The sequence below is a fragment of the Mesorhizobium dulcispinae genome, assembly GCF_033977345.1.
GTDB lineage: Bacteria > Pseudomonadota > Alphaproteobacteria > Rhizobiales > Rhizobiaceae > Mesorhizobium > Mesorhizobium dulcispinae.
The window spans coordinates 225,355-282,713 of record NZ_JAVIIY010000007.1; the positions used below are offsets into that span (position 1 = coordinate 225,355).

49 protein-coding genes and 1 tRNA gene (2 of these 50 only partly in view) are annotated in these 57,359 nt (G+C 64.6%); 29 read left to right on the forward strand and 21 right to left on the reverse strand.

All coding sequences use genetic code 11. The features are described from left to right. The 5 genes from RFN30_RS17575 to RFN30_RS17595 form a co-directional block, all read right to left on the reverse strand. Positions 1–520, reverse strand: partial view of an ABC transporter permease gene (locus tag RFN30_RS17575; protein ID WP_320263342.1) — the 5' portion only. It extends 353 nt beyond the left edge of the window; 520 of the gene's 873 nt are visible here — the first part of the coding sequence; its start codon is at positions 518–520; its stop codon lies off the left edge, out of view. 22 nt (positions 521–542) lie between these two features. Next, positions 543–1,619, reverse strand: a complete 1,077-nt coding sequence (locus RFN30_RS17580; RefSeq protein ID WP_320263343.1) for an extracellular solute-binding protein — start codon at positions 1,617–1,619, stop codon at positions 543–545. A gap of 38 nt (positions 1,620–1,657) precedes the next feature. Beyond that, complete coding sequence (locus RFN30_RS17585; RefSeq protein WP_320263344.1) at positions 1,658–2,323, reverse strand: helix-turn-helix domain-containing protein; 666 nt, start codon at positions 2,321–2,323, stop codon at positions 1,658–1,660. Between the two features lie 162 nt (positions 2,324–2,485). Then, positions 2,486–4,165 carry a chloride channel protein gene (locus RFN30_RS17590; protein ID WP_430699061.1) on the reverse strand — a complete coding sequence of 560 codons (1,680 nt, stop codon included), beginning with the start codon at positions 4,163–4,165 and terminating at the stop codon, positions 2,486–2,488. Positions 4,166–4,515: 350 nt separating this feature from the next. Then, a complete protein-coding gene (locus tag RFN30_RS17595) occupies positions 4,516–4,815 on the reverse strand; it encodes a putative quinol monooxygenase (protein ID WP_320263346.1) in 300 nt (99 codons plus the stop codon). Positions 4,816–4,938: 123 nt separating this feature from the next. On the opposite strand from RFN30_RS17595, the gene flhA reads away from it, so the two are divergent. From flhA to RFN30_RS17630, 7 genes are all read left to right on the forward strand, one after another. After that, the gene (gene flhA, locus RFN30_RS17600) at positions 4,939–7,026 is read left to right on the forward strand and encodes a flagellar biosynthesis protein FlhA (protein ID WP_320263347.1); all 2,088 of its coding nucleotides are present in this window, start codon (positions 4,939–4,941) and stop codon (positions 7,024–7,026) included. After that, the gene (fliR, locus tag RFN30_RS17605; RefSeq protein ID WP_320263348.1) at positions 7,023–7,775 is read left to right on the forward strand and encodes a flagellar biosynthetic protein FliR; all 753 of its coding nucleotides are present in this window, start codon (positions 7,023–7,025) and stop codon (positions 7,773–7,775) included. The genes flhA and fliR overlap by 4 nt, the downstream gene beginning before the upstream one ends. 4 nt (positions 7,776–7,779) lie before the next feature. Next, the gene (locus RFN30_RS17610; RefSeq protein ID WP_320263349.1) at positions 7,780–8,163 is read left to right on the forward strand and encodes a hypothetical protein; all 384 of its coding nucleotides are present in this window, start codon (positions 7,780–7,782) and stop codon (positions 8,161–8,163) included. 288 nt (positions 8,164–8,451) lie between these two features. Further along, positions 8,452–9,021 (forward strand): rod-binding protein, encoded by a 570-nt coding sequence (locus tag RFN30_RS17615; RefSeq protein ID WP_430699058.1) that lies wholly within the window; start codon positions 8,452–8,454, stop codon positions 9,019–9,021. A gap of 8 nt (positions 9,022–9,029) precedes the next feature. Beyond that, positions 9,030–9,452 carry a hypothetical protein gene (locus RFN30_RS17620; protein WP_320263350.1) on the forward strand — a complete coding sequence of 141 codons (423 nt, stop codon included), beginning with the start codon at positions 9,030–9,032 and terminating at the stop codon, positions 9,450–9,452. A gap of 58 nt (positions 9,453–9,510) precedes the next feature. Then, complete coding sequence (locus RFN30_RS17625) at positions 9,511–10,032, forward strand: hypothetical protein (RefSeq protein ID WP_320263351.1); 522 nt, start codon at positions 9,511–9,513, stop codon at positions 10,030–10,032. 210 nt (positions 10,033–10,242) lie between these two features. Then, positions 10,243–10,527, forward strand: a complete 285-nt coding sequence (locus tag RFN30_RS17630) for an SCP2 sterol-binding domain-containing protein (protein WP_320263352.1) — start codon at positions 10,243–10,245, stop codon at positions 10,525–10,527. Positions 10,528–10,608: 81 nt separating this feature from the next. Here the strand turns inward: RFN30_RS17630 and RFN30_RS17635 are convergent, their stop codons facing one another. Further along, entirely contained in the window at positions 10,609–11,127 is a 519-nt protein-coding gene (locus RFN30_RS17635) for a GNAT family N-acetyltransferase (RefSeq protein ID WP_320263451.1), read from the reverse strand. A gap of 347 nt (positions 11,128–11,474) precedes the next feature. Next, a complete protein-coding gene (gene odc2 / locus RFN30_RS17640; RefSeq protein WP_320263353.1) occupies positions 11,475–12,608 on the reverse strand; it encodes an ornithine/lysine decarboxylase in 1,134 nt (377 codons plus the stop codon). 540 nt (positions 12,609–13,148) lie between these two features. Between odc2 and RFN30_RS17645 the strand changes: the two genes are divergently transcribed. The 4 genes from RFN30_RS17645 (at position 13,149) to RFN30_RS17660 (ending at position 17,329) form a co-directional block, all read left to right on the forward strand. After that, the gene (locus RFN30_RS17645; protein WP_320263354.1) at positions 13,149–14,348 is read left to right on the forward strand and encodes an amidase; all 1,200 of its coding nucleotides are present in this window, start codon (positions 13,149–13,151) and stop codon (positions 14,346–14,348) included. A 2-nt stretch (positions 14,349–14,350) separates the two neighbouring features. Continuing rightward, positions 14,351–15,250, forward strand: a complete 900-nt coding sequence (locus RFN30_RS17650) for a LysR family transcriptional regulator (protein ID WP_320263355.1) — start codon at positions 14,351–14,353, stop codon at positions 15,248–15,250. Positions 15,251–15,445: 195 nt separating this feature from the next. After that, positions 15,446–16,114, forward strand: coding sequence for a DUF1007 family protein (locus RFN30_RS17655; protein WP_320263356.1), 669 nt, complete (start codon positions 15,446–15,448; stop codon positions 16,112–16,114). 6 nt (positions 16,115–16,120) lie between these two features. Continuing rightward, positions 16,121–17,329, forward strand: a complete 1,209-nt coding sequence (locus RFN30_RS17660) for a nickel/cobalt transporter (protein ID WP_320263357.1) — start codon at positions 16,121–16,123, stop codon at positions 17,327–17,329. Between the two features lie 14 nt (positions 17,330–17,343). Here RFN30_RS17660 and denD read toward each other — a convergent pair whose 3' ends face one another. From denD to RFN30_RS17680, 4 genes are all read right to left on the reverse strand, one after another. Continuing rightward, positions 17,344–18,318, reverse strand: coding sequence for a D-erythronate dehydrogenase (denD, locus tag RFN30_RS17665; RefSeq protein ID WP_320263358.1), 975 nt, complete (start codon positions 18,316–18,318; stop codon positions 17,344–17,346). Between the two features lie 2 nt (positions 18,319–18,320). Continuing rightward, a complete protein-coding gene (locus RFN30_RS17670; RefSeq protein WP_320263359.1) occupies positions 18,321–18,527 on the reverse strand; it encodes a hypothetical protein in 207 nt (68 codons plus the stop codon). Positions 18,528–18,576: 49 nt separating this feature from the next. Then, positions 18,577–19,557, reverse strand: a complete 981-nt coding sequence (locus RFN30_RS17675; protein WP_320263360.1) for a cation diffusion facilitator family transporter — start codon at positions 19,555–19,557, stop codon at positions 18,577–18,579. Positions 19,558–19,624: 67 nt separating this feature from the next. Then, positions 19,625–20,311 carry a GNAT family N-acetyltransferase gene (locus RFN30_RS17680; RefSeq protein ID WP_320263361.1) on the reverse strand — a complete coding sequence of 229 codons (687 nt, stop codon included), beginning with the start codon at positions 20,309–20,311 and terminating at the stop codon, positions 19,625–19,627. Positions 20,312–20,393: 82 nt separating this feature from the next. On the opposite strand from RFN30_RS17680, the gene RFN30_RS17685 reads away from it, so the two are divergent. After that, entirely contained in the window at positions 20,394–21,578 is a 1,185-nt protein-coding gene (locus tag RFN30_RS17685) for a pyridoxal phosphate-dependent aminotransferase (RefSeq protein ID WP_320263362.1), read from the forward strand. A 144-nt stretch (positions 21,579–21,722) separates the two neighbouring features. Here RFN30_RS17685 and RFN30_RS17690 read toward each other — a convergent pair whose 3' ends face one another. Together RFN30_RS17690 and RFN30_RS17695 are read right to left on the reverse strand one after the other, a co-directional pair. Next, on the reverse strand, positions 21,723–22,475 hold the full coding sequence (locus tag RFN30_RS17690) for an SDR family oxidoreductase (RefSeq protein ID WP_320263452.1): 753 nt from the start codon (positions 22,473–22,475) through the stop codon (positions 21,723–21,725). Positions 22,476–22,752: 277 nt separating this feature from the next. Beyond that, complete coding sequence (locus tag RFN30_RS17695; RefSeq protein ID WP_320263363.1) at positions 22,753–23,460, reverse strand: tellurite resistance TerB family protein; 708 nt, start codon at positions 23,458–23,460, stop codon at positions 22,753–22,755. 194 nt (positions 23,461–23,654) lie between these two features. On the opposite strand from RFN30_RS17695, the gene RFN30_RS17700 reads away from it, so the two are divergent. Next, positions 23,655–24,014, forward strand: a complete 360-nt coding sequence (locus RFN30_RS17700; protein WP_320263364.1) for a YybH family protein — start codon at positions 23,655–23,657, stop codon at positions 24,012–24,014. 17 nt (positions 24,015–24,031) lie between these two features. Here the strand turns inward: RFN30_RS17700 and trhO are convergent, their stop codons facing one another. Continuing rightward, entirely contained in the window at positions 24,032–24,961 is a 930-nt protein-coding gene (trhO, locus tag RFN30_RS17705; protein WP_320263453.1) for an oxygen-dependent tRNA uridine(34) hydroxylase TrhO, read from the reverse strand. Positions 24,962–25,179: 218 nt separating this feature from the next. On the opposite strand from trhO, the gene RFN30_RS17710 reads away from it, so the two are divergent. After that, positions 25,180–25,818: a 2-dehydro-3-deoxy-phosphogluconate aldolase gene (locus RFN30_RS17710; RefSeq protein WP_320263365.1), complete on the forward strand. Its 639-nt coding sequence runs from the start codon at positions 25,180–25,182 to the stop codon at positions 25,816–25,818. Positions 25,819–26,059: 241 nt separating this feature from the next. Here RFN30_RS17710 and RFN30_RS17715 read toward each other — a convergent pair. The 3 genes from RFN30_RS17715 to RFN30_RS17725 form a co-directional block, all read right to left on the reverse strand. After that, positions 26,060–26,133 (reverse strand) — tRNA-Gln (locus tag RFN30_RS17715). Positions 26,134–26,214: 81 nt separating this feature from the next. Next, the gene (locus RFN30_RS17720) at positions 26,215–28,119 is read right to left on the reverse strand and encodes a peptidoglycan L,D-endopeptidase MepK (protein ID WP_320263366.1); all 1,905 of its coding nucleotides are present in this window, start codon (positions 28,117–28,119) and stop codon (positions 26,215–26,217) included. A 379-nt stretch (positions 28,120–28,498) separates the two neighbouring features. After that, positions 28,499–30,040 carry a sigma-54-dependent transcriptional regulator gene (locus RFN30_RS17725; RefSeq protein WP_320263367.1) on the reverse strand — a complete coding sequence of 514 codons (1,542 nt, stop codon included), beginning with the start codon at positions 30,038–30,040 and terminating at the stop codon, positions 28,499–28,501. A gap of 145 nt (positions 30,041–30,185) precedes the next feature. Between RFN30_RS17725 and RFN30_RS17730 the strand changes: the two genes are divergently transcribed. The 11 genes from RFN30_RS17730 to RFN30_RS17780 all read left to right on the forward strand — a co-directional run bounded on the left by RFN30_RS17730 (position 30,186) and on the right by RFN30_RS17780 (position 43,324). Further along, positions 30,186–32,024, forward strand: a complete 1,839-nt coding sequence (locus RFN30_RS17730) for a M3 family oligoendopeptidase (RefSeq protein WP_320263368.1) — start codon at positions 30,186–30,188, stop codon at positions 32,022–32,024. A gap of 359 nt (positions 32,025–32,383) precedes the next feature. Then, a complete protein-coding gene (locus RFN30_RS17735) occupies positions 32,384–33,103 on the forward strand; it encodes a helix-hairpin-helix domain-containing protein (protein WP_320263369.1) in 720 nt (239 codons plus the stop codon). A 158-nt stretch (positions 33,104–33,261) separates the two neighbouring features. Further along, positions 33,262–34,407 carry an aminodeoxychorismate synthase component I gene (locus RFN30_RS17740; RefSeq protein WP_320263370.1) on the forward strand — a complete coding sequence of 382 codons (1,146 nt, stop codon included), beginning with the start codon at positions 33,262–33,264 and terminating at the stop codon, positions 34,405–34,407. Next, positions 34,356–35,018, forward strand: coding sequence for an aminotransferase class IV family protein (locus RFN30_RS17745; RefSeq protein ID WP_320263371.1), 663 nt, complete (start codon positions 34,356–34,358; stop codon positions 35,016–35,018). The genes RFN30_RS17740 and RFN30_RS17745 overlap by 52 nt, the downstream gene beginning before the upstream one ends. A gap of 40 nt (positions 35,019–35,058) precedes the next feature. After that, on the forward strand, positions 35,059–35,994 hold the full coding sequence (locus tag RFN30_RS17750; protein WP_320263372.1) for a heme-dependent oxidative N-demethylase family protein: 936 nt from the start codon (positions 35,059–35,061) through the stop codon (positions 35,992–35,994). 130 nt (positions 35,995–36,124) lie between these two features. After that, positions 36,125–37,570 carry a homospermidine synthase gene (locus RFN30_RS17755; protein WP_320263373.1) on the forward strand — a complete coding sequence of 482 codons (1,446 nt, stop codon included), beginning with the start codon at positions 36,125–36,127 and terminating at the stop codon, positions 37,568–37,570. Between the two features lie 189 nt (positions 37,571–37,759). After that, positions 37,760–38,131, forward strand: coding sequence for an outer membrane lipoprotein Omp10 (omp10, locus tag RFN30_RS17760; protein WP_320263374.1), 372 nt, complete (start codon positions 37,760–37,762; stop codon positions 38,129–38,131). 189 nt (positions 38,132–38,320) lie between these two features. Then, a complete protein-coding gene (locus RFN30_RS17765; protein ID WP_320263375.1) occupies positions 38,321–40,393 on the forward strand; it encodes a 5'-nucleotidase C-terminal domain-containing protein in 2,073 nt (690 codons plus the stop codon). A gap of 150 nt (positions 40,394–40,543) precedes the next feature. Next, positions 40,544–41,608 carry a ferrochelatase gene (gene hemH, locus RFN30_RS17770; protein WP_320263376.1) on the forward strand — a complete coding sequence of 355 codons (1,065 nt, stop codon included), beginning with the start codon at positions 40,544–40,546 and terminating at the stop codon, positions 41,606–41,608. Between the two features lie 136 nt (positions 41,609–41,744). Next, a complete protein-coding gene (locus RFN30_RS17775; RefSeq protein WP_320263377.1) occupies positions 41,745–42,695 on the forward strand; it encodes an SPFH domain-containing protein in 951 nt (316 codons plus the stop codon). Between the two features lie 131 nt (positions 42,696–42,826). Then, positions 42,827–43,324 carry an NfeD family protein gene (locus tag RFN30_RS17780; RefSeq protein ID WP_320263378.1) on the forward strand — a complete coding sequence of 166 codons (498 nt, stop codon included), beginning with the start codon at positions 42,827–42,829 and terminating at the stop codon, positions 43,322–43,324. Between the two features lie 6 nt (positions 43,325–43,330). On the opposite strand, the gene RFN30_RS17785 is transcribed toward RFN30_RS17780, so the two are convergent. Continuing rightward, the gene (locus RFN30_RS17785; RefSeq protein ID WP_320263379.1) at positions 43,331–44,332 is read right to left on the reverse strand and encodes a KpsF/GutQ family sugar-phosphate isomerase; all 1,002 of its coding nucleotides are present in this window, start codon (positions 44,330–44,332) and stop codon (positions 43,331–43,333) included. A gap of 160 nt (positions 44,333–44,492) precedes the next feature. On the opposite strand from RFN30_RS17785, the gene RFN30_RS17790 reads away from it, so the two are divergent. Next, a complete protein-coding gene (locus RFN30_RS17790; RefSeq protein WP_320263380.1) occupies positions 44,493–46,277 on the forward strand; it encodes an outer membrane beta-barrel protein in 1,785 nt (594 codons plus the stop codon). An 87-nt stretch (positions 46,278–46,364) separates the two neighbouring features. Here the strand turns inward: RFN30_RS17790 and galU are convergent, their stop codons facing one another. After that, on the reverse strand, positions 46,365–47,270 hold the full coding sequence (gene galU / locus RFN30_RS17795; RefSeq protein ID WP_320263381.1) for a UTP--glucose-1-phosphate uridylyltransferase GalU: 906 nt from the start codon (positions 47,268–47,270) through the stop codon (positions 46,365–46,367). 224 nt (positions 47,271–47,494) lie between these two features. Between galU and RFN30_RS17800 the strand changes: the two genes are divergently transcribed. Both RFN30_RS17800 and RFN30_RS17805 read left to right on the forward strand, forming a co-directional pair. Further along, on the forward strand, positions 47,495–48,715 hold the full coding sequence (locus RFN30_RS17800) for a lytic murein transglycosylase (RefSeq protein ID WP_320263382.1): 1,221 nt from the start codon (positions 47,495–47,497) through the stop codon (positions 48,713–48,715). A gap of 115 nt (positions 48,716–48,830) precedes the next feature. Next, complete coding sequence (locus RFN30_RS17805) at positions 48,831–50,042, forward strand: SGNH/GDSL hydrolase family protein (protein ID WP_320263383.1); 1,212 nt, start codon at positions 48,831–48,833, stop codon at positions 50,040–50,042. Positions 50,043–50,127: 85 nt separating this feature from the next. Here the strand turns inward: RFN30_RS17805 and RFN30_RS17810 are convergent, their stop codons facing one another. Together RFN30_RS17810 and gltB are read right to left on the reverse strand one after the other, a co-directional pair. Next, a complete protein-coding gene (locus tag RFN30_RS17810; RefSeq protein ID WP_320263384.1) occupies positions 50,128–51,582 on the reverse strand; it encodes a glutamate synthase subunit beta in 1,455 nt (484 codons plus the stop codon). A gap of 155 nt (positions 51,583–51,737) precedes the next feature. Beyond that, a complete protein-coding gene (gene gltB / locus RFN30_RS17815; RefSeq protein ID WP_320263385.1) occupies positions 51,738–56,456 on the reverse strand; it encodes a glutamate synthase large subunit in 4,719 nt (1,572 codons plus the stop codon). Positions 56,457–56,947: 491 nt separating this feature from the next. Here gltB and RFN30_RS17820 point away from each other — a divergent pair, with 491 nt between their 5' ends. Then, on the forward strand, positions 56,948–57,359 hold the beginning of the coding sequence (locus RFN30_RS17820; RefSeq protein ID WP_320263386.1) for a threonine aldolase family protein. The gene runs 641 nt beyond the window's last position; 412 of the gene's 1,053 nt are visible here — the first part of the coding sequence; it begins with the start codon at positions 56,948–56,950; its stop codon lies beyond the right edge, outside the window.

Below are 57,359 nucleotides of genomic sequence, written 5' to 3' on the forward strand. Positions count from 1 at the left end.
GGGGCAGGATCATGAACGGCAGAAGCACCTGCGCCATGCCGATCACCACGCCAATCTGGGTGCGGATCAGGCGGATACCGGTGAAGCCGGCCGAGCGCAGCAGCGAATTGATGACGCCGGAATCCTGCAGCAGGATCACCCAGGACAAGGTGCGCACCACGCCGCTCACCCAGAACGGGATCAGCACGCAAAGCACCAGCACCAGCCGGATGCGCGGCCCGACGGCGGTCATCAGATAGGCGTAGGGATAAGCGCACACGACGCAGACCAGCGTCACCCAGGCCGAGATGGTGAAGGTGCGTTGCAGCACCGCGAGATTGACCGGGGCATCGAAGAACCAGACATAGTTCTGCACGCCCCATTCCGGCTCCGACAGGCTGCGCAGCATGATGGTGAGCAGCGGATAGCCGATCACCGCCGCCAACAGGACGAGCGCCGGCAGCGTGAGCGCGAACGGCCGCCATGCCCGTCCCGGCCGCCCTTCGGCGGCGGGTTGGGTCGTCAGATCGAGCGCGCTCACCGGCTTTGCCTCCGTCGGCCGGTCAGTTGCCGGCCATCAGCGCCGACCACTTCTCCTGCGCCAGCGGGAAGTTCTCGACCCAGAACTTGATGTTCTGCTTGTAGCCCTGCTTCTGGCGCTCGGGCGTGTTGGTCAGGAAGGCGGCGACGGATGCGTCGACCTTGGGCTGCGCGTCGTTGTTGATGGGCGTGTAGGAGGTCTGCTGCGCCAGGATCTCCTGCGACTGCTTGCCGAGATAGGCGTTGAGCAGCGCGTAGGCGGCATCCGTATCCTTGACGCCGACCGGAATGGTCATCTGGTCCATCACCACCAGCCAGTCCTGCCAGGCGGGCGCGTATTTGGCGCCGTTCTTGACCGCGGTCATGGCGCGGCCCGTCCACATCATCAGCATGTCGGCTTCGCCGGACTCGGCGAGCTGCTGCGATTCAGCGCCTGTCTTCCAGTAGATCGTGTCGGGGCCAAGCTTGCGGATCACGTCGATGGCCTTATCGATATCGGCGGCCGTCATCGCCTTCGGATCGCCGCCCGCCACTTTGAAGGCCTGTTCGAGCAGGCCACCGGTCGGATCGCCGGAGCCATCGAGAGCGCGCACGCCCGGGAACTTTTCGGTGTCGAAGAAGTCGGCCCAGCTCTTCGGCGGGTTATCCTTGTACTTCTCCTTGTTGTACATCAGCACGACGCCGTAGTTCATTGCCGGCACCGAGCATTCGCCGACCTGGCCCTCGGGAATTTTCGAGACGTCGAGCTTCGAGAGGTCGAGCTTCTGGAACAACTTTCCGCAATGGACGTAAGGCGGCAGATCGCCGGTATCGACCACGTCCCAGGTGACGTTGCCGGATTCGACCTGGGCCTGCAGCTTGGCGATCTCGGTCGGGCCGTCATTGAGCAGCTTGACGCCTGACTTGTCGACGAATTCCTTCAGCGCGGCCGCCTGGCCGTCCTGGTAGATGCCGCCATAGGAGACGAAGGTCAGGGTCTTGCCCTTGAGCGAGCCTTCCTTCACCTCGCCAGCGACAGGCTTGTCCTGCGCGAAGGCGGCGGTCGTCAGAACGCCGAGCGCCAGCACGGCGCCAAGACCTGCAAGTTTCGACTTCAGCATAACTGTAACTCTCCCATTGAGGCCCGCGTTTAATCGGACTACCTGGCCGCGAGCGGTTTCCAGGGCTTGTATTGATCGAGCTCGGCGCGCGCCGAAGTCGGCGGCGCGATGATCCACATCACCTCGGCCCGGCCGCTGCCGATGTTCTCGCTGCGATGTGGTGTCGATGTCGCGTATTCGATGCTGTCGCCCTCTTCGAGGACATGGCGTGCATCGCCGAGTGAGACCTCGACGACCCCGCGAAGGACGACGAGCATCTCGTGCGCGTCGCCATGTGTGTAGAGCGCGGAGCCGGTCGAGCCGCCGATATCGAACTCGCCGACATAGACCTCCATGTCGCTCAACGGCGGACGCGAGAGCAGCATCTTGCGGCAACCGTCGCTGGGCGGAAGGCTTGGCCGCTCGCTGCGCCGGAGCACACCGTGGTTCTGCGCCGCGCTTTCCTCGAACAGCATCGCCACGCTCACGCCCAGCGCCGAGGCCATCTGGTTGAGCGAGGCGGTGCTTGCGCCGGTCAGACCGCGTTCGAGCTGGCTGATGAAACTGGCGCTTGTGCCGGTCGCCTCTGCAAGGTCGCGCAGCGACAGGCGGCGAGCGAGACGAAGGCTCTTGAGCCGCATGCCCAGCACCTGCTGCGCATGAGCCGCAGCCGAGCCGGCACCGTTTGCTGCCGGAGCCTGGCCACCATCCGAAGCCTTGGGCATCCCGTGTTCCTCCACTTAACACCTTGTACAGTACCACTGTACAATTGACAAGCCGCGCGTGGCGCCAGGACTGCACCAGTGTTTGGGCCAGGCTTGCAAGCTGAAGGGGCATGTCTGCGGGAGAAGGGGCGGCGGATCGACAAGGTACGCGGGGAGGTCTCGCTACCCCTCGCCGGAGAGATCCCGCCGCGCTTTGTCGAGCTCCTCGGCGTAGCGCCGCATCAGGTGGCTTTCGGTAAGAAGGCCGAGAACGATGCGATCGTCGAAATCCTCTACGACCGCCAGTTCTTCCGCGCCGGCACGCTGGAAGGTCTCGGCGGCGGACTGGACGTTCATCGACGGCACAAGCACCGCGTCCTTGAACTGCGCGAGCGCCTGCACCGGCGTCTCTCCGTCCGACAGATCGCTGTGCAGCTCGGCGACAAGCAGCACGCCGACATAATGCTGGCCCTGCTCGACAGCGATGACGCGCTGCGCCGAGCCGAGCGGGATTTCCTTGCGGAACTCGGCCAGCGTCGTCGCGGCATCGATGGTGCGGACGTCCTTGCGCATCATCGAGCCGACGGTGAGGCTGCGCATCCAGCCGACGTCATGGGCGCTGCGGATCGTCTCGCCGCGCAGATGGAAGCGCCAGGTCGAGAACGAGTAGCCGAAGGTCTCGCGCACCAGGATCGCCGACATGATCGACGCCGCAAGCACCACGCCGGTGAGCGTCAGGTCACGCGTGGATTCCAGCGCCAGGAAAGTCATGGTCAGCGGGCCGCCGACGACGCCGACAGCGAGCGAGGTCATGCCGACCACGGCCGAAACCGCCGGATCGAGCGCGATTGCCGGCACGGTCAGCGCCATGACGCCGGCAAAGACCTTGCCGAGCAGCGCGCCCAGGAACAGCGAGGCAAAGAACAGGCCGCCGCGAAAGCCGGAGCCGAGCGAGATAGCGGAGGCCGCAAGCTTCATCACGAAGACGCTCGCCACCACGGCGAGGCCGTAGTTCATCGCGAACTCACGGTGCAGCGCGCCATGCCCGCTGGACAGCACCTGCGGCGTGACCAGTCCCAGCAGGCCGACGAGGATGCCGCCGATGAAGGGTCGGACAGAGGCGTCGATCGCCAGCCGCACAAAGAGGCCCTCGACAATGCTGACCAGATGCATGATTGCGATGGAGGCTGCGCCGCCGAGGAGCCCGAGCAGAAGAAACGGTACATATTCGCTGGCGGTCAATGTCGGCAGGCCGGAAAGTTCCAGCGGAAACGGCACGCCGCCGAAGACCTCTGCCGTCAGCGAGGCCGCGATCGCCGCCGCCATGACCGGCGCGACATTGGCCACCGAGTAGATGCCGATGACCAGCTCGAAGCCGTAAAAGGCGCCGGTCAGCGGCGCGTCGAAGGCGGCGGCAATGGCGCCGGCTGCGCCGCAGCCGACCAGGATGCGCACGTCGTTGCGGCGCAGCCGGAACGCGCGGGCAAGTCGGGAAGCAATACCGGAGCCGATCTGCGTGTAGCCGGCTTCCAATCCTACCGAAGCGCCGAAGCCGCTGGAGATCATGGTCTGGCCGACGATGATGAACGTATCGGTGAGCGACATGCGCCCGCCGTAGAGCGCGTTGGCCTCGATCGGGTCGACCGGCGTTCTGAACTTGCGCCTTCTCAGCCAGATCACCGAAAGGCCGAGCAGCAGGCCGCCGATCGCCGGAAACATCGCCTGCACCGGATTGGCGAGCGAAAACATCGCCGAAAGCCGCCCGCCCGGCTGCACGTCGAACAGCAGGAAGTGCATGCCTTGCACAAGCGCGCTCATGCCGGTGACCAGGGCGCCGGCAATCACACCGGTGACACCCGCCATCAGCACGATGACGATGCCGCGCGCCTCGAGCACGGGGATGGAATTGATCAGCACCGCCCGAAGCCGGCGGGCGTAGACTTGCGGTTCTTTTCTGGCAGGCAACGGAGCGGCTCGCCGGTATGCGGAGGATGGAAAGCTGCCGGGCCTGATACGCCCGGCGGCAATGCGTGACAACCGCAATGCCGACCGCTTGTGGCGCCATTTTGGCGCTGCGCCGATTAGTAAGGTTGGGCCACTTATCAGTCGCGCTGCGAGCGCGTTCAAGGCGAACTGACGGCCGGACTGTCGGCGGACGAGGAGCGCGCCGTCCGGCGATGGCTGGTCGGCGTCGCGACGGCGGACGCGGCCGGTCAGGTCGCGGTGCCCTCGCCGACTTCATAGAGTGTGAGGTTCCGATCCCCGATGCCGAGCTTTGCCCAGCTCGCGCGCCATTCGGCTATATGCGCCGACTTGAAATGCGCATCAAGCGCCGGACGGTCGCGCCAGGCTTCCGAAACATGGATGAGCCCGGCATCCAAAACGTCCTGCGCATAGGAATATTCGAGGCAGCCGGCCTCGGCGCGGCTGGCCGAGATCATCCGCTCCATGGCCGGCTTGGCCTGCTCGAGTTTATCGGGTGGCAGCCGAACCGTGCCAATGATCACAAGCATGTGTTTTTCCGTTCGTCGGGCCGGGATAAGGTCCCGTAGCCCCCCTCCCACCCTCGCGCAAGCTTGGCCGATTACGGTCGGGGGCCTGCCTTTGCGCTGGGCAAGTCTGGATTCGAGGACGACATGGCAATCAGCGAAACAATCCCGTCGGGCCTCGCGGCCAAGAACGGCCGCGACGTCTTTTTCGCGCTCGGCATCGTCGTCATCCTGGCGGTGCTGTTCCTGCCGATCCCGGCCTTCCTCATCGATATCGGCCTCGCCTTCTCGATCGCGCTCTCGGTGCTGATCCTGATGGTGGCGCTGTGGATCCAGCGGCCGCTGGATTTCTCGTCCTTCCCGACCGTGCTGCTCATCGCCACGATGCTCAGGCTCTCGCTCAACATTGCCACCACGCGCATGATCCTGTCGCACGGCAACGAGGGCACGCACGCCGCCGGCTATGTCATCTCGGGCTTCTCGAAGCTGGTGATGTCGAGCGACTTCGTCATCGGCCTGATCGTCTTCATGATCCTGATCGTGGTGAATTTCATCGTCATCACCAAGGGCGCCACCCGCATCGCCGAGGTCGGCGCGCGCTTCACCCTCGACGCCATCCCCGGCAAGCAGATGTCGATCGACGCCGACCTGTCCGCCGGCATGATCGACGAGAAGACCGCGCAACTCCGCCGCCGCGAGCTGGAGGAAGAATCCTCCTTCTTCGGCTCCATGGACGGGGCCTCGAAGTTCGTGCGCGGCGACGCGATTGCCGGCCTGATCATCACGGCCATCAACATCGTCGGCGGCATCGCCATCGGCTATCTGCGCCACGGCATGGGCCTCGGCCAGGCGGCCGACGTCTTCATCAAGCTGTCGGTCGGCGACGGCCTCGTGACCCAGATCCCGGCGCTCATCGTCTCGCTCGCCGCCGGCATGCTCGTCTCCAAGGGCGGCACCCGCGGCTCAGCCAACCAGGCGGTGTTCGGCCAGCTCGGCGCCCATCCGCGCGCGCTCTATGTCGCGGGCTCGCTGCTGGTGATCCTCGGCCTGATGCCCGGCCTGCCGCTGTTCCCGTTCTTCGCGCTTGCCGGCGCCATGGCCGGCCTCGGCTACATCATCCCGCTGCGCCACAACCGGGCGCTGGCCGCGGCCGAAGCGCAGAAGAACCAGGAGAAGGCGAACCAGGCCGAGGAGGAGAAGAATTCGGTCAAGGCCTCGCTCGCAACCGCCGAGATCGAGCTTCTGATCGGCAAGCAGCTCTCGACCCGGCTGCTGGTCGCGCACCAGGAGCTGGTGTTCCGGATGTCGAAGATGCGCAAGAAATTCGCCCAGCAATACGGCTTCGTGGTGCCGGAGGTGCGCGTCGCCGACGACTTCGCCATTCCGCCGAAGAGCTATCAGATCAAGGTCCACGGCACCGTCGTCGCCGAATACCAGATGCGCGTCGGCGAGATCATGGTGCTGCTCGGCACGCGCGGCGTGCCCGACATCCCCGGCGAGGAGATCCGCGAGCCGGCCTTCGGCATGCGCGCCTATTCGGTGCTCGAAACCTTCGCCGAGGACCTGAAGCGCGAGAACTACACCTTCGCCGACAACATGTCGGTGCTGCTGACCCACCTATCCGAGGTCATCCGCAACAACCTGCCGCAGCTTCTGTCCTACAAGGACATGAAGGCGCTGCTCGAGCGGCTGGACCCCGAATACCGCAAGCTCGCCGACGAGATCTGCACCTCGCACATCTCCTATCCGGGCCTGCAAGCGGTGCTGAAGCTTCTGCTTGCCGAACGCGTTTCGATCCGCAACCTGCATTTGATCATCGAGGCCATCGCCGAGATCGCGCCGCATGTGCGGCGCACCGAGCAGATCGTCGAGCATGTCCGCATCCGCATGGCGCAGCAGATCTGCGGCGATCTCTCCGAGGGCGGCATGCTCAAGGTGCTGCGCCTCGGCAATCGCTGGGATCTTGCTTTCCACCAGAGCCTCAAGCGTGATGCCAAGGGCGAGGTGCGCGAGTTCGACATCGATCCGCGCCAGCTCGAGGAATTCGGCCAGGACGCCACGAAAGCGATCCGCAAGCATCTCGAGGCCGGCGAGCGCTTCGTGCTCGTCACCGCGCCGGACGCGCGGCCCTATGTGCGCATGATCATCGAGCGGCTCTTCACCACGCTGCCGGTACTCAGCCATGTCGAGATCGCCAAGGGCGTCGAGATCAAGGTGCTCGGAACGATCTCGTGAACGCGCTCTCGCAAGGCGTCGTCATCGCCGCCTTCCTTGCCTTCTGCCGCATCGGCGCCTGCTTCATGCTGATGCCCGGTCTGTCGAGCGCCCGCGTACCGATCCAGGTCAGGCTGTTCGTGTCGGTCGCGGCCACCGGCGGCCTGCTCGCCTTCCTGTGGGACCGCATCTATCCTTTCGTCGATCCGCGCCCGCAGGTGCTGGCGCCGATGATCGTCTCCGAGCTTCTGGTCGGCGGGCTGATCGGCGCCATGACCAGGCTCTACATGGAAGCGCTGCGCTTCATGGGCTCGGCCATCGCCATGCTGATCGGCTATGGCGGCACCGGCGGGCCGGCGATCGAGGAGCCCGAACCGCAGGCAGCGCTTGCCGCCATCATCTCGTTCTCGGCGCTGCTGCTGCTCTTCGTCTTCGATTTCGACCACGAGGTCGTCAGGGCGCTCGTCGCCTCCTACACGGTCGCCCCGGTCAACGTGTTCTTCAACCCGCAGGCGGCGCTCGTCGACGTCACCGACACAGTATCGGACGCCTTCTTCCTGGTGATACGCCTGGGCAGTCCCTTCGTCGCCTATGCCATTCTGGTCAATCTGACGATCGGCTTCGTCAACAAGCTGACGCCGCAGATCCCGGTCTATTTCATCTCGCTGCCCTTCGTCATCGCGGGCGGCCTGATCATCTTCTACTTCGCCATCGGCACCTTGCTGTCGCTGTTCGTCGACGGCTTTGTCGACCTCACGCTCGCGAGGTGAGCGAATGACATCGCGCAAGGATCGCCTGAAGAAACTGGTCAAGGTACAGGAGCAATTGAAGGCGCTGCACGAAACCCGCCACGCCGGGTTTCTAGCCGCGGCCGCGGCAGCGGAATCGGAAGCAAAGAAACTCGTCGAGCATTTCGATGCCGGCAGCTCGCTGGCCGGCCTGTTCCCGGAACTCTACCATCGCCGCATCGCCAACGCGCTCGGCCGCCAGAAACAGAACCTAGAAAGCGCCCAACAGGAAGCGGCGCTGATTGCCACCGCAACCGCGCGCACCAACATGGTCGAGCGCGCCTATAAGGACGTCCGCCGCCGCGACGAGCGCGAACGCTCAGACCGCGAGCGGCTGGATCTCATCGCCCAGAAGCGGGGACACGAGTAGCGGCGGATCTGCCGCGCGGCGAACCTGAAGGCTTCAGCTGCCGGTCGCGGTCGTGCCGACCGGCTTGGCGATCCCGATCCGCTCCCAGTGCCTGCCGCTCCCGTGCGGGCTATGGCCAGGGGATCTGGGGCCATTGACGCCATAGTCGGCCGCCACGGGCGACTTGCCACTCCCAGGCGGCGGCCTCGGGATCGCACTGCGACCTGCATTTCGCCTTCCCGCAAGCCTGCCACAAGCTTGTTGCGTCATTGTGCAACTGACAAAACTCGGCGAAAAGGCAGTGCTTTCTTGGCGATTTCACCCCCCAGCGACATCGTGATGGACGTCGCCCGTGCAGCGGAGCCGGCCGATGTGGAGGCCGCGCGGACAGCACTCGCCAGGCGCGCCGGCGGTACCGCGGGGCCCTTTTCGATCGACCAGACCGCCTCCGTCGACGCCGGCTCGGTGCTGTCGCGCGCCGCGGCGGACAAGGCCGAAGCGGCAAATCCGGCGAAAAAATTCCAGCGCTTCGAGGCGATGGTGCTGACGACCTTCATCCAGAACATGATGCCAAAGGACACCGAAGGCGTTTATGGCCAAGGGCTGGCCGGCGACATGTGGAAGTCGCAGCTGGCTGAAAAGGTGGCCGATGTCATGGCCGCGCATGGCGGCATCGGCATCGCGAAATCAATGCTTGCCGACCACTATCTGGACGGCAAGCGCAAGGTGCCGGTCGGGCCTGTTGGGGGCGGACCGGAGAAAGCCGAAATCGACCAGCAGACCAGGCTTTCGACCTCGATGATCGAGGAGCTTGAGCGCAAGGCCGCCCGGTCGATGACGGGCGACGACACAACCATAAAAACAGACATCAAGATCTAGGGACCTACATGGCCGACCAAACGGACCTTTCCAATCTGCCTGCACGAACCACCGCCCCGGAAGCGCCGGCCGCGCCTGCTCGGCCCGGCAACCTCGCCGCCATCATCGGCCGCATCGAGGAAGCGGTGGACGAGGAGACGGCGGGTATCCGCAGCGGAACCGGCTACGACCTCAAGGCCTCGAATGCGCGCAAGAGCCGCTATCTCTACGAACTGACCCGCGCTCTGAAGGGCGCCAACGAGATCGAGTTCCTCGAGCAGCATCGCGAGGGGTTGGCGCGGCTGCGCCAGAAGCTGGCGAAGAACGAAGCCGCTATCCTTGCCCATCTCAATGCCGTCAACGAGGTCGCGACGCTGCTGAAGAACGCCATCCAGCGCGCCGATGCCGACGGCACCTATTCGGCCGGCGAGTTCGGATACGCCCGAGCATGATCCCGAAAAGTGGAAGCCGGTTTTCGGACAAGATCATGCTCGAACAATCAGATAAAGCATGATCAAGTTCATCGCCGCAGCGCTTTGGATCTGCGCCGTAACGCTCGGCGCGGTGTTCTATTCCTTCCAGGCGGCGGGCGAACGCGGCGTCGGCGAGCCGCCGAAGCCGATGCTGGGCGGTCTCGACTACGTCAAGACCGACATCATCTCGGTGCCGCTCATCCGCGATGCCAAGATCGACGGCTATTTCCTGACCAAGCTCGTCTACACGGTGGAGCCCGACCAGATAAAGAAGCTGTCGATCCCGGCGCCGGCGATCATCACCGACCAGGTCTATTCCTACCTCTATTCCAATCCGCAGATCGATTTCACCAAGAAGGAGACGATCGATCTCGATGCTTTCCGCAAGGCCATCCGCGAGACGGTCAACGCCCGCGTCGGCGTCGAGCTGGTGCATGACGTGCTGATCGACCAGGTGAACTTCCTGTCCAAGGACGAAATCCGCGACAACGCCATCCGTCGCCGCAAGAATGCCGGCGAGACGGCCCAGGAAATGACCAAGGCCTTCAAGCAGCATTGATCGCGTCGCGGTGTCCCCTATGCCGCGCCCTCCGCCAGCTGACGCGACATGCCGCATGGTTACCATGCCGCATGGCGACCACGTTGACGTAAACGTCAACACGAAGCTATATGCGCCGGTGGCTGTCGCGACGCTCCCAGCGCGACGCGGCGCCTCGCCCAGCGGCCAAGGCCGGTGCGCGTCAAACGCAACCAAACGAGGAGAACCGCCATGGGCGTTCAGGAGATAGCCGACAAGATCAAGTCGCGCGTGGCAAGCGCGGGCTTCGAGCACTCGGTCAAGTTCGACACCGGCAGCGACGGCGTCATCGTCATCGACGGCGCGACCGTCTCGACTGCCGATGCCCCGACCGACTGCACGATCAAGCTCTCGCTCGACGATCTCGACTCGCTGATTTCCGGTGACCTCAACCCGACCATGGCCTTCATGGCCGGCAAGCTGAAGGTCGAGGGCGACATGACGGTCGCCATGGCACTCAGCCAGTTGCTCGGCTGATTGGTGCCCAAGCATAATCAATGAGTGATGCGGCGCCGCGTTTTGAACGCGCGACGCCGCATCGGTATGTCTTCGGCAGATTTAGGCGACGAAATCCAGCGCCTTGATCTTGCGGCCTGCGGCCCTGATCGTGCCCTTGGCGCCGTCGAGCGCACCGTCCTTCAGCTCCAGCGCCAGCAGGCGATGCCGCTCGTACGGACCGGGCATGGCGAGCGAGTCCGTGCGGTCGGCCGAAAAGCCGAACCGCCCGTAATAGGGCGCATCGCCGACGAGCAGGATCGCGCCATGACCGAGCCGCGCGGCCTCGGTGATCGCATGCCGCATCAGCGCCGAGCCGATGCCGCCGCTCTTCAGTCCCGGTTCGACCGCGAGCGGCCCAAGCAGAAGCGCAGCCGGACCGCCTTCGCTCAGCGTCACGTCCCATAGCCGAACCGTGCCGACGACCGCGCCCGACGGACCGCGCGCGACAAAAGCCAGGCCTTCCGATGGCCGGCGCCCGCGCCGCAGCTTTTCGGACGATTTCTTCCTGCGCTTCGGCCCCATGGCGCGGTCGAGCAGCGCTTCGCGCGCCTCAATGTCACCGGCGCCTTCGGCAAGAATGGCGAAGGCCGGCGCCTGTGCGGCCCCCTCGTCCGGCGCGCCGCGCGAGCCAGCCTGTGCCCGGTGGGCAAGGGAGGGCGCCGGCGCATTTTCAGGCGAAGTGGAAACCGGTTCGCCGTAAGAAAATGCGCCATGAAGCACTACCGTCGAAAGACTCGTCTCCACTGCGGAGAAAAGCTCAGCCGACAGTCCGGACGAGGGGGCAATTTCGGTGGCCGCAACGGCCGATTTGATCAGGTATTCCATTTCCGCGATCCTTCACGAGCGGAGATCTGTTCCACAAGCGAGCCGAGGCGGGCGATCAGTGTCGCCCGCGCCGGATGACCTGAGCGGCTCTTGCGAGCCGGTCAGATCACGTAGGATCGGAGAGGCTCGAAGCCGTTGAAGGCGACGGCCGAGTAGGTGGTCGTGTAGGCGCCGGTGCCTTCAATCAGCACCTCGTCGCCGATGGTCAGCGAGAGGGGCAGCGGATACGGCGTCTTCTCGTAGAGCACGTCGGCCGAATCGCACGTCGGGCCGGCGAGCACGCAAGGCGCGGTCTGCGAGCCGTCACGCGGCGTGACGATCGGATAGCGGATCGCCTCGTCCATGGTCTCGGCGAGGCCGCCGAACTTGCCGATGTCGAGGAACACCCAGCGCACATTGTCGTTGTCGGCCTTCTTCGAGATCAGCACGACTTCCGACTTGATGACGCCGGCATTGCCGACCATGCCGCGGCCCGGCTCGATGATCGTCTCGGGCAGCGCGTTGCCGAAATGCTTGCGCAGCGCCGAGAAGATCGCCCGTCCATAGGCCTGCGCCGCCGGCACGTCCTTGAGGTAACGGGTCGGGAAACCGCCGCCCATGTTGACCATCTTCAAGACGATGCCTTCCTCGGCGAGCGTGGCGAACACCTTCTTGGCGTCGCCCAGCGCGCGGTCCCAGGCCGAGAGATCGGTCTGCTGCGAGCCGACATGGAACGACACGCCATAGGCGTCGAGGCCAAGGCCCTTGGCATGGCGCAGCACGTCGACGGCCATCGCCGGCACGCAGCCGAACTTGCGCGACAGCGGCCATTCGGCACCCTCGCCGTCGGTAAGCACGCGGCAGAACACGCGCGAGCCGGGGGCGGCGCGGGCGATCTTTTCGACCTCCTCGACGCAGTCCACAGCGTAGAGGCGGATGCCGAGCTGATAGGCGCGCGCAATGTCGCGCTCCTTCTTGATGGTGTTGCCGAAGGAAATGCGGTCGGCCGGCGCGCCGGCATCCATCGCCATCTCGACTTCGGCAACCGATGCGGTGTCGAAGGACGAGCCCATCGCAGCAAGCAGGCGCAGGATCTCCGGCGCCGGGTTTGCTTTCACCGCATAGTAGATCTTGGAATCGGGCAACGCCTTCTCGAAGGCGCGGAAATTGTCGCGCACGACATCGAGGTCGACGACGAGGCACGGGCCGTTCGGACGTCGGGTGGCGAGAAAGTCAAGGATGCGCTGGGTGGCCATCGAGGTCTCTCCATTGGCGCCTTTCGGCGCGCACAAAGGCTGCGGGACGCGGGCGCTCAGCCTCGCGAACTCGCGGTGGACAAAGGCGGGACGAAAAATCCATGGAACCAGCCGGTGGAGACCCCGGAACCATGAATCGCCGTCTCGCGGCGGTGAACCTGGCCTTGCCCGGCCTCGGTTCGCTTTGTCTGCCTTGGCTTGGATGGGAGGACCCCGTCCGCACTACAGGCAATGAAGGTGTGCCTCTTCAGTAACCCCGGTCTTTGGACGACCGGCAGACACCAGAAAGGCCCGCACCGTCGTTGCTTCAAGGTGTCCTCGGTCTTGTGGTTGGCCACTGACCGACTGGAGGGGTTGGCTCCAGTTACCTTACCGATTGCCCTCACCATTCGAGGATCGGCGGACACCCACAGGCACGTGCGACTTTGGGCAAGCGCGATATAAGAGCGAAGGGTTTCACAATCAATAAAAATCGTAGGCGCCGGTTGTAAAAATTCCTGCATCGAACAATGTTTGTGGACTGTATCCGGAAATCGAACGATGCCAGGAACCCACGGCCCTCTCAACGCCTTCCTCGATCTGCGCCAAATGCCTGTGGCACATGCGGAAATAGGCCCGCTTGCCGGCCTGCGCCTGGCCGTCAAGGACATTTACGATGTCGCCGGCTACCGCACCGGCTGCGGCAACCCGCGCAAGTTCGAGCAGGCTCACGCCGCCTCGCAGACGGCCGAGGCCGTGCAGATGATTCTCGATGCCGGCGCGCGGTTCGTCGGCAAGACGCAGACCGACGAGCTCGCCTTCTCGCTGTTCGGCCAGAATTCGCATTTCGCGTTTCCAGTGAACGCGGCCGCCCCGGACCGCGTGACCGGCGGCTCTTCCTCCGGTTCGGCCGCGGCGGTCGCCGGCGGCCTTGCCGACATCGCCATCGGCTCCGACACCGGCGGCTCGATCCGCGCGCCGGCGAGCTTCTGCGGTCTGATCGGGCTGCGCACCAGCCATGGGCGGATCTCGCTCGACGGCGCGATGAAGCTCGCGCCGAGCTTCGACACCTTCGGCTGGTTCGCCGACGATATCGAAACCTATGAGGCGGTCGGCAAGCTTCTGCTCGGGCGCGATCCGCACCAGCATCCGCTCAACCGCCCGCTGTCGATCGGCTGGCTCGATACCTTTGTCTCCGGACCGACGGAAGCCGCCGAATATGCGCGGATGAAGACTTTGGCTACCGGCGTCGTCGGCGCGTCGACCGAAACCGAATACACCTTCGCCTCTCTCCCCGACGACCTCTATTGGTGCTTTCGCCGGCTGCAGGCTTACGAGGCCTGGCAGGTGCATGGCGGCTGGATCTCGGCAGGCAACCATGGCCTCGGCCCAGGCGTTGACGAGCGTTTCGGCTTCGGCCGCACGATCGATGCCGGCACGGTTGCCGCCGAGCGGGAACGCCGGCAGGCCTTCCGGTCCGAGCTCAGCGCGCTGCTCGGCGACAACGGCTTTCTCGTTCTGCCGACGGTTCCTGGCGCGGCGCCGCTGAAGACCAGCACGCCGCAACAGTTCCAGGCCTATCGCGAAAGGGCGCTGCATCTTTTGTGCCTGGCCGGACTGTCGGGTTTCCCGCAGATCACCCTGCCGCTCGGCTCCGTCGACGCCGCGCCCTTCGGCCTGTCGCTGCTCGGCCCTTCCGGCAGCGACGTCGCCCTGATACGGCTCGGCCGCCGGATTCTCGACGCGGCACGAAAGGTCTGACCATGGATACATTGACCCGCATGCGCGCCTTCATCGACGTGGTCGAGGCCGAAGGCTTTTCGGCCGCCGCGCGCAAGATCGGCCGCTCGAAGGCGCTCTTGTCGAAATATGTGCGTGAGCTGGAGGACGAGCTCGGCGCGCTGTTGTTGAACCGCACGACGCGCCAATTCTCGCTGACCGAAGCCGGCCACACCTATTATCAGCGCGCCTCCGAAATCGTGCGCGAGGTCGACAGCCTGGCCGATGCCGTGCGCGAATCCTCCGGCGACGTGCGCGGCCGCATCAAGCTCTCGGCGGCGCGCACCTTCGCCGACGCGCCGATCGGACAGTCGCTGATCGACTTTGCCAAGCAGCATCCCGACATCGTGCTCGACATCCATCTCGACGACCGCTTCGTCGACCTGGTCGAGGAAGGTTTCGATGTCGCCGTGCGCATTTCGCGGCTGGAGAACTCGTCGCTGATCGCGCGGCGCCTGGGACCGTTTTCAATCAAGCTTTGCGCGTCGCCGGAGCTGCTTGCAAGGCACGGCACGCCGACGCGTCCGCAGGACCTCTCCAACATGCCCTGCATCGTCGACACCAACGGGCGTTCTTTAGCCAACTGGCGCTTCAAGGGCGACGGCGAGGATTCGGTGAGCGTCACCGTGTCGGGTCCGATCGAGGTGAACAGCCCGATGGCGGCGAGAGCCGCCGCCGTCTCGGGTCTGGGCTTCACGATCCTGCCGGATTTCATCGCCGCGCCCGATCTCGCGAGCGGCCAGCTGGTAAGCGTGCTCGACGAGCGCATTCTCTCGGGCAGCGGCATCTTCGCGGTCTATCCGCACCGCCGCTATTTGCCCGCCAAGGTCCGTGTCTTCGTCGATTTCCTGGTGCACTGGTTCAGGACGCGCGACGCGGCCTGATGCATGTCGCCCGGAAGTAGCAGCCCTGGGGCAACGGCAGGCATCAAAACGGACCAAATGCATGTCGCCCAAAAGTGCGCAGCGGTTTTGGGAGAACGACATGCATCAAAACGGACCCAAGGCGCGTGTCCCAATTTCGCCCCCTTTCTGGTAACTGTCGGAGCACTCCCGAAGTCGATGGAATCGCAGCGCAGAATGCACTTGAAACGGCAAGCAACCATGCTGGCTTCGGCCCTTGCAGCAACATTTGCTGGGATCGAGCCAGCCGAGGTACATCCCCATGTCTTTGCCGAAGCCCGCCTCGACGTGATCCTCTCGCCGGATCACCAAAGTGTGAAAGCGCTGCGCCATCTGTGGCGCTTCGACGATCTGTTTTCGAGTACGGTGATGATGGAGTTCGACAAGAACTCCGATCTGAAACTTGACGACAACGAGCTCAAGGAAGTGGCCGACACCGTCCATTCCTCGCTGGCCGAGTTCAACTACTTCCAGCTGGTCACACAGGACGGCAAGGATGTGCCCATGGTCCCGCCGCCGCATCTGATGGCGAATTTCGACAACGACCAGCTGATCATTCTCTTCGAGTCCGAACCGAAGACGCCGATCAAGCTCGCCGGCAAGATCGACATCGGCGTTTACGATCCGACCTTCTACACCGCGATCGACTTCACCGACGACGCCAACCTCACCGTCGAGGGCCTGCCCTCGAACTGCACCAGGACAGTGATCCGTCCCGATCCGGACGAGGCGATCAAGGAAAACCAGAAGACCCTGACGGAAGCGTTCTTCAACGATCCGACGGGCACCGACATGAGCAAGATCTTCGCCACCAAGCTCGAACTGAATTGTCCGCCCGAAGGATAACCGGTGATGAAACCGTCGCTGCGCTTGGCGCTGGGCCTTTTGGCCGCCACCCTGGTGATGACGCATCTGCCCGGCGTCGCCCATGCCCAGAGCTCGCTCGGCATCGGCACCAATGACGGCGTGGCGCCGAGCGCCTCCGGCCCGTTCGCCCATATCCTGATGTGGATCAATCTGAGGCAACAGGAATTCTATCATTCGCTGGCGGCCGCGATGAAGGCGATGCGCCAGGACGGCAGCAAGCTCTGGCTGCTGGTCGGCCTCTCCTTCGCCTATGGCATCTTCCACGCTGCCGGTCCCGGCCACGGCAAGGCGGTGATCTCGTCCTACATGGTGGCCAATGAAGTGGCGCTAAGGCGCGGCATCATGCTGTCCTTCGTCTCGGCGCTGCTGCAGGGCCTGACCGCGGTCGTCGTCATGATGCTCGCCTATTTCGTGCTGCGCGGCACGGCGATATCAATGACCGATGCGGCATGGTTCCTTGAAATCTCGAGCTATGTGCTGGTGACCCTGTTCGGCGCCTGGCTTTTGTGGCGCAAGCTCGGCCCGTCGATCCTGCGCCTGTTCGGCAGAGCCCCCGCCTACAGCCTGTCGGCCGCCCATGCCGGCCATTCGCATGGTGGGCACGCCGGGCATTCGCACGCGCATTCCCATGCTCATTCGCATTCAACGCATGCTCATGCGGCGGATTCCCATGCGCTGCACGCGCATCACGACCATGCGGCGCATTCGCATTCGCATGCGCACAACCACGATCATGGCGCGCATGACCACCATCACGACCACGCGGCGCACGATCATGATCACGGGCATCACGACCATGGTCCCGGCGAAGTCTGCGAGACCTGCGGCCATTCGCACGCGCCGGATCCGGCGCTGCTTTCGGGCGACCGCTTCGACTGGAAGACCGCTTGGTCGGCGGTGGCCGCTGTCGGTATCCGCCCCTGCTCAGGCGCGCTGATCGTGCTGAGCTTCGCGCTCCTCAATGGGCTCTGGATGGGCGGCCTGCTGTCGGTGCTGGCGATGTCCATCGGCACCGCGATCACCGTCTCGGCGCTGGCGACCATCGCGGTGACAGCCAAGAACTGGGCGGTCTATTTCGCCGGCGACGGACGCATCGGCAACCGCATCCATTCGATCGTCGAGATCGGCGGCGCGGCCTTCATCTTCCTGGTCGGTCTGCTGCTTTTGTCGGCCGGCCTGACAGGCGGCGCCTGAAGCCGGTCGAACCGTCAGGAGATCTTCCCACCAAGCTCGTCTTCGATATGAGCGCGGATGATCTCGTCGAAATTCTTCTCGGCGACAAAACCCAGTTCCCTCGCGCGTCTTGCCTCGAACCGCGTCGGCCAGCCCTTGACGATCGCCCAGATCGTTTCGTCGAGCTGCTCGCGAATCCGCGCCGTCACTTCGGCGCCGGCGATGCGCTCGAGCGCTTCGATCTGCTCGCCGACGGTGACGGCGACGCCCGGCATGGTGAGATTGCGGCGTGGGCCGACCTTGTTGCCGTCGATTTCGGCCGCATGGATCAGGAAATTCACCGCCGAGCGCGGGCTGGCATGGGTGTGCAGCACCGAGCGCGGCACGGGCAGGATGGCCTCCTGGCCGCTGAGCGGCTCGCGGATGATGCCGGAGAAGAAGCTCGAGGCCGCCTTGTTCGGCTTACCCGGCCGCACGCAAATGGTCGGCAACCGGATGCCGACGCCGTCGAAGAAGCCGCGCCGCGTATAGTCGGCGAGCAGAAGTTCAGTCATCAGCTTCTGCGTGCCGTATGAGGTGAGCGGCGTCGGGTGGAACTCGTCCGGGATGACATCCGGAAACGGCGCGCCAAACACGGCGATCGACGAGGTGAAGACGAGGCGCGGCGCAAACGCCGCCAGCCGCACCGCGTCGAACAGCACGCGCGTGCCGTCGAGATTGACGCGGTAGCCGAGGTCGAAATTGGCTTCCGCCTCGCCCGAGACGATGCCGGCAAGATGGAAGATCACATCCGGACGGGAGGCAACCAGCGTGCCCGCCGCGCCGGGCGCCGAAAGGTCGCCGGTGTGGATCGAGACGTCGACGCCCGGAAGCACCGGCGCCTGCGCCGGCACGATATCGTGCAGATCGAGCGCCGTGATTTTGCGCCCGCGCAGAACGCCGTCCTTGGCCAGCCGCGCGATCAGCTTGCGGCCCACCATGCCGGCGGCGCCCGTGATCAGAATTCTCATCTTTATAGACCCTTCTTGCGCTGGCTGCGCCCGCGCAGCCAAAGGACGACGAACAGCCCCACCATGAAGATCGCGGCGATGATAGCCGCAAGCACCGTCGAGACCTTGCCGACGGCCAGCATGATGGTCGGCAGGAAATAGGCTGCAAGGCCGAACAGCAGCAGTATCCAGGCCGCGGCGATCGCCGCGTTGCGGGTCTCGCGATCCATCAGCACGCGTCCCTTGGTCCGAAGCCGTAGAAATTCATCACAAGCCACATCAGTGATAGTGGCGCCGATCACGAGGCGCCTCATGCGCATGGTCGTGGCCATGGTGATGATCATGCTCGTCATGGCTGTCGGCGCAATGCCCGAATTCAGGCTCGACGGTCGCGTGGTCGATGCCGTGCTCGGCGGCGAGCCGCTTCTTTATCGCGCTCACCGCCATATGCGGATCGACGCCGTCATTCAGGCAGGCGTGCAGCGTCGCCATATTGCTGGTGCCGTCGAGCGACCAGACATGCATGTGATGCACTTCGCGCACGCCCTTGACCGTGGCTTCCAGATCCTTGGCGATCAGGTCGCGGTCGAGGCTTGCGGGCACGCCTTCGAGCAGCACATGCGCGGCCTCGCGCATCAGCGACCACGCCGTGGACAGGATCAATAGCGACACCAGGACGGAGAGGATCGGATCGATCGGCGTCCATCCTGTCGCCAGGATGATGACGGCAGCCACGATGGCCGCGGCCGAGCCCAGCAGGTCGCCCAGCACATGTAGGATGGCGCCGCGCATGTTCAGGCTCTCGCGGTCGCCGCCATGCAGCACGAAGAAGGCGGCGATGTTGACCAGCAGGCCTGCCACCGCCACCACCAGCATCGGCCCGCCCAGCACCGGCGCCGGGTGTATCAGCCGGCCCCAGGCCTCGTAGACGATCCACAGCGCGATGACGAAAATGGCGATGCCGTTGGTGTAGGCAACCAGGGTCTTCACCCGTGCGAAGCCGTAGGTAAGACGGCCGGTGGCGGGACGTCCGGTGAGATGGAAGGCGTACCAGGCAAGGCCGAGCGCGATCGAATCGGCGAGCATATGGCCGGCATCCGCGAGCAGCGCCAGCGAGCCGGTGAGCAGGCCGCCGAGCGCCTCCGCGATCATGAATCCGCCGGTCAGGCAGGCCGCGATCAGCACCCGTTTCTTGTCGGTCGACCCATGCACGTGGCCGGCGCCGTGGCTGTGTCCATGCGCGGCGTGATCATGTGCCATCCTGGCAACTCCTATTTACCGACCATGATCTTGTCCGAACCGGCTTCCCGCCTTTCGAGATCATGGTCTACGCGCCGAACTCGGCGCGGAAATCCTCGAGCCGCCGCTTCTGGCGGCCTTCGTCATCGAAATTCGCCGGATCGAGCCAAGCCTCGTAGGCCTTGCGCAAGGCCGGCCACTCCTTGTCGATGATCGAATACCACGCCGTATCGCGGTTTTCGCCCTTTACCACAAGATGCTGGCGGAAAATGCCTTCGAACTTGAAGCCGAAGCGTTCGGCCGCGCGCTTGGACGGCTCGTTGCGGTTGTTGCATTTCCATTCATAGCGGCGATAGCCGAGCTCGTCGAAGGCGTATTTCGTGAACAGGAACTGCGCCTCGGTCGCCTGCGGCTTGCGCGAGATCAGCGGCCCCCAATAGATGTTGCCGATCTCGATGACGCCGTTGGCGGCATCGATACGCATCAGCGTCTGGCGGCCGGCGACCTTGCCGCTCGCCTTGTCAATGACGGCGAAGAACAGCGGATCCTCGCTCGCCTCGACCTTGTCCAGCCACGGCTGGAAGGCGGCGCGGGTTTCCGGCGGATAGTCCGGCAGCCAGGCGAAGCGGCCGCCGGCATCCGGCACCGACGACGCCTCGTAGAGCCCGTCGCCGTGCTTTGCCGCGCTCAGCGGCTCGAGCCGGACAGTGCGGCCTTCGAGCGCCTTGCGTTCGGGCCGCGGGCGTGGCTGCCAACTTTTCAGATTTTCCGACACCGAAGCTCCAATCCGTTTGACTTTTCCCAGCGGACGCTCACAAAAACGCTCGCCTACAGAAAGAACCACAGGGACGGGAAAAATGCTCCACACGATCGCGGCCTTCGACCGTCTCGGCGAGGAAAATGCCTTCGCGGTGCTGGCGCGGGCCACAGCGCTCGCCCATCAGGGCCGCGACATCATCAACCTCGGCATCGGCCAGCCCGACTTCAAGACGCCGCAGCACATCGTCGAGGCGGCGATCAAGGCGCTGCGCGACGGTCACCATGGCTACACCCCGGCCAACGGGCTGCTGGCCACGCGCGAGGCGGTGGTGCGCCGCACGCTGACCACCACCGGCGTCGAGGTGTCGCCCGAAAACGTGATGATCCTGCCCGGCGGCAAGCCGACCATGTTCGCCGCGATCCTGATGTTCGGCGAGCCGGGCGCGGAAATACTTTATCCGGACCCCGGCTTCCCGATCTATCGTTCGATGATCGAGTTCACTGGCGCGGCGCCTGTTCCGGTGCCGATCCGCGAGGAGAACGGCTTTGCCTTCTCGGCGGAAGAGACGCTGGCGCTGATCACCCCGAAGACCAGGCTCCTGATCCTCAACTCGCCGGCCAACCCGACCGGCGGCGTCACTCCGCGCGCCGAGATCGAGAAGCTGGTCAAAGGGCTCGCGAAGCACCCTGAGGTCGCGATCCTCTCCGACGAGATCTACGACGTCATGACCTATGACGGCGAGACGCATTGCTCGCTGCTCAATTTCCCGGAAATCCGCGACAGGCTGATCGTGCTCAACGGCTGGTCGAAGACCTGGGCGATGACCGGCTGGCGCATGGGCTGGTCGATCTGGCCGAACGGCGAAAAGGGCGCTCACCTCTACGACAAGGTGCGCAAGCTGGCGGTCAACTGCTGGTCCTGCGTCAACGCACCGAGCCAGTATGCCGGCATCGCCGCGATAGACGGCCCGCAGGACGACGTCGAAAAGATGATGCGCGCCTTCGACAACCGCCGCAAGATCGTGGTCGAGGGTCTGAACGCGCTTCCCGGCATTTCCTGCATCACGCCGAAGGGTGCCTTCTATGCCTTCCCCAACGTGTCGAAGACCGGCTGGAAGGCCAAGAAGCTGGCTTCCGCGCTGTTGGAGGATGCCGGCGTCGCGCTGATCGGCGGCCCCGATTTCGGCGTGCTCGGCGAAGGCTATGTCAGGCTGTCCTACGCCAACTCCGAGGAGAACATCCTGCGCGCGCTGGAACGGATCGAGGCGTTCCTGGCGAAGTGACCCCCTCATCCGGCCGCTTCGCGGCCACCTTCTCCCCGCTGGGGAGAAGAGGAGAGCGTCAGCGCTGGCAACCCCCTCTCCCCTCGGGGAGAGGTCGGGTTGCCCCGAATTGCCCTTCGCAATTCCGGTGAGGGAGCATTGGCGCTAACCTCTGCCGACAAACGGCATCTTCGTCGCCATCACGGTCATGAACAGCACATTGGCGTCGAGCGGCAGGCTCGCCATGTGGAGCACCGCATCTGCCACGCGCTGGACGTCCATCACGCCTTCGGCAGCGATCGAGCCGTTGGCCTGTGGCACGCCGACGGTCATCGGCTGCGCCATCTCGGTCAGCGCGTTGCCGATGTCGATCTGGCCGCAGGCGATGTCGAAGGGCCGGCCATCGAGCGCCAGCGTCTTGGTCAGGCCGGTGATGGCATGCTTGGTCGCCGTATAGGGCACCGAACCCGGGCGCGGCGCATAGGCCGACACCGAGCCGTTGTTGATGATGCGGCCGCCCATCGGCTTCTGCCGGCGCATGACGCCGAAGGCGGCGCGGGCGCACAGGAACGAGCCGGTGAGGTTGACGCCGACGACATCGTTCCAGATCTCGACCGGGATCTCGTCGATCAGCGTCGACTTGTAGCCCATGCCGGCATTGTTGAAGAGCAGGTCGACGCGCCCGAACGCCTCCACCACCGTCTCGAACATGTCGTCGACCTCGCCGGCCTTGCTGATGTCGCAGGCTACCGCGAGCGCCTTGGCGCTCGTCTTTCCGGCTTCGGCGATCGCCTCTTCCAGCACCTTCTTGCGCCGGCCGCAGAAGACGGTGTTCCAGCCGGCCTTGAGGAGCGCGGTGGCGACGCTCTTGCCGATGCCGGTGCCGGCGCCGGTAACGATGGCGGTTTTCTCAGTCATGGCGGTCATCGTCGTCCCTCCCCGGTCACTGCTGGAAGAAGACGTGGCATCGCAAAAGATGGGAAGCGTGGCAAGCGGCTATTGTCGGCAAGAAGGCAGAGCCGACAAAAAGGGCGGTCATTGGCGACCGCCCCTCATCTGAACCGCGCTTGGGAGGAGGATAAGCCGGTCCGACCGCTAGAATGATGCGCTTGCTGGGTTAACGAAAGATTAACGATCGGCAGCACGCCACAGGCGCGTTTACCAACCCGATTCGCTAGTGCGGATCGGGTGCGGTTCAAGCCGGCGCCTTGGCCGCCGATACGGTCGCCTCGACATGGTCGACCAGCGCGTCCGGCAAGCCGAGGCGGCCGGCGAGCAGGTCGAGATAGCCACGCTCGGTGCGGGTGTCGGGATCGATGGTGAGGCGCGAGGCGGTGTAGAGTTCGAGCTTCTGCGCATCGGTCTTGGCGCCGGCGATCAGCGCGTCGAGGTCGAGCGGGCGCTCGAGTTCGGCCATCAGGAACTTTTCCGCTTCGGCACCGATGCCGGCGAGCTTGAGCTTGTCGGCAATCTTCTGCCGCTCCTCGTCGTCGACATGACCGTCCGCCTTCGCCGCCGAGATCATCGCGCGCACCAGGGTGAGCGTGAATTCGGCCTCGCCTTGCGGTGCCTGCGAGGGATGGAACGCTGTGTCGGCTGGCGGCGGCAGCAGGTCCGGCCCGCTTGCGGCCGGCGCCTCTGCCGGCTCGGCGCCGTTCTTGTAGTTCTGGTAGGCCTTGTAGGCGAGGCCGCCGATCGCGGCCAGGCCGCCGAGCTTGATGGCGGCGCCCGTCACCTGCCGTCCGGTGCCGGTGCCGAGCAACACCGCGGCCAGCGCGCCGGCGGCAAGCGGATTGTCCTTCGCCATCTGCACCGCCTGCCCAGCCTTGTCGCGAACGGTCGATCCCGTGCCGGGAATTTGCGAGCCGAGAAGGTCGTCGAGCAGCTTCTTGGGGTCGAGCATCAATGCCTCCAGAATTGGCCCGGCCGAATGCGCCCGGGCGGGTTTCGGACCGGCAAGACGTAGGCCCCGCGCGTTGACATTACAATGACGGGCGGATGTTTTAGCCCGCTGCCGGCATCGGAACCGGAGCCGGTGTGTCGAAAGCCACCGGCACTTCAACTAAGATCGCGTGCAGTTTCCGAAGGAGCATTTGAATGTCGGACACAGCCAGCCGCGGACCGGCGCGCGATCCCCAGGATCTCGAGCGCATGCTGATCGAGCGGCAATGGGCCGGCGATATCGAGGGCATGCTGGCGCTTTTCGAGCCCGACGCCGTCGTCGACAGCGGTGCAGGCGAATTGACCCGCGGCCGCGAGGCGATCCGTGCGCTCTTCGAGAAAAGCTCCGCCACGGGTCGCAAGTTCCAGCGCGGCGAGCAGCGCCCTGCCCTCGTCAACGGCAATCTGGCGCTCACCTCGACGAAGTTGCCCGACGGCAGCATCACCAGTGAGGTCGCCCGCCGGCAGGCCGATGGGACGTGGCTCTGGGTGATCGATCGCTATTCGGTGACTTGAGCTTTCGGCGATACGCCTCAGCTTCCGATGTGGCGCCTGGCGCCCCGCGCGTGCGCCAGTTCCACCTGGCGGTGGCGCTCGGCATAGCGGGCGCGGTCCTCTTCCGAGCGCGCCTCGAAGCAATGCGGGCACGAAATGCCGGCCGTGTATTTCGGCGAGAGCCGGTCCTCGACGGTCAGCGGATGCCGACAGGCGCGGCAGAGCTCGGCTTCGCCTTCGGCCAGCCCATGCGACACCGAAACCCGCTCGTCGAAGACGAAGCATTCGCCCTGCCACAGGCTCTCTTCGGCCGGCACCTCTTCGAGATATTTCAGGATACCGCCCTTGAGGTGAAAGACGTCGCTGAAGCCCAGCGACTTTACATAAGCCGTCGCCTTCTCGCAGCGGATGCCGCCGGTGCAGAACATCGCCACCTTGCGGCCTTCGAGCTCGTCGCGGTGCTCTTCGACCCAGGCCGGGAACTCGCGAAAGCTGGCGGTCCTCGGATCGACCGCGCCCTTGAAGGTGCCGATCGAGACTTCGTAGGCGTTGCGTGTGTCGATGACGACGGTATCGGGATCGGCGATCAGCGCATTCCATTCGCCCGGCGCGACATAGGTGCCGGCGCTGGTCGCCGGATCAAGATCATCGACGCCCATGGTGACGATCTCGCGCTTCAGCCGCACCTTCATGCGGTGGAACGGCATGTCGGCGGCGCTGCTGTATTTCACCTCCAGGCCGGCAAGCCCTTCGATCGCCTGGAGGCGGTCGATCAGCGCGGCGATCGCTTCCTCGCTGCCGGCGACCGTTCCGTTGATGCCCTCATGCGCCAGGAGCAGTGTGCCCTTGACGCCGCGCCCGCAACAGAAGGCGGCGAGCGGCGCGCGCAAGGCCTCGTACCCGTCGAGGCGCGCGAATTTGTAGAGCGCGGCGACGCGGACTGGCTGAATTTCTGTGCTTGTTGTCATGGTCATGCCATAGAGCAATTCCAGGAAAAGTGTGTACCGGTTTTCCGTCCGGAATTGCGAGAAAACAACCAGACCGTGGTGAAAGCGGTTTCAAGGCACAGGAACTCGGGGCCGGCCTCGCACGCCATTGCGTGACATCGCGACACGCCTGCCTTCGTGGACTTGGGATACCCCTTCTGCTAATCGGTTGAAATCGATCGGAACGGAGAGACAAGCCAATGACCAGCAAGACCGAAAAGCTCCTGTCGCTCCTCGATGGCCAGCCGGTCATTCCGGTGCTCAAGATCGCCAACGTGGCCGACGCCGTGCCGCTTGCCCGTGCGCTGTCGCGCGGCGGCCTGAGAGCGATCGAGATCACGCTGCGCACCGCCGACGCGCTGGAAGCGATCCGCCGCGTCGCGGCTGAGGTCGAGGACGCTGTCGTCGGCGCCGGCACGATTCTCGATGCCAAGCAATTCGATGAGGCGGCCGCGGCCGGCTCGAAATTCATCGTCAGCCCCGGCATCACCAGCCAGCTTCTCGACGCGGCGAAGGACAGCCCGGTGTCGCTTCTGCCCGGCGCCATCACGCCCGGCGAGATCATGGCCGCGCGCGAGGCCGGCCTGCGCTTCCTGAAATTCTTCCCGGCCGAGCAGTCGGGCGGCATCGCTTCGCTGAAAGCCTTCGCCTCGCCGCTCGCCGACGTGAAGTTCTGCCCGACCGGCGGCATCACGGCCAAGAATGCCGCCGACTATCTCAGCCTGCCCAACGTCATCTGCGTCGGCGGCTCGTGGGTCGCGCCCGACGATCTCATCAAGGCCGGCAAATGGGACGAGATCGAAGCGCTCGCGCGCGAAGCGAGCAAGCTCGCCAAATAATTTACCAGGGCAGCAGACCGTCCTCGTCGAAATAGCCGCCGGTCGGCCCGCTGGCGTCGAGCGTCGCCAGCCGCATCACGATCTCGGCTGCCTGCTGCACCGTGCGGTGACCTTTGTGCCCTGAAATCCGTCGCTGTGTAGCCGGGAGCAGCGGCGTTTGCCGATGACCGTTCCGGAATACGACAAAGTTTAGGCTTGTGTCATGGCGCGCCGGCGCCAACAGGAAACCACGGCCGCCTGCTGGTTCCCGCTCATGGATTCGAACCACGATTCACGCCTTCAAAGGGCGCTGTCCTACCATTAGACGAAGCGGGAGAGCGAGCGGTCAAGGCAAACGCATGAAATGCAAAAACCGCGCTGTTGTCCAACGCGGCTTTTGCGGTACCGGCGGGCTCGTTATTTCGTCTGAAAGCGGGCGACCGAAAGGAACTTCACGGCGTTGCCAGTGAACCGGCTGGCATCCGGCACCTGGGGGTCCGTCTGGAAACCGGCCGTGTAGACCTCGCTCGGCGGCGTGTGCACGATGTTGTAGGCATAGCGCGGCGCCGTCGTCGGATCGGAAACGGTGGCGATGTTCTCGCCGCTGCCGAGCGCCCAGCGCGCAGCCTGCGGCGGCGTCGCCACCACCATCGCCTTAGGCCCTGGCTTCAGGTCGTTGGCGGACGCCCTGGCTTCCTTGCGCGTCGTCTTCACGCCGGCCCCGATCGCCTGTGCCGGATCGGTGCCGGCCGGACGGGCGGCGATGGCTTGACGCGGCGAGGCCGCATCGAGCCCCGACGGATCGTTGAATGCCGAGCGCGGCTCCGGCTCTGACAGCGAAGCGACCTCATATTCGGCCCCGCTCGCGCCGGCCGCGGTGGTTGCACCGGCCGCGGTGGTTGCGCCGGCCGCAGTGGTTGCGTCGGCCGCAGTGGTTGCACTGGCCTGTTCGAGCACCGCCTTGATCTCATCCGGCTTACCCGCGTCGGGGCGCGCGGTCGGCAGCACCGAGAAGGCGTCGGTCGCGCTCTTGTCCTGCGAGGCCGTTTCCGCCAGCGCCAGCAAGACGTTCTTGTCCTTGGTCGCCAATTCGGCCGGCGTCGAGCGGTCGGGACGCCAGGTCGGCAGCGGGATGTTGTTGACCGCCACCTGCGCGGGATCGGCCGCAGCCTGTTGAGCGCCGGCGGCGTCAGCCATGCCGAACGGGACATTGACCGGGGCATGCGCCGTCGCCACTGCCTGCTCGGCCGTGGCCGAGGCGTCGGCCACGGCGAACGGCACGTTTTCAGGTGTCTGCTGGCCGACATCGACCTTCGGCCTCGGCGCGAAGGCGGGCACCGGAATCTCCTTCGGCGGCAGCGCGGCGATAATCGTCTCAGGCGTATCCTGCTGCGGCTGCTGCGAATCGTCCGCGCTGTCATCCGCGATCTGCGGAATGTTGGCGCGCTTGGCGTCCTGCGGCGCGACGACCGCAATGCCCGGCAGGTTGCTGCTCTTGGCCGTCGCAACCTGCTTCACAACCTTCGGCTGGGGCGCGGGTTCGGCACTCGCGACGTCGGCGCTGTCGTCGGCCTCGTCCTCGCCGCCGCCAAAGAGAGCAGCAAGCAGACCACCGGAATGCCTGGTCGAGCCGCCGGCGCTGGCCAGCTCGATGTTGGGGGTGCCGGCGCCCTTGCGCGCCTTGTAGGCGGCCACGGCCTGCTCATAGCCCGGCAGCGGCCGGCCGTCGCTCGGCACATGCAGCGTCTTGCCGTTCGGGAACAGGCTGACCAGTTCCTGGCGGCTGATGCCCGGCCAATGGCGCACATTGCCGACATCCATGTGCACGAAAGGCGAGCCGGAAGTCGGGTAGTAGCCGACGCCGCCGCCCTGCATCTTGAGCCCGATGTTGCGCAGCTTCTTCAGCGGCACGCCGGGAATGTAGAAGTCCATCGCCTTGCCGAGCATGTGCTGGCTCTTCTCGGCGACACCGCGGCTGCGGCTGCGCAGCATCGCGTTGGTGGACGGTGAGCGATAGCCGCAGACGACCTGGATATAATCGGTCGCTCCGCTTTGCCGATAGGCTTCCCAAACCAGATCGAGCAGCCGCGGATCCATCTTGGTCGGCTCGTTGCGGCGCCAGTCGCGCAGGATGATGTTGATTTTGCGCAGGCCTTCCGGATCGTAGCGGCCATTGCGCTTGAAAACGATCTCGGCCTTTTCGTGCGTATGCAGGTGATAGAGCTTCAGCGAACGGATTTCGGCCTTCGCCCCGGAGACGGCTGCAGAGAAGAACCCGACGGCCAAAATCACAAACGTCAGCCACCTTGGCCAGACGCTCATATGAAAATGCCGCCCGTCTGTGTGTCGTTCGACTTGGTTCAAATCAAAAGGCCTTGCAGGCTGCCGTTTGTCCCCGGATTTGCCCAAACGGATGCGTGGTTCTCACATCCGAATATCGATCCTAATGGTTAATCATCGCTTATTGAAGCCGAAATGCGGTAACACCGTGGCGATATCCAGTCAAAAATAATGTACAGGGTTTCTTGGTAAACTGCTGGTTTAGATCACGAATCCGGCTTGGAGCGGAACACGATCTGTTACCGTTAGCCTTAATGCGTGATCTGGCACAGTGAAAAGGCTGGAAAACACTGCCTTTCGTGCCGGGAAGCGACAATTTGACTCGGATTTTAAGTTGGCAGGGTAGCCTGCAGCTTCCCGTTCAGGACGCGAGCCGGTCCAGCCGACCCGCTTCGGGGTCAATGCCATATTCCTTCAACTTGCGGTAGAGAGTCGAGCGTCCGATACCGAGGCGGCGCGCCACCTCGCTCATCTGGCCGTTATAGTGGTCGATCGCAAGCTTGATCATTTCGAGCTCGACATCGGCCAGCGCCCGCACATTGCCGCGCTCGTCCAAGGCTCTCAGCGTGCCGAAGCGGGGCTGGAGCCGTGCCGGCGCCTCGGTTTCGTGCAGGGCTGCCGCGGCTCCGCCGGCGGCGGCTTGACCGCCCGCTTGCGGCCCATCCGCGACCGATGCGCCGGCCGACGCGGGCTCGGCATCCAGTTTCACCGTGCCCTCGACCTGCGCGCGAATCTGCGGGAATTCCTCTTCGGTCAGCAAGTCGCCTTCGGCGAGCACGGACGCCCTGAACACCGCATTTTCCAGTTGGCGGATATTGCCCGGCCAATCATAGGCCTGCAGCATTGCCAGCGCCTTGGCCGATATGCCGGTGAGGCGATGGCGCGGATCGGCCGGCGCCACCTTCTCCATGAAGTGCCTGACCAGGTAGGGGATATCGTCACGCCGGTCGCGCAGCGGCGGCACAAAGATCGGATAGACGTTGAGCCGGTAGAACAGGTCCTCGCGGAATTTCCCGTCCTTGACCTGCTGCAACAGGTTGCGGTGCGTCGCCGAGATCAGCCGGATGTCGACCTTGACGGTCGAACGGCCGCCGACCGGATCGACCTCGCCCTCCTGCACGGCGCGCAACAGCTTGACCTGGACGTCGAGCGGCAGGTCACCGATCTCGTCCAGGAACAGCGTGCCCGAATGCGCCTCGACGAATTTGCCGGTGTGCTTGTCGGTGGCGCCGGTAAACGAGCCCTTCTCATGGCCGAACAGGATCGATTCGACGAGATTGTCGGGGATGGCGCCGCAATTGACGGTGACGAAAGGCTTCGAGCGGCGGTCGCCGCTGCCCTGGATGGCGCGCGCCACCAGTTCCTTGCCGACGCCCGATTCGCCTTCGATCAGGATCGGGATGTTGGAGGCCGCCGCCTTTTGCCCGAGGCGGATCACCCGGTCCATCGCCGGGCTGCGGGTGATCAGGTCCTTGAAGGTGAGATGGCCGCCGCGACGCCGCGACGTGCGCTTCATCTCGTCCTCGACCGCCTCGACCTTCAAGGCATTGGAAATCGACGTCTGCAGCCGGTCGGGCGAGGCCGGCTTGACGACGAAATCGAAAGCGCCGTGGCGCATGGCCGAGACGACCGTCTCGATGCCGCCCTGCGCGGTCTGCACGATGACCGGCAGGTTGATGGCACGCTCGCGCATCGCCTTCAGCACGCCGATGCCGTCGAGACCGGGCATGACGAGGTCGAGAATGACGACCGAAACATCGCGCGCGTTCGGTCCGTCGAGCACATCGAGACCCGCCTCGCCGCCGTCGGTGACGATGGCGCTGTGGCCGAATTTCGTCACCGCCGCCTCGAGCAGCCTGCGCTGCACGGGATCGTCATCGACTATGAGTATGGAACCTGTCATGACTGTTTGAATTATCCGCCCGATAAATCCCCATGGATCATCTTGGCACAGGGTTCTAAATAAGGTTTCAAAAAACCCGGTGAACGAATTCCTTAGGATTTGACCGGCTTCTCCTCTCCCGTTGATTCAAAGAAGGTATTTGTTGATGCGCATGATGTTTGGTCAGCGGCTTGCAGCGACGGCCTCTGGCCAAGCCGCGGCGGAGCTCGGCGATCTGCCGGAGTGGAACCTCGCCGATCTCTATTCCGGCATGGAAGCGCCGGAGCTGAAGCGCGACATCGCCCGGGCGGCAAGCGACGCCGTTGCCTTCGAGGCCCGCTGGAAGGGCACTTTGGCCGCCGAGGCCGAGCGTGGCGCCGCCGGTCGGCTCGGCGAAGCGCTGAAGGCCTACGAGGCGCTGGAGGAACTGATCGGCCGCATCGTCTCCTATGCCGGGCTGGTCTATGCCGGCAACACAGCCGATCCGCAGCGCGCCAAGCTCTATGGCGACGTCCAGGAGAAGATGACCGATGCCAGCGCGCATCTTTTGTTCTTCGCGCTGGAGCTCAACCTGGTCGACGACGCGGTGATCGAAAGCGCGCTTGCGGCCGATGCAGCCTTCGCCCACTACCGTCCGTGGGTGCTCGACCTCAGGAAGGACAAGCCCTACCAGCTCGAGGATCGGGTCGAGCAGCTGTTCCATGAAAAGTCGGTCACCGGACGCGGCGCCTGGAACCGCCTGTTCGACGAGACGATGACCGACCTGCGCTTCGATGTCGACGGCGAGGAGCTGACGCTGGAGCCGGCGCTGAACCGGCTGCAGGACTCCGATGGCGAAGTGCGGCGCCGCGCCTCCGAGGCGCTTGCCGCGACCTTCCGCAAGAACCTGCGCACCTTCACGCTCATCACCAACACGCTCGCCAAGGACAAGGAAATTTCCGACCGCTGGCGCGGCTTCGAGGACATCGCCGATTCACGCCACCTCGCCAACCGCGTCGAGCGCGGCGTGGTCGATGCTTTGGCTGCCGCCGTGCGCGAAGCCTATCCGCGGCTGTCACACCGCTACTATCAGATGAAGGCGCGCTGGCTCGGCATGGACGTGATGAACCACTGGGACCGCAACGCGCCCCTGCCCGAGACGCCGCAGGCGGTGATCCGCTGGGACGACGCCAGGGACACGGTGCTGTCGGCCTATCAACGTTTCTCGCCACAGATGGCGGAAATCGCGCGGACGTTCTTCGACCGCAAATGGATCGATGCGCCTGTGCGGCCCGGCAAGTCGCCCGGCGCCTTCGCCCACCCGACCGTGCCTTCGGCCCATCCTTACGTGCTGCTCAACTACATGGGCAAGCCGCGCGATGTGATGACGCTTGCGCATGAGCTCGGTCACGGCGTCCACCAGGTGCTGGCCGCCGGCCAGGGCGCGCTGATGGCCTCCACCCCGCTGACGCTGGCCGAGACGGCCTCGGTCTTCGGCGAGATGCTGACCTTCCGCTCGCTGCTCGACCAGACCTCCGACAAGCGCGAGCGCAAGGCGATGCTCGCCCAGAAGGTCGAGGACATGATCAACACCGTCGTGCGCCAGATCGCCTTCTACGAGTTCGAGCGCAAGGTGCATGCCGAGCGCCGCAACGGCGAGCTCACCTCGGACAGGCTCGGCCAGTTCTGGCTGGAGGTGCAGGCCGAGAGCCTGGGGCCGGCGATCAAGCTGCGCGACGGCTACGAGGTCTTCTGGACCTACATCCCGCATTTCATCCACTCGCCCTTCTACGTCTACGCCTATGCCTTCGGCGATTGCCTGGTGAACTCGCTCTATGCCGTCTACCAGAATGCCGAGCGCGGCTTTCAGGAGAAGTATTTCGAGATGCTGCGCGCCGGCGGCACCAAGCACCACTCGGAGCTTTTGGCGCCCTTCGGCCTCGACGCCACCGACCCTGCCTTCTGGCAGATCGGCCTTGGCGTGATCGGCGCCCTGATCGACGAGCTGGAAGCGCTCGACAACTGACGGGCGCTCGCACGGCGGCATAGACCAGAATAATTTAGCCGGAACGCATATTTGTGGCGGTTCTATTCTTGGCCTAAATACCTGTTCTTCAATAACTCTGCGCCGCATTTTTCAATTAGCTTTCCGCAAGCCGTATGCTAGCGTCCGGCCCCAAGCTCAGCCGGACGCATCGCCAAGGCCAGAGACGGCCTTCGCGGCGCTTCGGCGAATGCGATGACGGCTGTCGGCCGTAGCCGGAGGAGAGCCAAGCGTCGACTGCTCGATTGAAGCGGCTGTTCCGCCGATCGCGGAACGATTGACGATCCCTGCGGCAAGCCCGCCATCCGGGCCACAGCCGCCCGATCGGACTGGAGAGGAAAATGAGCACTTTCTTCTACATGCTCCTGGCGTTCGTTGTGGGTGTTTTGGTTGGCTGGTTCATCTGGGGCCGCCTGCGTGGCGAGCTCGACAGCCTGCGAGGCGATCTCGACCGCGCGAAGAGCGAACGCGACAGGTTTCGCGCCGATAGCGACCGTCTGAGCGGCGAGCTCGACGCGTGTAGCCGCGCCCGCGCCGATCTCGAGCGCAAGCTGCGTGATGCGCCGGCCTCTTCCGCCAAGGCAGGAACCGACAAGGCCTCTGCGCCGGCGCCCGCGGCGCTGCTGTCGACGCCGGCAGCCGCCAAATCGTCGCCGACGAAATCGTCCTCGGCAAAATCCGCTCCGGCCAAATCCGCTCCGGCCAAATCCGCCGCGGCGAAGCCGGCAACGGCAAAGACGGCCGCCTCGGCACCAAAGAAGGCACCGGCTCCCAAGAAAGCCGCCGCCTCGAAGGCGGCTTCCGGTAAGGCCGACAATCTGCGCCGCCTGATCGGCATCGGCCCGGTCAACGAAAAGCTGCTCAAGGGTCAGGGCGTCACGACTTACGCCCAGATCGCCGCCTGGACCGATGCCGACGTCAAGCGCATCGAGGAGGTGCTCAATTTCGATGGCCGCATCGCGCGCGAGAAATGGATCGAGCAGGCGAAATTGCTGGCCGCGGGCGACGAGGCGGAGTTCGCCCGCCGGTTCCCGACGGCAGGCACCGCCAGCAACACCTGATCCCCGCATCGACAATGACCGTGCAAGGCGGCGTCCGTTGCGGACGCCGCCTTTCTCTTGGGCCAGACGCCTTTGCGGCGCCCGACGCCGTTCTCTCGATTGCACCTCGCCCAACCCCCATATAGAGCGATCGACTTCATCGACCGCATCCGAGGCTTATGTCCCTGCCTTCCGCCATCTTCCGCAACGACGAGACCGGCAGGCAGCTCGTCTTCGACCGGCCGCGCGAGATCATTGTCGCGCGCAGCGCGGACGAGTTCACGCCGGCGATCGAAGCAGCTCAAGCTGCATCCGACGCCGGCGGATGGCTGGCCGGCTATTTCTCCTATGAGGCCGGGTATTTGCTCGAGCCGAAGCTGGTGCCATTGCTGCCTGAGGGCCGCCGCGCGCCGCTGATCTGTCTCGGCGTCTTCGATGCGCCGGCCGAGCAGGCCGTGCCAAAGAATTCAGGCGCCGCCAGCAACGGACCGATCTTCGATGCCAGGGCGGCATGGTCCGCCGAGGACTATGCCGTCCGCTTCGCGCGCCTCCACGACCATATCCGCAAGGGCGACTGTTACCAGGGCAATCTGACCTTTCCGGTCCATGCGCAATGGTCCGGCGATCCGCTTGCCGCCTTCGATGCGCTGACCGGGCGCCAGCCGGTGAAATACGGCGCGCTGATTGCGCTTGGCGATCCGGTCGTGCTGTCGCGCTCGCCCGAACTCTTCTTCGAGATCGGCACGGACGGCATGATCGAGACGCACCCGATGAAGGGCACGGCGCCGCGTGGCGCGACCAAGGCCGAGGACGCGAGGCTGAAGGCGTTCCTGCGCAACGACGAGAAGAACCAGGCCGAGAACCGCATGATCGTCGACCTCCTGCGCAACGACATTTCGCTGATCAGCGAGGTAGGCACGCTGGAGGTGCCGGAGCTGTTCCGCATCGAGACCTACCCGACCGTGCACCAGATGGTGAGTCGGGTGCGGGCAAAGCTTCTGCCGGATATCGGCATCCGCCAGATCTTTGCCGCGCTCTTCCCTTGCGGCTCGATCACCGGCGCGCCAAAAATCCGCGCCATGGAGATCCTGCACGATCTGGAGGGCGTGCCGCGCGACGTTTATTGCGGCGCCATCGGCTGGGTCTCGCCCGGCGGCACAATGCGGTTCTCGGTGGCGATCCGCACCATCTCGCTCTTTGCCGATGGCGAGGCCGTCTACAATGTCGGCGGCGGCGTTGTCTTCGATTCCACCGCCGATGAGGAGTATCGGGAGTGTCTTCTGAAAGCGCGCTTCGCGACGGGAACAGTGCCGACTTCGAGCTGATCGAGACCATGCGCTGGGAGCCCGGCTCGGGCTTCCTGCGTTTCGACCGCCATCTTGCGCGGCTTTACGCTTCGGCGGCGGAGCTCGGCTTTGCCTGCGATCCGCAACGGGTCGGCGAGGCGCTGACGAGCGCGGTCGGCGGCCGGCAGATCGCCATGCGCACCCGCCTCGCCCTGCAGCGCAATGGCGAGGCGACGGCGTCCGCGCAGCCTTACGAACCGCTGCCCGCCGGCAAGGTGTGGCGGCTGCAGTTGGCGCGGGTCCGGCTCGATTCCGGCGACACGCTGCTGCGCCACAAGACCAGCCGGCGACAGGTCTACACGCACGCACGTGCCGAATATCTCATCACGCAAGCCGACGAGGTGCTGCTCGCAAACGAGCGCGGCGAACTCTGCGAAGGTACCATCACCAACCTCTTTGCCGACTTCGGCGACGGCGTGCTGGCAACACCGCGGCTTGATTGCGGCCTGCTGCCTGGAGTATTGCGCGGCGCACTTCTGGACGAAGGCCGCGCGGCGGAAGCGATCTACACCTTCGACGATCTGAAGTCCGCGAAGGCGATCTTCGTCGGCAATTCGCTGCGCGGGCTGATCCCGGCGCAACTCGGCTGATTGAGGCTGAAGACATCAACTGGATAGCACCCAGGCAGGCATGACCATTCGCCAACCGACCCATACGCCCTATGACGGGTCCTCCAAACTCTTCACGATCGGGCTGAAGCCGCTCGAATTCGATCGCTGGATCGAGGTCGACGATTTCCTTTTGCCGCATCTCGTCGAGAAGCGGCGGCTTTACGCGGAAATCCCGGAAAAGGTCTTTGTCGAGGAAGACGGGACCCGCGACGCGCAGTGCGAGGTGCTGGAACTGCTCGTCGCGCATTTGGCGGCAAAGCACTCCGGCACCCATCGCGGCACCGGCCTGGATGTCGAGGTGACCGGGTTCGAAGGAGCGCCCGACACATTGGCCGCTGCCCTGCGCGAAGCGCCGCTCGTAAAGGCCTCGCTGCTCGTTCAGGAAGATCCGATCCTGATGCGCCGCGGCGATGACGGCTGGCGGCTCGCCGCCGGCTCGCTCTGCTTCCCCTCGTCATGGTCGCTCCAGGAGAAATTCGGCAAGCCGCTGCAGCAGATCCACGCGCCCGTGCCGGGCTTCGGCCCAGGCACGCGGCCGGCGGACCTCATCAACCGCATGTTCGACGGCCTGCAGGGCCAGGCGGTCGAGCGCTTCAACTGGTCGATCCAGGCGGGCGACGCCCTCTATCACCCGCTCTCCAATATCCAGCGCATCGACCGCGCCACCAACCGTCCCACCCGCTTCCCGAACGGCGACATCAACGCCCACGCCTTCATCCGCGTCGAGCGCCAGACGCTGCGCAAGCTGCCGGTCTCACGTGACATCCTCTTCACCATCCGCATCCATCTCGACCCGCTGGCCATGCTAGCCCGCCACCCGGACAGGGTGGCGCTTGCGGCGTCTTTCGCGGGGCAGCTCAACGCGCTCGATCGGGCCCAGCTCGATTACAAGGGCCTGACCGCCGACCGCGACCGGCTGGTCACTTACCTCGGCGGCATGGCCAACGCCGCTTAACCACGCCGCCATCACGGCTTGGCCGGCGATTGGCGATTTTCGCTGGTTTGTGACAATGATCTGTGATTGTAGCGCTTGACCGGGCCGAACAGGGCCCGGTTTGCATGTGTTTGAAGGAGTGCCCGAAAAAATGGCGAATGAAAACTGGCCCGTTTACGGTGAAATCACCGGCCCTGTCGTGATGATCGGTTTCGGCTCGATCGGACGGGGAACGCTGCCGCTGATCGAACGCCATTTCAAGTTCGACAAGTCGCGCATGGTGGTCATCGACCCGGTCGACACCGATCGCAAGTTGCTCGACGAGCGCGGCATCACCTTCATGCAGGATGCGATCACCAAGAAGAACTACAAGAAGCTCTTGACCCCGCTTCTCGCCAATGGCGGCGGCCAGGGCATGTGCGTCAACCTGTCGGTCGACACCTCCTCGCTCGAATTGATGAAGCTCTGCCGCAAGCTCGGCGTGCTCTATATCGACACGGTCGTCGAGCCCTGGCTCGGCTTCTATTTCGACACAAAGGCCGACAACGCCTCGCGCACCAACTATGCGCTGCGCGAAAGCGTGCGCCAGGAGAAGGAAAAGGCCCCGGGTGGCACCACCGCGATCTCCTGCTGCGGCGCCAATCCAGGCATGGTCTCGTGGTTCGTCAAGCAGGCGCTGGTCAACCTCGCCACCGATCTCGGGCTCGAGTTTGTGGTGCCGGCGGAGCACGACCGCGAGGGCTGGGCGAAGCTGATGAAGAAGGCCGGCGTCAAGGGCATCCACATCGCCGAGCGCGACACCCAGCGCACCAAGAAGCCGAAGCCGATGGATGTGTTCTGGAACACCTGGTCGGTCGAGGGCTTCATCTCGGAAGGCCTGCAGCCCGCCGAGCTCGGCTGGGGCACGCATGAGACCTGGATGCCGAAGAACGGCAAGAAGCACCAGAACGGCTCGCAGGCGGCGATCTTCCTGGAGCAGCCCGGCGCCAACACGCGCGTGCGCTCGTGGTGCCCGACGCCCGGCCCGCAATACGGCTTCCTGGTGACGCATAACGAGGCGATCTCGATCGCCGATTTCTTCACCGTGCGCGGCAAGAAGGGCAAGGTGAACTACCGCCCGACCTGCCACTACGCCTACCATCCCTGCAACGACGCCGTGCTGTCGCTGCACGAGATGTTCGGCACCGCCGGCAAGGCGCAGCCCGTGCATCACGTGCTCGACGAGAACGAGCTGGTCGACGGCGTCGACGAGCTCGGCGTGCTGCTCTACGGCCACGACAAGAATGCCTATTGGTACGGTTCGCAGCTGTCGCTGGCCGAGGCGCGCAAGCTCGCACCCTACCAGAACGCCACCGGCCTGCAGGTCACCTCGGCGGTGCTCGCCGGCATGGTCTGGGCGCTGGAAAATCCGACGGCCGGCATCGTCGAGGCCGACGAGATGGATTTCAGGCGCTGCCTGGAAGTGCAGTTTCCCTATCTTGGGCCGGTCAGGGGCTATTACACCGACTGGACGCCGCTGGATAATCGCCCCGGCCTTTTCCCGGAGGACATGGACAAGGACGACCCGTGGCAGTTCCGCAACATCCTGGTGCGATAGCGGCTCTGCCGGTATCTCTGTCCACCTTGCAATCGCCCGGAAATCGGGCGATTGAAGACAGGCGGCCTAGAGCGACGTGCGTCCCTTCGGACGCACAAGGTACGCTCTAGCACTTTGAATGCACGCATCGTGCTTTCCGAAAATCGGAAAGCGATTTTCGGGCCGATGCGAGAGGAGAGGGTTTTAGAAATGACGATTGCGCGCAAATTGCTTTCGGCAGGCGCCGCGGCAAGCCTTCTGGCCGCTGCGGCCTGCACCACCACCGGCCCTTCCGAGCCGATCGCGGCGGCGCCCAAGGGCGTCGAGGGCAACTGGATCGACGCCAAGGGCACCGGCTTGTCGACCTTCGCGGCCGGCAGCTTCACCACTGTCGCCACCGACACCGGCCAGAAGCTGTCCGAAGGCAGCTACACGATGACCGGCCCGACCTCGGTCGAGATCCACGGCACCTCGCTGATCCGCCAGACGCCGGTCAGCTTCAATTGCCTGATGGTCTCGACCAGCCAGCTCAACTGCACCAGCGCCAGCGGCCAGAATTTCGTGCTGACGCGCCGCGCCTGAGCCGTCAAAGATCGACCTCCTCAAGGACGGCGGCGCGAGCCGCCGTCCTTTTTTTGTGCCGGCAAAGCTCTTCCCGATTTCCGCTTGCATCGGCCAAAACGCGATGTGAACATGACCCGAGGCTGACTGTTATGTTTCGGTCAAGCGAGGGCTTTAAGCACTTCAGGTCAGCTCATCCGGGAGACGAGAATGAAGAAATTTGCCGCCATTGCCGCCCTTTCCGCATCAGCACTTGGCCTGTCGGCCGGAGCCTCCTTTGCCGACTACACGCTGAACATCCTGCATTTCAACGACTGGCACAGCCGCATCGAAGGCAACAACAAATACGAGTCGACCTGTTCCGCAGAGGAGGAGACCAAGGGCGAGTGCATCGGCGGCGCCGGCCGGCTGATCACCGCGATCGCGCAGGAGCGCAAGAAGCTCGAAGGCCAGAACGTGCTGCTGCTCAATGCCGGCGACAGCTTCCAGGGATCGCTGTTCTACATCACCTACAAAGGTGCTGCGGAGGAGGATTTCCTCAATCAGATGAAGCCCGACGCGGTGACGCTCGGCAACCATGAATTCGACGACGGCGAGAGCGCGCTGGTGCCTTACCTCGACAAGGCGAAGTTCCCGGTCGTCAGCGCCAATGTCCTGCCGAACGACAAGTCCGGCGCCAACGGCAAGATCAGACCGTCGATCGTGGTCGAGGTCGGCGGCCAGAAGATCGGCATCGTCGGCGCCGTCACCAACGACACGCCGGAACTGGCCTCGCCCGGCCCGAACATTGCCATCGCCGACGACGTCAAGTCGATCACGGCCGAGGTCGAGAAACTGAAGACGCAAGGGATCAACAAGATCATCGCCGTCACCCATATCGGCTACAACCGCGAGCGCGACGTGATCGCCAAGATCCCAGGCGTCGACGTGGTGGTCGGCGGCCACAGCCACACGCTCCTGTCCAACACCGATCCGAAGGCGGGGGGCCCCTATCCGACGATGGTCGACAATCCCGACGGCTACAAGGTGCCGGTGGTGCAGGCGGCGTCCTATTCGAAATATCTCGGCGAGTTCAAGGTAGTCTTCGACGACAACGGCGTCGTCAAGTCGGCAAGCGGCGACCCGATCTATCTCGACAAGTCGATCACGCCTGATCCCGCCGTTCTCGCCCGCATCAAGGAACTTGGCGCGCCGATCGAGGCGCTGAAAAGCAAGGAGGTCGCCGAGACCACCAAGGCAATCGACGGCAGCCGCGAGAATTGCCGGGCGCGGGAATGCGAGATGGGCAATCTCGTCTCCGACGCCATCCTCGACCGCGTCAAGGGCCAGGGCGTCGAGATCGTCATCTCGAACGGCGGCGGCCTGCGCGCCTCGATCGACCAGGGCATCGTGACCATGGGCGAAGTGCTGACGGTGCTGCCGTTCCAGAACACGCTGGCGACGTTCAAGATCTCCGGCAAGGATCTGGTCGCCGGTCTCGAAAACGGCCTCAGCCAGATCGAGGACGGCGCCGGCCGCTTCCCGCAGGTGGCTGGCCTTAAATATTCCTTCGACAAGTCGGTCGCGCCCAATGCCGGCCGCGTCAAATCGGTCGAGGTGATGGAGAATGGCGCCTGGGCGCCAATCAACCCGGACAAGCAATATCTCGTCGCCACCAATAACTATGTCCGCCAGGGCGGCGATGGCTACAAGGTCTTCGCCGAAAAGGCGACCGACGCCTACGACTACGGTCCGGGCCTGGAGCAGGTGGTAGCCGACTATCTCGCCGCGCACCGGCCCTACACGCCGAAGCTCGACGGGCGCATCACCGAGATCGGCGCGACGGTAGCGGCGGCTGAACCGGCAAAGCCGGCCGAGACTGCTCCGGCCACGACGGCACCAGCCGCCGAGCCCGCCAAACCAGCGGCGCCAGCGACCGCCGAACCTGCAATGCCGGCTTTGCCGTCCAATTCCGGCGACATCGCCGGCACGCCGCCGACCGTTTCGGCCGAGACGGCACCGGCAACGCCGGGGGCAAAGCCTGCCGAGACGGCTCCGGCAACGCCCGCGCCGGCAACCGAAACGGCCAAGCCGGCCGAGACGGCGCCGGCCGAGGCCAAGCCGGCCGGGACCAGCCCAGAGACCAGCCATGTGATCGCCGCCGGCGATACCTACTGGGACCTGGCCAAGAAGAACTATGGCGACGGCGCCAAATGGAAGCTGATCTCCGAAGCCAACAAGGATTTCAGGCCGCGTCGCCTGCCGCTCGGCGCCACACTGACGATCCCGCCGGCCGCGAAGTAGGATCCTTCGCCCCGAATTCGCAGCACCCGCCCGGGAAACCGGGCGGGTGTTCCGTTTTCAGCAGGGAACGGGATAAGGTGCGGCCAGACGCAGCATTGAAAACCGGTACGGCATCGCTACTTTCGCGGCGCCCACGCCCGGAGACTGTTGATGACGCTTGCCGATCCAGCCGATGCGAAAGCCGCCGAGACCGCCGGCAGGGCGTCGGCTGGCGCCGCGCCGGTGAAGGCGGGCAAGATCGGCATCATGCTGATCAATCTCGGCACGCCCGACGGTACCGACTTCAAGCCGATGTGGCGTTATCTGAGGGAATTCCTCTCCGATCCGCGCGTCATCGAGCTCAACAAGGCGATCTGGTATCCGATCCTCTACGGGCTGGTTCTCACCACGCGGCCGAAAAAGTCCGGCGCCAACTACGCCAGGATCTGGAACCGGGAAAAGAATGAGTCGCCGTTGCGCACCTTCACCCGCTCGCAGGCCGAGAAACTGACCGGTTCGCTCACTGATCTGCCGAACGTCGCGGTCGACTGGGCGATGCGCTACGGCAATCCCTCCACCGGAAACGTCGCCCGCCGGCTGGTCGAGCAGGGTTGCGAGCGCATCCTCACCTTTCCGCTCTATCCGCAATATTCGGCGACGACGACGGCGACCGCCAACGACCAGTTGTTCCGCGCGCTGATGCAGATCAGGCATGCGCCGGCGATCCGCAGCGTACCGCCCTATTACGACGAGCCGGTCTATATCGACGCGCTCGCCCGTTCGATCGAGCAAAATCTGGCGACGCTCGACTTCGAGCCGGAGGTGGTGATCACCTCCTACCACGGCATCCCAAAACCCTATTCCGACAAGGGCGACCCTTACCAGGCGCATTGCCTCGAAACGACGCGGCTGCTCAGGGCAAGACTGGGCTGGGACGAGAAGAGGCTCATCACCACCTTCCAGTCGCGCTTCGGCGCCCAGGAATGGCTGCAGCCATACACCGACGTCACCGTCGAGAAGCTGGCGAAGGACGGGGTCAAATCGATCGCGATCGTCAATCCGGGTTTTTCCGTCGACTGCATCGAGACGCTGGACGAGATCGGCCGCGAAGCGGCAGAGACCTTCCACCACGCCGGCGGCAGGAACTTCGCCCATATCCCTTGCCTCAATGACAGCGCCGAGGGCATGGCGGTGATCGAGGCGCTGGTGCGGCGCGAGCTGTCCGGCTGGGTGTGACGGGCTTCACCGACAAGCCTTGAAGCCGGTGCGCAAAAGCCTCCGCTAACCAATATTCATGATCACCTGATTGTAACGCTGCGGAAACACACTTAAGTGATTTCGTGAGGTCGCCGCCTTTTGAGGGAGAAACGAAATGGGCTTCAGCGGTTTCGATATTGCCATCATTGTTCTTGTCTTCCTGGTCATCATCCTTCTTTTCAAAGGCATCAGAACGGTGCCGCAAGGTTACAATTACACGGTGGAGCGTTTCGGGCGCTACACCAAGACGCTGACGCCTGGCCTCAACATCATCAACCCGATCTTCGAGCGCATCGGCGCCAAGATGAACATGATGGAGCAGGTGCTCGATGTGCCGACGCAGGAGATCATCACCCGCGACAACGCCATCGTCGGCGTCGACGGCGTCGCCTTCTATCAGGTGCTCAACGCCGCGCAGGCGGCCTACCAGGTGGCCGGGCTGCAGAACGCCATTCTCAACCTCACCATGACCAACATCCGCACTGTCATGGGCTCGATGGACCTCGACGAATTGCTGTCCAACCGCGACGCGATCAACGAGCGCCTGCTGCGTGTCGTCGACGAGGCGGCGCATCCGTGGGGCATCAAGATCACCCGTGTCGAGATCAAGGACATCAACCCGCCGGCCAATCTGGTGGAATCGATGGGCCGCCAGATGATGGCCGAACGCGACAAGCGCGCCCAGATCCTCGCCGCCGAAGGCTTGAAGCAATCGCAGATCCTCGAGGCCGAAGGCCGCAGGGAGGCCGCGTTCCGCGACGCCGAGGCACGCGAGCGATCGGCCGAAGCCGAGGCCAAGGCGACGCAGGTCGTGTCGGAAGCCATCGCCAAGGGCGACGTGCAGGCGATCAACTACTTCATCGCCCAGAAATACACCGAGGCGCTGGCCAAGATCGGCTCCTCCTCGAACAACAAGATCGTGCTGATGCCGCTGGAAGCCTCCTCGCTGATCGGCACGTTGGGCGGCATCGGCGAGATCGCCCGCGAAGTCTTCAAGGCCGACGGCTCGTCCGGTGCGCCGCGGCAGGGCTCGCGGACGCCGGTCGTGCGGCCGAGCGACAATTGATGTGACGCCGTGTACAGCAATTCCAGGAAAAGCGTGGAGCGGTTTTCCGTCCGGAATTGCGTCAAAACAAAGAGATAGAGCGGTTCACCGTTTCCACGAAACGATGAACCGCTCTGGGTGGGAGAACGTCAATGATCGAGCGCATCGTTTCGGAACTCGGCCCGTGGAACTGGATGGTCCTCGGCTTCGTGCTCCTGGTGATGGAAATCGTGGCGCCTGGCGTGTTCATGCTGTGGATCGGCATCGCGGCGCTGATCATCGGCGCGATCTCGCTGTTCATCGGCTATGCCACCATCTGGCCGTGGCAGGCCGAGTTGAATGGCGCCATTTGGACGTGGCAGGTTCAGGTTATCGCCTTCCTCGTCCTGTCCGTAATCTCGGCCTTCGTCGGCAAGAGGCTGACGGCAGCGCGCGCCGGCGAGATCGATCAGCCGCTGCTCAACCGCCGCGGCGCGCAGATGGTCGGCCGCACGGCGACGCTCTCCGAGCCGATCCAAAACGGCCGCGGCCGCATCAGGCTGGGGGATACGCTGTGGCGTGTCTCCGGCCCCGACCTGCCGGCCGGCACGCAGGTTCGCGTGACAGGCGCCGCCGATACCGATTTGGAGCTGACTGTAGAGGCGATCTGAACTTCTTCAGGCAGCGCCTATGCGCAGCAGGTCGTGGAAGTGAACCACGCCTACAGGCATCTTGTTCTCGGTCACGACCAGCGCCCCGATATTGTGCTCGTTGAGAAGGGCGATGGCGGTGCCGGCCAGGGTCTGCGGGTCGACCGTCTTTGGCGTTCTCGTCATGATATCTTCCACGGCTATGTTGGCGAGGTTACGATGCAGATTGCGCGCGACATCGCCGTCCGTGATGATCCCCACCAGTTCGCCTTTCGTATCGACGATGCAGACGCAGCCAACCTTCTTGTTGGATAGCGTCATGACCGCTTCCGGCATCTTCGTTCCGACAAGCGCGGTTGGGATCTGATCGCCCACCCGCATGATCTCGGAGACCTGCATCAGGTTGGCGCCCAGCTGGCCGCCGGGATGGAAGGTGCGGAAGTGGTCCGGCGTGAAACCGCGCGCCTCGAGCAGCGCGATCGCCAGCGCATCGCCCATGACCAGTTGCAGCAGCGCCGATGTCGTCGGCGCCAGCCCGTGCGGGCAGGCCTCCGGCACGACCGGCAGGAGCAGCACGACATCGGCGGCGCGCGCCAGCGCCGAGTTCTCACCAGAGGTGATGGCGATCAGCGGGATCGAAAAGCGTCTGGAATAGGCGACAATGCCCATCAGTTCCTTGCTCTCGCCCGACCAGGACATGGCGATGATCGCATCGTCCTTGGCGATCATGCCGAGATCGCCGTGATTGGCCTCGGCGGGATGGACGAAGAAGGCGGGCGTGCCGGTCGAGGCGAGCGTCGCCGCGATCTTGGAGCCGATATGGCCGCTCTTGCCGACACCGGTGACGATGACACGCCCCTCGATGCGCGAAATGAGATCGATGGCGGCCGCGAACGGCTCGGCCAAGCCATCGTCGAGCGCCGTGGCAAGCGCCGCGACACCGGCCTGCTCCGTCGCCACAGTTCTCAGTGCCGATTCGATCGCAGCCTGCCTGTCCGGCCGCTTTCTTTCTGGGGACCCCGCGTGCATGGCAGATGCCATTAGCGCCATGTCGCCCGCCTGTCCAACGGAATTCCCGTGTCGCGTGCGTCGGAGGTAGTGCAACCGGCCCGTTTCAACCCTCCGTTAACCATCCGCATTTACGGTCCGGTAAGTATGGCGCGCCTGCGCCGCGCGAGCAGTGGTGACAATGTCCGGGGGCGAGCCAGATACGAAAACGGGTCGGAAGGGCATTGCCGTTGCAGCGCTTCTGCTGACGGCAAGCATTCTTGCCTTGCTGCGCCCGGCGCCGGTGTTCGCGCAGGAAACCGAGCTGCGCGGCGAAGTCTCCGAATCGGCGATCCTGGCCGACCAGCAGCGCAAGGCGCGGCAGTTGCGGGCGCAAGGATCGCTGGATCAAGCGGCGCCGGCCCAGGCGGCTGCGGACCAGACGCCCGCAAATCCCTACCAGCCGGAAAGCTCTGGGGCTGTTCCGGACGACGACCAGACAGCGGCGGGCAGCATCTTCGACCAGCCGCAAGCAACGGACGATCCTTTCGCCGACAATCGGACCGTGGCCAAGCCACGTCGACCGTCGACCGCCAGACAGCGCGCAACTGACGCCAACGCCAAAAGCGACGCCAAGGCGGCCGACAAGAAAAAGGCCAAGAAGAAGCCTGGCCAGACCACCGACAGCACAACCAAGACCGCAGCCACCGGCGATCAGGCCGACACGGCGGCGGCCGACGAAGACGGCGCCAACCGCCGCGCCGTCACCATCGACAGCGTCGACCGGCAGAAGCTCGATCCCGGTGCTGAACGCACTGGCTCCATCGAAGGCCAGAAAATCAAGCCCGAAGACGATCCCTTTGCCGCTCCCGGCATCAAGGTCGGCACTTTCGTCTTCCGGCCGACGCTGGAGCAAGGCTTTACCGCGACGTCCAACGCCGATAACAGCAGCGGCGGCAGGTCGGCGGTCCTGTCCGAAACGGCGCTGCGTTTTTCCGCCACCTCCGACTGGCGCGAGAATTCAGCCGTCATCGACGGCTACGGCATCTTCCGCAACACGCTCACGGGCCAGAAGATCAACGATGCGCAGGGGCGGATCGAGGGCCAGCTCAATGTCGACCTCGACAATGAGCTGCGCGCCATCGCCAAGCTCGGCTATGAGGCCGTGCCCGAATCGGCCTCCTCGCCCGATGCGATTGCCGGCGTCACCTCGCAGCCGCTGCGGCAGACCGTCAACGGCAGCCTCGGCGTCGAGAAGGATGTCGGCAAGATGCGCTACGCGCTGACCGGCGCTGTCACGCATGATTTCTACGGCGACGCCAACCTCTCGAACGGCACCGTCTTGTCGCAGAAGCATCGCGACTCCACGCTCTACTCGGCGACCTTGCGTACCGGCTATCAGGTCTCACCGGCCATCACTCCCTTCGTCGAGGCGGAAGCCGGCCGGCGGGTCTATGATCTGCGCCTCGACAGCAACGGTTTCGAGCGCTCCTCGACGCGGCTCGGCGCCCGCGCCGGCCTCGAGCTCGACATGCGCGAGAAGCTGTCCGGCGAGTTCTCGGTCGGATGGCTGCGCGAAGCGATCGATGACGACCGCCTGCCGGCCAATGCTGGCCCCTATGTCAACGCCGATCTCAAATGGTCGCCCGAGCGCGGCACGATCATCGGGCTCACCGGCAGGACCACGATCGAGAGCACGACCACGGCCAACGAGAGCGGCGACCTCCTGTACTCGGGCCGGCTCACCGGCGAGCGCCAGGTCCGCGCCAACCTGACGGCCAACTCGACGCTTGGCCTCGACTGGCGCGACTATACCGGCTCCAACGGCCACGATCTCATCCTGAGCGCCGAGGCCGGGCTGACCTGGTGGCTGAACCGCTACGCTGGCCTCACCACGCGGGTGAAGACGGAGAAGCTCACCAGCAGCCTGCCCGGCCGCGACTATGTCGCCAACAGCGTCTATCTCGGGCTGAAGGTGCAACGCTGACGCTTCGCAATCCTCGGGATTGGCGGCAGCGAAGCGGTGTCGCAGAGAGCCCAGAATGACGAAGCACGGTAGGTCCTTAGCCAGCAGCTACGATACCGCGCCGCGCCGCTCCCCCGGCCGCACTTCATCCAGCAGGGTGCGGATGACGCCGGCCATGCTCTCGTTCATGTCGTTGCGCCACAGCGCGAAAGCGACATTGGCCTCGACGAAGCCTTCCGGCGAGCCGCAGTCGAAGGTGCGTCCCGTGTAGTGATAGCCGTAGAAGGGCTGCTGTTTTTCCAGCTTCAGCATCGCATCGGTCAGCTGGATCTCGTTGCCGGCGCCGCGCTCCTGGCTTTCGAGGATGCTGAAAATCTCGGGCTGCAGGATATAGCGCCCGTTGATGAACAGATTGGAGGGCGCCGTGCCCGGCTTCGGCTTCTCCACCATGCCGGTGATGCGGAAGCCGTGATGGGTGTCCTCGCCACGGCCGACGATGCCGTATTTGTGCGCCTCGGCCGGATCGCATTCCTGCACGGCGATGATGTTGTTGCCGGTCTCTGCGTAAAGCTCGACCATGTCCTTCATGCAGCTTTTCTCCGACTGCATGATCATGTCGGGCAAAAGCAGCGCGAACGGCTCGTCGCCGACCAGCTCGCGCGCGCACCACACGGCGTGGCCAAGTCCCATCGGCACCTGCTGGCGCGTGAAGCTGGTCTGTCCCGGCGCCGGCTGCAGCCGCTGCAGGCGGGCGAGCTGGTCGTCCTTGCCGCGCTGGGCGAGCGTGTCGTAGAGCTCGAACTGGACGTCGAAGTGGTCCTCGATGACCGCCTTGTTGCGCCCGGTCACGAAGATGAAATGCTCAATGCCGGCGTCGCGCGCCTCGTCGACCACATATTGGATGACCGGCCGGTCGACGACCGTCAGCATCTCCTTCGGAATGGCCTTGGTGGCCGGAAGAAACCGCGTGCCGAGACCGGCGACCGGGAAAACTGCCTTGCGAACTCGCTTCATGCTCCGCCCCATCGTTTTGAGCCCATTATCCGCCCGGCGATCAGCTCCGCAATCCCCCCGAACATTTTAACGCCGGAATGTTGCACTACCCGAACGGCTGAGTTGAACGTGCAGGGCTAAAAGCCGCGGCCTCTCTTTTCGTTCCCGGCGGCACCTATGGTAAACTAAATACTAACCCGGTTCGGCGTTGAATGATCCTTCCTGATTTGACGAAGGAGGAAAAGATGTCCGTTCGCAACACCGCAAGGCGCCTGACGGCACTGGTGACGGCCGCAGGCCTCACGCTTGCCTTGCTGATGCCCGCCGGACCCGCTTTCGCCGATGCGGGGTTCCGCCAGTGGGTCGCAGGCTTCCGTGCCACTGCGGTTTCGGGCGGCGTTTCCGGCGCTGTCTACGACCAGGCCATGAGGGGCATCGAGCCCGACCCGGTCGTGCTGGAAAAAGCCCGCACCCAGCCGGAATTCACCGCTCCCGCCTGGGATTACTTCGACAACCGCGTGCATGACCAGTCGGTGGCCAACGGTCAGGCGATGGCGCGAAAATGGAAGCCGTGGCTGGACCGCATCGAGGCGCGGTTCGGCGTCGACCGCAACATCCTTCTTGCCATCTGGTCGATGGAATCGAACTATGGCGAGACCCTCAAGCGCGACGACATCATGCGCAACGTCATCCGCTCGCTGGCGACCCTTGCCTATGGCGACCCGCAGCGGTCGAAATATGCCCGCACCCAGTTGATAGCCGCGTTGAAGATCCTGCAGACAGGCGACATCGACGAAAGCCATCTCATGGGTTCCTGGGCCGGCGCGATGGGCCAGACGCAGTTCATCCCGACCAGCTACCAGCGCTATGCAGTCGACATGGACGGCAATGGCCGGCGCGACATCTGGAACTCGATCCCCGATGCGCTGGCGACCTCCGCCAACCTTTTGAAGAAGAACGGCTGGCAGGCCGGCAAAACCTGGGGCTACGAAGTGACCTTGCCGGCGGGCAAGCTGCCCTCCGGATCGAAGACGCTGGCACAATGGCAGGCGCTCGGCGTCGCCAGGGCCAACGGCAAGCCGTTCAGGAACCTGACCGACAAGGCGACGCTGAAGGTGCCGGACGGCAGGGGCGGCCCAGCCTTCCTGATGATCAGGAATTTCTCGGTCATCAAGGCCTACAACAATGCCGACAAATATGCTTTGGCCGTCGGCCTGCTCGCCGACGAGATCGCCGGCGGCACCGGCCTTGTGCAGGACTGGCAGCGGCCTTTCACCAAGCTCAGCTTCGAGGAACGCCAGGAACTGCAGAAGCGGCTTTCCGAGCACGGCTATTATGACGGCAAGTTCGACGGCAAGATTGGCGAAGGGTCGAAGGCCGCCATCATGGCTTACCAGGCGAAGGTCGGCTTGACCCAGGATGGCTATCCGAGCCTGGAAGTGCTGAAATGGCTCCGGAAGCAATAGAGCCGTCCATGGCGTGAAGCATCCTTTCAAAGACGGAAAGGATGCTGTAGCGCTTCGGCCTGCACATGACTGCTCCGCTTTTTCAATGGTCATGCGCCAAGGGATGGAGACTTGATTGGTTACGGTTGCGCGTATCCTGCTGATCGTTCGCCGCCTGCCGATCCTCGTTCTGGCCATCGCTGTGCTTGCCGTCGCCGGCTCCAGCGCCTTCCATTCACCGGCTTTCGCGCAGGAAGAGGAAAGCCGCGGCTGGTCGCTGCGCGATCTCCTGTTCCCGCGCCGCAGCGAGCGCATCGAGCCGCCGGTCGAAATCCAGAAGGCAAGGCCGAAGCCAAAGAAGAAATCCAAACCGCGCCCGCCGGCCGAACCGGAGACGCCGATCGTCGAGAAGACGCCGGATGCCCGCGTCGTGCTGGTGGTCGGCGATTTCCTAGCGGGCGGGCTGGCCGAGGGCCTCGACACCGCCTTTGCTGACAATGCCGCAGTCAGGATCGTTTCACGCAGCAACGGCTCGTCCGGCTTCGTGCGCGACGATTTCTACAACTGGCCGGTCGAGATCAAGTCGCTGATCGAGACGGAGAAACCGTCGGTCGTGGTGATCATGCTTGGTTCCAACGACCGCCAGCAGATGCGCGTCGGCGACGTGCGCGAACAGCCGCGCTCCGAGAACTGGACCAAGGAATACGAGCGCCGCACCGATGCGCTCGGCAAGGCCCTTCAAGATGCAAAGGTGCCGTTCCTGTGGGTTGGCATGCCGGCGTTCGGGGCGGCGAAGATGACCTCGGACATGCTGGCCTTCAACGACATCTATCATTCGGCCGCACAGGCGCATGGCGGCGAGTTCGTCGATGTCTGGGACGGCTTCGTCGACGAGAACGGCGCCTTTGTCGCCTCCGGTCCCGACATCAACGGCCAGCCGGTGCGCTTGCGCTCCGACGACGGCATCAATGTCACCAAGGCCGGCAAGCGCAAGCTTGCCTTCTATACCGAAAAGCCGCTGGCCAAGATCCTTGGGCTGGCGGCACCGGGAAGCGTCACCACGGTCTCCGCGCCGGCAGGCGCTCCGGTCGAGGCACCGAAGCCAGCCGCGGCCCCCGTCATCGTCGACCGCACCGTGCCGATGCTGCTCAGCGACCCCGCGCTCGACGGCGGCACCGAACTGCTGGGCGCCGCGCCGCCCGCCAAGGCCGATCCGAACCTGCCCGGCGAAAAGCTCACCGTCGAAGGCAAGGCACCGGCCGCCTCGCCCGGCCGCGCCGACGATTTTTCCTGGCCGCCGAAGATGCCCACTGCATCGTCGGACACGACCACAGCGATAAGCCGGTAGTTCTTGACCGGCCCATCGGCGTCGAGAGAGCGTTTCTGGAAATTCGCTCCAGCAGCCGGCCGCAGGAGCAGAATTCAAAGACGGGTCAGCGCGGCAGTACGCTTGACCCCATCAGCGCCTCGTCGATCGCACGCGCCGCCTGGCGGCCCTCGCGGATCGCCCACACCACCAGCGACTGGCCGCGGCGCACGTCGCCGGCTGCATAGAGCTTGTCGACGCTGGTCCTGTAATCGCGGTCGTTGGCCTCGACGTTTCGCGAGCGGCGGCTGTCGGTGACCACCTTTATCTCGCCGTCGAGCTCCTTCATCACGCTGTCGCTCGCCGGACCGGCAAAGCCGATTGCGATGAAGGCGAGATCGGCACGGATGACGAATTCGGTGCCGGCGATCGGCTTGCGCTTCTCGTCGACCTCGCAGCAGCGGACGCCGGTCAGCTGGCCGTCTTCGCCGATGAATTCGAGCGTCGCCACCTGGAATTCGCGCTCCGCGCCCTCGGCCTGCGAGGAGGACGTGCGCATCTTCGTCGCCCAGTAGGGCCAGACCGCGAGCTTGTCTTCCTTCTCCGGCGGCTGCGGGCGGATGTCGAGCTGGGTGACGCGCACCGCGCCCTGCCGGAAGGCGGTGCCGATGCAGTCGGACGCGGTGTCGCCGCCGCCGACCACCACAACGTGCTGGCCCCCGGCGATGATCGGATGCGAGGGCCAGGCTATCGACTGGATCGGCTCGCCGCCGACGCGGCGGTTCTGCTGCACCAGATAGGGCATCGCATCGTAGACGCCGCTGAGATCGTCGCCCGGGATGTTGGCGGGCCGCGGCGTTTCCGAGCCGCCGCAATAGAGCACGGCGTCGTACTCGGCGAGGAGCTCGGCAACCGACTTGTCGACGCCGACATTGACGCCGCAATGGAAGGTCACACCCTCGCCCTGCATCTGCTCGATGCGGCGGTCGATGTAATGCTTCTCGATCTTGAAGTCTGGAATGCCGTAGCGCATCAGCCCGCCCGGCCGGCTCTCGCGCTCATAGACATGCACGTCGTGGCCGGCGCGGCCGAGCTGCTGCGCTGCTGACATACCGGCCGGCCCGGAGCCGATGACGGCGACACGCTTGCCCGTCTTCTTCTCCGGCGGATAGGGCCGGATGTGGCCGGTCTCATAAGCCTTGTCGGCGATCGCCTGCTCGACCGTCTTGATGGCGACCGGAATGTCCTCGAGGTTCAGCGTGCAGGCTTCCTCGCAAGGCGCCGGGCAGATGCGGCCGGTGAACTCCGGGAAATTGTTGGTCGAGTGCAGGTTGCGGATCGCGCTGTCCCAGTCGCCGTTATAGACGAGGTCGTTCCAGTCCGGGATCTGGTTGTGGATCGGGCAACCGGTCGGCCCATGGCAGAACGGGATACCGCAATCCATGCAGCGCGCGGCCTGTTTCTCGACCTCCTTGTCCGACATCGGCAGCGTGAATTCGCGGAAATGCCGGATACGGTCCGAGGCAGGCTGGTACTTGTGCACCTGCCGGTCGATTTCGAGAAACCCTGTTACCTTGCCCATAGTCCAGTCCCTGCTGTCCGAAGGCACGCTCGAAAGCCTAGCTTGTCGGCGCACCCGTTAACCTCATAAGGCCGCCATGGCAACCTTGGTTCCGAGGTCAGGATTGTTGGTGAGGATGCCGGCCGGGGCATTGTCTCCCCGGCCATGCCCGAAGCCTATTCCGCCGCCACGCTCATGCGCATGCGTTCCATCTCGATCAGCGCGCGGCGATACTCAACCGGCATGATTTTCCGGAATTTCGGCCGGAAGCTTGCCCAGTTGTCGAGGATCTCGCGGCCGCGCACCGAGCCCGTGTAATGGACGTGGTTCGAGATCAGCTGATAGAGCCGCTCCTCGTCGTGGCTGGTCATGTCGCCGGAGACGTCGACGCGCCCCTTGTGGTCGAGGTCGCCGCCGTGATGGAGGAGCTTCTCCATCAGGTCGTCCTCTTCCGGAACCGGCTCCAGCTCGACCATCGCCATGTTGCAGCGCTCGGCGAAATCGCCCTTCTCGTCCAGCACATAGGCGACGCCGCCCGACATGCCGGCGGCGAAGTTGCGCCCCGTTTTGCCGATGACGACGACGATGCCGCCGGTCATGTATTCGCAGCCATGGTCGCCGACGCCCTCGACGACGGTGACGACGCCGGAATTGCGCACCGCGAAGCGCTCGCCGGCGACGCCGGCGAAATAGGCCTCGCCCTCGGTCGCGCCATAGAGCACCGTGTTGCCGACGATGATCGAGTCGGCCGCAACGATTTTGGCCTCTTCCGGCGGCCGAATGACGATGCGGCCGCCCGACAGGCCCTTGCCGACATAGTCGTTGCCGGCGCCGACCAGCTCGAAGGAAACACCGCGTGCGAGAAACGCACCGAACGACTGGCCGGCCGTGCCGGTGAGCTTGACGGCGATCGTGTCGTCGCGCAGGCCCTTGTGCTTGAAGCGCTTGGCCACTTCGCCCGACAGCATCGCGCCGGCCGAGCGGTCGACATTGCGGATCGGCAGCTCGATGGTCACCGGCTGCTTGGCTTCCAGCGCCGGCTTTGCCAGCTCGATCAGCTTGCGGTCGAGCACGTCGTCGATCGGATGCTTCTGCCGCTCGGTCCAGTGCAGCGCCTCATGCGGCGCGTCGGGCTTGAAGAACATCTTCGAGAAGTCGAGCCCGTGCGCCTTCCAATGCTGGATCACGTCGCGCTTCTCCAGAAGGTCGGTGTCGCCGATGATCTGGTCGAGATGGGTGAAGCCCATTTCGGCGAGCAGCGCCCGCACCTCCTCCGCCACGTAGAAGAAGAAGTTGATGACGTGCTCCGGCGTGCCCTTGAAGCGCTTGCGCAGCACCGGGTCCTGCGTCGCCACGCCGACCGGACAGGTGTTCAGGTGGCACTTGCGCATCATGATGCAGCCGGCCGCGATCAGCGGCGCGGTCGAGAATCCGAACTCGTCGGCGCCGAGCAGCGCGCCAATGATGACGTCGCGCCCGGTGCGCAGGCCGCCGTCGACCTGCAGCGCCACACGGGAACGCAGGCCGTTGAGCACCAGCGTCTGGTGCGTTTCGGCAAGACCCATCTCCCACGGGCTGCCGGCATGCTTGAGCGAGGTCAGCGGCGAAGCGCCCGTGCCGCCGTCATAGCCGGAGATGGTGATGTGGTCTGCGCGCGCCTTGGCCACACCCGCCGCGACCGTGCCGACGCCGACTTCCGACACCAGCTTGACCGACACGTCGGCCGCCGGGTTGACGTTCTTCAGGTCGTAGATCAGTTGCGCCAGATCCTCGATCGAATAGATGTCGTGATGCGGCGGCGGCGAGATCAGGCCGACGCCGGGCGTCGAGTGCCTGACCTTGGCGATGGTCGCGTCGACCTTGTGTCCGGGCAGCTGGCCGCCCTCGCCGGGCTTGGCGCCCTGCGCGACTTTGATCTGCATGACATCGGAATTGACCAGGTACTCCGCCGTCACGCCGAACCGCCCGGAGGCGACCTGCTTGATCGACGAGCGTTCCGGGTTCTTGCCGCCACCGGGCAGCGGCAGGTAGCGGTCGGCCTCTTCGCCGCCCTCGCCGGTATTCGACTTGCCGCCGATGGCGTTCATGGCGCGCGCCAGCGTGGTGTGCGCCTCGCGGGAGATCGAGCCGAAGGACATCGCCCCGGTCGAGAAGCGCTTGACGATCTCGGCCGCCGGCATGACGTCGTCGAGCGCGACCGTCTTGCGGCCGGTCTCTTCCGCCAGCTTGATCTTGAACAGGCCGCGTATGGTCTGCGCTCTGGCCGTCGCGCTGTCGATCTGCGCCGAATATTCCTTGAACGTGTCCCAGGAGCCCTGGCGGACGGCATGCTGCAGGCTGGCGACAGCATCCGGCGACCACATATGCGCCTCGCCGCGCATGCGGAACATGTACTCGCCGCCGACCTCGAGAGTGTTGCGCAGCACCGGGTCGTTGCCGAAGGCATCGGTATGGCGGCTGAGCGTCTCGGTCGCGATCTCGTCCAGCCCGACGCCTTCGATCAGCGTCGCGGTACCGGTGAAGTATTTTTGGACGAAATCCGACTTGAGTCCGATGGCGTCGAAAATCTGCGCGCCGCAATAGGACTGGTAGGTCGAGATGCCCATCTTGGACATCACCTTGAGGATGCCCTTGCCGATCGACTTGATGTAGCGGGAGACGACCTCGAATTCGTCGACCTCTTCCGGCAGCTCGCCGCGCCTGTGCATGTCGAGCAGCGTGTCGAAGGCGAGATAGGGGTTGATCGCCTCGGCGCCGTAGCCAGCGAGGCAGCAGAAATGATGCACCTCGCGCGGCTCACCGGATTCCACGACCAGCCCGACCGCGGTGCGCAGGCCCTTGCGGATCAGGTGGTGGTGCACCGCCGCGGTGGCGAGCAGCACGGGAATGGCGATGCGGTCCGGCCCGACCTGGCGGTCGGACAGGATGATGATGTTGTAGCCGCCGGCGACCGCCGCCTCGGCCCGCTCGCAGAGCCGGTCGATGGCGCCCTGCATGCCGGCCGCGCCCTCGTTCGAGCCGTAGGTGATGTCGATCGTCTTGGTGTCGAAACGGTCCTCGGTGTGGCCGATGGAGCGGATCTTCTCCAGATCGCCATTGGTGAGGATCGGCTGGCGCACCTCGAGCCGCTTGCGGCGCGACGTGCCGACCAGGTCGAAGATGTTCGGCCGCGGCCCGATGAAGGACACCAGGCTCATCACCAGCTCCTCGCGGATCGGGTCGATCGGGGGGTTGGTGACCTGGGCGAAGTTCTGCTTGAAATAGGTGTAGAGCAGCTTCGACTTGTCCGACATCGCCGAGATCGGCGTGTCGGTACCCATCGAGCCGACCGCTTCTTGGCCGGTGGTGGCCATCGGCGCCATCAGAAGCTTGGTGTCTTCCTGCGTGTAGCCGAAGGCCTGCTGGCGATCGAGCAGGCTGACATCCTTGCGCAGCGCGCGCGGCTCCACCGGCTTCAGGTCTTCGAGAATGAGCTGCGTGTTGGCGAGCCAGGTCTTGTAGGGATGCTTGCTCGCGATCTCCGACTTGATCTCCTCGTCGGAGATGATGCGGCCCTTGGCGAGATCGATCAAAAGCATGCGGCCGGGCTGCAGCCGCCACTTGTGCACGATCTTCTCCTCCGGCACCGGCAGCACGCCGGCCTCCGAAGCCATGATGACGCGGTCGTCGTCGGTGACGATGTAGCGCGCGGGGCGCAGGCCGTTGCGGTCGAGCGTGGCGCCGATCTGGCGGCCGTCGGTGAAGACCACCGCCGCCGGCCCGTCCCACGGCTCCATCAGCGCGGCATGGTATTCGTAGAAAGCCTTGCGATCGGCGTCCATGAGCTTGTTGCCGGCCCAGGCTTCCGGGATCAGCATCATCATGGCGTGGCTGAGCGTATAGCCGCCCTGGAACAGGAACTCGAGCGCGTTGTCGAAGCATGCCGTGTCGGACTGGCCTTCATAGGAGATCGGCCACAGCTTCGAGATGTTGTTGCCGAAGAGCTCGGAATCGACCGAGGCCTGGCGCGCCGCCATCCAGTTGTTGTTGCCGCGCACCGTGTTGATCTCGCCATTGTGCGCGACCATGCGGTAGGGATGGGCCAGCTTCCACGACGGGAAGGTGTTGGTCGAGAAGCGCTGGTGGACGAGGATCAGCGCCGTCTCGAAGCGCGGATCGGTGAGGTCCTTGTAATAGGCGCCGACCTGGTAGGCCAGGAACATGCCCTTGTAGACGATGGTGCGCGCCGACAGCGACACGCAATAGGCGCCGATGTCCTTGTTGTCGTTCTCGGCGTAGATGCGGCCCGAGATCACCTTGCGCAGCAGATAAAGCCTCGCCTCGTACTCCTCGTCATCGGTGATGTCGGGCGTGCGGCCTATGAACACCTGCCGGTGGAACGGCTCGGATGCGACGATGTCGGGCGCCTTCGACAGCGACGAATTGTCGACCGGCACGTCGCGGAAGCCGATGAGCGGCAGCCCTTCGGACTGTGCCGATTCGGCGATGATGTCCTCGATATGGGCGCGAAGTGCCGCGTCCTGCGGCATGAACCAGTGGCCGACACCGTATTGGCCGGCGGGCGGCAGCTCGACGCCCTTGGCCGCCATCTCCTCGCGGAAGAAAGCGTCCGGAATCTGCACCAGCACGCCGGCGCCGTCGCCGACCAGCGGATCGGCGCCGACGGCGCCGCGATGGGTGAGGTTTTCCAGCATCGCCAGGCCGTCCTCGACGATCTGGTGCGACTTCCCACCCTTCATGTTGGCGATGAAGCCGACGCCGCAGGCATCATGCTCGTTGCGCGGATCGTAGAGGCCCTGCGCGGTCAAACCATTGGCGGTGGTATGAGTTTTGACGGCTGCCGCTTTCGTCTGCGCGGCCTGGCCGTTGATCGCAGATGGCGTCAGTTCCGTCATCGTCCTATCCTCCGTTCCGCACCCTGTCGCTGCTTTGGCTTGGGGCGCTGGTTTGCCTTGGGAAGCACAATGCTTCCCCTTCATCCTTGCTGCACGTCTCGCGAATTCTTGCCGAACCATTCGGCCATACGCCCGGTTCGCACCCGGTATCGTACAGGTCAGAGCGGAGCCGTCTACCCGCCGCTCGCGACAATGGCCGGAATGGCAGCGATGATACGCCAGTCCAGCCTGTTTTGTGCGACAAAATAAGACAGCACTACTGTCCTAAATTTTTTATGACAGAAATCGGGGATCCGCACAAGACCGATTCACAAAAATCTTGGCCGCGCCGCGACACAAAATTTCGTGACAGGATCGAAAAACGTAAGCTTTGGTCGCAGCTATATGCTGCCCCTCTGGCTTCACCGCTTTGCCAAGGATTGGCCCTTGCGCTTCGGACGCCGAAGCAGTCAAGTCGCGCCGCTTTTGCCAACCACGATACGGACCTCTCGATGTTTTTTGCATCCGACAACTGGGCGGGCATCCATCCCGACATTTCGACGAACCTCTCACGTCATGCAGCCGGCATCGCGACCGCCTATGGCGACGGCGACCTGGACCGGGCCGTCTACCGCCGCTTCAGCGAAATCTTCGAGCGCGAGGTTCAGGTGTTCTTCGTCGCCACCGGCACCGCGGCCAACGCGCTATCGATGGCGGCGGTGAATCGTATCGGCGGCATCGCGCTTTGCCATTCCGAAGCGCATATGAATGTCGATGAGTTCGGCGCGATGGGTTTCTATACCGGCGGCGCGCGCGTGGCGCCTGTTCCAGGTCCCCTGGGCCGCATCAACCCGCAGGCTCTGGACAAGGCCATCAAACGCTATTCGCAGGACCTCGCTCCGGGTGGCCAGCCAATGGCGGTGA

Excerpts from the sequence above, each read along its gene's own strand:
- RFN30_RS17580 (WP_320263343.1), bottom strand. The coding sequence starts at position 1,619 with ATGCTGAAGTCGAAACTTGCAGGTCTTGGCGCCGTGCTGGCGCTCGGC.
- RFN30_RS17585 (WP_320263344.1), bottom strand. The coding sequence starts at position 2,323 with ATGCCCAAGGCTTCGGATGGTGGCCAGGCTCCGGCAGCAAACGGTGCC.
- RFN30_RS17590 (WP_430699061.1), bottom strand. The coding sequence starts at position 4,165 with ATGGCGGGTGTCACCGGTGTGATTGCCGGCGCCCTGGTCACCGGCATG.
- RFN30_RS17595 (WP_320263346.1), bottom strand. The coding sequence starts at position 4,815 with ATGCTTGTGATCATTGGCACGGTTCGGCTGCCACCCGATAAACTCGAG.
- flhA (WP_320263347.1), top strand. The coding sequence starts at position 4,939 with ATGGCAATCAGCGAAACAATCCCGTCGGGCCTCGCGGCCAAGAACGGC.
- RFN30_RS17610 (WP_320263349.1), top strand. The coding sequence starts at position 7,780 with ATGACATCGCGCAAGGATCGCCTGAAGAAACTGGTCAAGGTACAGGAG.
- RFN30_RS17620 (WP_320263350.1), top strand. The coding sequence starts at position 9,030 with ATGGCCGACCAAACGGACCTTTCCAATCTGCCTGCACGAACCACCGCC.
- RFN30_RS17625 (WP_320263351.1), top strand. The coding sequence starts at position 9,511 with ATGATCAAGTTCATCGCCGCAGCGCTTTGGATCTGCGCCGTAACGCTC.
- RFN30_RS17630 (WP_320263352.1), top strand. The coding sequence starts at position 10,243 with ATGGGCGTTCAGGAGATAGCCGACAAGATCAAGTCGCGCGTGGCAAGC.
- odc2 (WP_320263353.1), bottom strand. The coding sequence starts at position 12,608 with ATGGCCACCCAGCGCATCCTTGACTTTCTCGCCACCCGACGTCCGAAC.
- RFN30_RS17645 (WP_320263354.1), top strand. The coding sequence starts at position 13,149 with ATGCCAGGAACCCACGGCCCTCTCAACGCCTTCCTCGATCTGCGCCAA.
- RFN30_RS17650 (WP_320263355.1), top strand. The coding sequence starts at position 14,351 with ATGGATACATTGACCCGCATGCGCGCCTTCATCGACGTGGTCGAGGCC.
- RFN30_RS17655 (WP_320263356.1), top strand. The coding sequence starts at position 15,446 with ATGCACTTGAAACGGCAAGCAACCATGCTGGCTTCGGCCCTTGCAGCA.
- RFN30_RS17660 (WP_320263357.1), top strand. The coding sequence starts at position 16,121 with ATGAAACCGTCGCTGCGCTTGGCGCTGGGCCTTTTGGCCGCCACCCTG.
- denD (WP_320263358.1), bottom strand. The coding sequence starts at position 18,318 with ATGAGAATTCTGATCACGGGCGCCGCCGGCATGGTGGGCCGCAAGCTG.
- RFN30_RS17670 (WP_320263359.1), bottom strand. The coding sequence starts at position 18,527 with ATGGATCGCGAGACCCGCAACGCGGCGATCGCCGCGGCCTGGATACTG.
- RFN30_RS17675 (WP_320263360.1), bottom strand. The coding sequence starts at position 19,557 with ATGGCACATGATCACGCCGCGCATGGACACAGCCACGGCGCCGGCCAC.
- RFN30_RS17685 (WP_320263362.1), top strand. The coding sequence starts at position 20,394 with ATGCTCCACACGATCGCGGCCTTCGACCGTCTCGGCGAGGAAAATGCC.
- RFN30_RS17690 (WP_320263452.1), bottom strand. The coding sequence starts at position 22,475 with ATGACTGAGAAAACCGCCATCGTTACCGGCGCCGGCACCGGCATCGGC.
- RFN30_RS17695 (WP_320263363.1), bottom strand. The coding sequence starts at position 23,460 with ATGCTCGACCCCAAGAAGCTGCTCGACGACCTTCTCGGCTCGCAAATT.
- RFN30_RS17700 (WP_320263364.1), top strand. The coding sequence starts at position 23,655 with ATGTCGGACACAGCCAGCCGCGGACCGGCGCGCGATCCCCAGGATCTC.
- trhO (WP_320263453.1), bottom strand. The coding sequence starts at position 24,961 with ATGACAACAAGCACAGAAATTCAGCCAGTCCGCGTCGCCGCGCTCTAC.
- RFN30_RS17710 (WP_320263365.1), top strand. The coding sequence starts at position 25,180 with ATGACCAGCAAGACCGAAAAGCTCCTGTCGCTCCTCGATGGCCAGCCG.
- RFN30_RS17720 (WP_320263366.1), bottom strand. The coding sequence starts at position 28,119 with ATGAGCGTCTGGCCAAGGTGGCTGACGTTTGTGATTTTGGCCGTCGGG.
- RFN30_RS17725 (WP_320263367.1), bottom strand. The coding sequence starts at position 30,040 with ATGACAGGTTCCATACTCATAGTCGATGACGATCCCGTGCAGCGCAGG.
- RFN30_RS17730 (WP_320263368.1), top strand. The coding sequence starts at position 30,186 with ATGCGCATGATGTTTGGTCAGCGGCTTGCAGCGACGGCCTCTGGCCAA.
- RFN30_RS17735 (WP_320263369.1), top strand. The coding sequence starts at position 32,384 with ATGAGCACTTTCTTCTACATGCTCCTGGCGTTCGTTGTGGGTGTTTTG.
- RFN30_RS17740 (WP_320263370.1), top strand. The coding sequence starts at position 33,262 with ATGTCCCTGCCTTCCGCCATCTTCCGCAACGACGAGACCGGCAGGCAG.
- RFN30_RS17750 (WP_320263372.1), top strand. The coding sequence starts at position 35,059 with ATGACCATTCGCCAACCGACCCATACGCCCTATGACGGGTCCTCCAAA.
- RFN30_RS17755 (WP_320263373.1), top strand. The coding sequence starts at position 36,125 with ATGGCGAATGAAAACTGGCCCGTTTACGGTGAAATCACCGGCCCTGTC.
- omp10 (WP_320263374.1), top strand. The coding sequence starts at position 37,760 with ATGACGATTGCGCGCAAATTGCTTTCGGCAGGCGCCGCGGCAAGCCTT.
- RFN30_RS17765 (WP_320263375.1), top strand. The coding sequence starts at position 38,321 with ATGAAGAAATTTGCCGCCATTGCCGCCCTTTCCGCATCAGCACTTGGC.
- hemH (WP_320263376.1), top strand. The coding sequence starts at position 40,544 with ATGACGCTTGCCGATCCAGCCGATGCGAAAGCCGCCGAGACCGCCGGC.
- RFN30_RS17775 (WP_320263377.1), top strand. The coding sequence starts at position 41,745 with ATGGGCTTCAGCGGTTTCGATATTGCCATCATTGTTCTTGTCTTCCTG.
- RFN30_RS17780 (WP_320263378.1), top strand. The coding sequence starts at position 42,827 with ATGATCGAGCGCATCGTTTCGGAACTCGGCCCGTGGAACTGGATGGTC.
- RFN30_RS17785 (WP_320263379.1), bottom strand. The coding sequence starts at position 44,332 with ATGCACGCGGGGTCCCCAGAAAGAAAGCGGCCGGACAGGCAGGCTGCG.
- RFN30_RS17790 (WP_320263380.1), top strand. The coding sequence starts at position 44,493 with ATGTCCGGGGGCGAGCCAGATACGAAAACGGGTCGGAAGGGCATTGCC.
- galU (WP_320263381.1), bottom strand. The coding sequence starts at position 47,270 with ATGAAGCGAGTTCGCAAGGCAGTTTTCCCGGTCGCCGGTCTCGGCACG.
- RFN30_RS17800 (WP_320263382.1), top strand. The coding sequence starts at position 47,495 with ATGTCCGTTCGCAACACCGCAAGGCGCCTGACGGCACTGGTGACGGCC.
- RFN30_RS17810 (WP_320263384.1), bottom strand. The coding sequence starts at position 51,582 with ATGGGCAAGGTAACAGGGTTTCTCGAAATCGACCGGCAGGTGCACAAG.
- gltB (WP_320263385.1), bottom strand. The coding sequence starts at position 56,456 with ATGACGGAACTGACGCCATCTGCGATCAACGGCCAGGCCGCGCAGACG.